50 protein-coding genes and 1 riboswitch (1 of these 51 running past the window's edge) are annotated in these 57,671 nt (G+C 40.5%); of the genes, 24 read left to right on the top strand and 26 right to left on the bottom strand.

All coding sequences use genetic code 11. The annotated features are described in order from the left end of the window. The 9 genes from FS608_RS15975 to FS608_RS30350 form a co-directional block, all read right to left on the bottom strand. Positions 1–294, bottom strand: the start of a protein-coding gene (locus tag FS608_RS15975; protein WP_144552727.1) for a PfkB family carbohydrate kinase. The gene continues 528 nt to the left of window position 1, outside the view; only the first 294 of its 822 coding nucleotides appear in the window; it begins with the start codon at positions 292–294; its stop codon lies off the left edge, out of view. A 15-nt stretch (positions 295–309) separates the two neighbouring features. Further along, a complete protein-coding gene (locus FS608_RS15970) occupies positions 310–1,176 on the bottom strand; it encodes a carbohydrate ABC transporter permease (protein ID WP_144553076.1) in 867 nt (288 codons plus the stop codon). 19 nt (positions 1,177–1,195) lie between these two features. After that, complete coding sequence (locus FS608_RS15965; RefSeq protein ID WP_144552725.1) at positions 1,196–2,077, bottom strand: carbohydrate ABC transporter permease; 882 nt, start codon at positions 2,075–2,077, stop codon at positions 1,196–1,198. Between the two features lie 75 nt (positions 2,078–2,152). Next, on the bottom strand, positions 2,153–3,442 hold the full coding sequence (locus FS608_RS15960; protein ID WP_144552723.1) for an ABC transporter substrate-binding protein: 1,290 nt from the start codon (positions 3,440–3,442) through the stop codon (positions 2,153–2,155). A 66-nt stretch (positions 3,443–3,508) separates the two neighbouring features. Then, positions 3,509–4,498, bottom strand: coding sequence for an SIS domain-containing protein (locus FS608_RS15955; RefSeq protein ID WP_144552721.1), 990 nt, complete (start codon positions 4,496–4,498; stop codon positions 3,509–3,511). Between the two features lie 465 nt (positions 4,499–4,963). Further along, positions 4,964–5,968, bottom strand: coding sequence for an ABC transporter permease (locus FS608_RS15950; RefSeq protein WP_144552719.1), 1,005 nt, complete (start codon positions 5,966–5,968; stop codon positions 4,964–4,966). A gap of 1 nt (position 5,969) precedes the next feature. Then, the gene (locus FS608_RS15945) at positions 5,970–7,472 is read right to left on the bottom strand and encodes a sugar ABC transporter ATP-binding protein (RefSeq protein WP_144552717.1); all 1,503 of its coding nucleotides are present in this window, start codon (positions 7,470–7,472) and stop codon (positions 5,970–5,972) included. Positions 7,473–7,540: 68 nt separating this feature from the next. After that, on the bottom strand, positions 7,541–8,650 hold the full coding sequence (locus tag FS608_RS15940) for a sugar ABC transporter substrate-binding protein (RefSeq protein WP_144552715.1): 1,110 nt from the start codon (positions 8,648–8,650) through the stop codon (positions 7,541–7,543). Positions 8,651–8,717: 67 nt separating this feature from the next. Continuing rightward, positions 8,718–8,873, bottom strand: a complete 156-nt coding sequence (locus tag FS608_RS30350; RefSeq protein ID WP_222127366.1) for a hypothetical protein — start codon at positions 8,871–8,873, stop codon at positions 8,718–8,720. A 96-nt stretch (positions 8,874–8,969) separates the two neighbouring features. Next, positions 8,970–9,077: riboswitch (SAM riboswitch) on the bottom strand. Positions 9,078–9,350: 273 nt separating this feature from the next. Between FS608_RS30350 and FS608_RS15935 the strand changes: the two genes are divergently transcribed. Next, a complete protein-coding gene (locus FS608_RS15935) occupies positions 9,351–10,526 on the top strand; it encodes an MFS transporter (protein ID WP_144553074.1) in 1,176 nt (391 codons plus the stop codon). Between the two features lie 47 nt (positions 10,527–10,573). On the opposite strand, the gene yfkAB is transcribed toward FS608_RS15935, so the two are convergent. Then, positions 10,574–11,695: a radical SAM/CxCxxxxC motif protein YfkAB gene (yfkAB, locus tag FS608_RS15930; protein ID WP_144552713.1), complete on the bottom strand. Its 1,122-nt coding sequence runs from the start codon at positions 11,693–11,695 to the stop codon at positions 10,574–10,576. Positions 11,696–11,909: 214 nt separating this feature from the next. Between yfkAB and FS608_RS15925 the strand changes: the two genes are divergently transcribed. Then, positions 11,910–12,710 carry a formate/nitrite transporter family protein gene (locus tag FS608_RS15925; protein ID WP_144552711.1) on the top strand — a complete coding sequence of 267 codons (801 nt, stop codon included), beginning with the start codon at positions 11,910–11,912 and terminating at the stop codon, positions 12,708–12,710. 184 nt (positions 12,711–12,894) lie between these two features. On the opposite strand, the gene recQ is transcribed toward FS608_RS15925, so the two are convergent. Continuing rightward, positions 12,895–15,027 (bottom strand): DNA helicase RecQ, encoded by a 2,133-nt coding sequence (recQ, locus tag FS608_RS15920; RefSeq protein WP_144553072.1) that lies wholly within the window; start codon positions 15,025–15,027, stop codon positions 12,895–12,897. A 179-nt stretch (positions 15,028–15,206) separates the two neighbouring features. On the opposite strand from recQ, the gene FS608_RS15915 reads away from it, so the two are divergent. Beyond that, a complete protein-coding gene (locus tag FS608_RS15915) occupies positions 15,207–15,851 on the top strand; it encodes an HAD family hydrolase (protein WP_144552709.1) in 645 nt (214 codons plus the stop codon). Between the two features lie 360 nt (positions 15,852–16,211). On the opposite strand, the gene FS608_RS15905 is transcribed toward FS608_RS15915, so the two are convergent. The 6 genes from FS608_RS15905 to FS608_RS15880 all read right to left on the bottom strand — a co-directional run bounded on the left by FS608_RS15905 (position 16,212) and on the right by FS608_RS15880 (position 24,995). Beyond that, the gene (locus FS608_RS15905) at positions 16,212–17,306 is read right to left on the bottom strand and encodes a CaiB/BaiF CoA transferase family protein (protein WP_144552705.1); all 1,095 of its coding nucleotides are present in this window, start codon (positions 17,304–17,306) and stop codon (positions 16,212–16,214) included. Positions 17,307–17,320: 14 nt separating this feature from the next. Then, positions 17,321–18,895: a fatty acid--CoA ligase gene (locus FS608_RS15900; RefSeq protein ID WP_144552703.1), complete on the bottom strand. Its 1,575-nt coding sequence runs from the start codon at positions 18,893–18,895 to the stop codon at positions 17,321–17,323. Positions 18,896–19,054: 159 nt separating this feature from the next. Then, positions 19,055–20,212 carry a thiolase family protein gene (locus FS608_RS15895; RefSeq protein ID WP_144552701.1) on the bottom strand — a complete coding sequence of 386 codons (1,158 nt, stop codon included), beginning with the start codon at positions 20,210–20,212 and terminating at the stop codon, positions 19,055–19,057. 14 nt (positions 20,213–20,226) lie between these two features. Next, positions 20,227–21,372 (bottom strand): acyl-CoA dehydrogenase family protein, encoded by a 1,146-nt coding sequence (locus FS608_RS15890; RefSeq protein WP_144552699.1) that lies wholly within the window; start codon positions 21,370–21,372, stop codon positions 20,227–20,229. A 172-nt stretch (positions 21,373–21,544) separates the two neighbouring features. Further along, entirely contained in the window at positions 21,545–23,080 is a 1,536-nt protein-coding gene (locus tag FS608_RS15885; protein WP_144552697.1) for an acyl-CoA synthetase, read from the bottom strand. Between the two features lie 169 nt (positions 23,081–23,249). Beyond that, the gene (locus FS608_RS15880; protein ID WP_144552695.1) at positions 23,250–24,995 is read right to left on the bottom strand and encodes a sigma-54-dependent Fis family transcriptional regulator; all 1,746 of its coding nucleotides are present in this window, start codon (positions 24,993–24,995) and stop codon (positions 23,250–23,252) included. A 142-nt stretch (positions 24,996–25,137) separates the two neighbouring features. Here FS608_RS15880 and FS608_RS15875 point away from each other — a divergent pair, with 142 nt between their 5' ends. Continuing rightward, the gene (locus tag FS608_RS15875) at positions 25,138–25,344 is read left to right on the top strand and encodes a zinc ribbon domain-containing protein (RefSeq protein WP_144552693.1); all 207 of its coding nucleotides are present in this window, start codon (positions 25,138–25,140) and stop codon (positions 25,342–25,344) included. A gap of 45 nt (positions 25,345–25,389) precedes the next feature. On the opposite strand, the gene FS608_RS15870 is transcribed toward FS608_RS15875, so the two are convergent. Then, the gene (locus tag FS608_RS15870) at positions 25,390–26,157 is read right to left on the bottom strand and encodes a 3-hydroxyacyl-CoA dehydrogenase (protein WP_144552691.1); all 768 of its coding nucleotides are present in this window, start codon (positions 26,155–26,157) and stop codon (positions 25,390–25,392) included. 293 nt (positions 26,158–26,450) lie between these two features. Here FS608_RS15870 and FS608_RS15865 point away from each other — a divergent pair, with 293 nt between their 5' ends. After that, positions 26,451–27,833, top strand: a complete 1,383-nt coding sequence (locus tag FS608_RS15865; protein ID WP_144552689.1) for a GDSL-type esterase/lipase family protein — start codon at positions 26,451–26,453, stop codon at positions 27,831–27,833. Between the two features lie 24 nt (positions 27,834–27,857). On the opposite strand, the gene FS608_RS15860 is transcribed toward FS608_RS15865, so the two are convergent. After that, positions 27,858–29,069 carry an MFS transporter gene (locus FS608_RS15860; RefSeq protein WP_260871707.1) on the bottom strand — a complete coding sequence of 404 codons (1,212 nt, stop codon included), beginning with the start codon at positions 29,067–29,069 and terminating at the stop codon, positions 27,858–27,860. 209 nt (positions 29,070–29,278) lie between these two features. On the opposite strand from FS608_RS15860, the gene FS608_RS15855 reads away from it, so the two are divergent. Further along, positions 29,279–30,235, top strand: a complete 957-nt coding sequence (locus tag FS608_RS15855; RefSeq protein ID WP_144553068.1) for a D-2-hydroxyacid dehydrogenase — start codon at positions 29,279–29,281, stop codon at positions 30,233–30,235. Between the two features lie 76 nt (positions 30,236–30,311). Here FS608_RS15855 and FS608_RS15850 read toward each other — a convergent pair whose 3' ends face one another. The 4 genes from FS608_RS15850 to FS608_RS15840 form a co-directional block, all read right to left on the bottom strand. Then, positions 30,312–31,538: an RtcB family protein gene (locus FS608_RS15850; protein ID WP_144552687.1), complete on the bottom strand. Its 1,227-nt coding sequence runs from the start codon at positions 31,536–31,538 to the stop codon at positions 30,312–30,314. A gap of 24 nt (positions 31,539–31,562) precedes the next feature. Beyond that, a complete protein-coding gene (locus FS608_RS30825; protein WP_222127365.1) occupies positions 31,563–31,781 on the bottom strand; it encodes a hypothetical protein in 219 nt (72 codons plus the stop codon). Positions 31,782–31,863: 82 nt separating this feature from the next. Then, positions 31,864–34,617 (bottom strand): dynamin family protein, encoded by a 2,754-nt coding sequence (locus tag FS608_RS15845; protein WP_144552685.1) that lies wholly within the window; start codon positions 34,615–34,617, stop codon positions 31,864–31,866. Positions 34,618–34,855: 238 nt separating this feature from the next. After that, entirely contained in the window at positions 34,856–36,526 is a 1,671-nt protein-coding gene (locus FS608_RS15840) for an acyl-CoA dehydrogenase family protein (protein ID WP_144552683.1), read from the bottom strand. A 154-nt stretch (positions 36,527–36,680) separates the two neighbouring features. Between FS608_RS15840 and FS608_RS15835 the strand changes: the two genes are divergently transcribed. Next, positions 36,681–37,187, top strand: a complete 507-nt coding sequence (locus FS608_RS15835; protein WP_144552681.1) for a hypothetical protein — start codon at positions 36,681–36,683, stop codon at positions 37,185–37,187. A 497-nt stretch (positions 37,188–37,684) separates the two neighbouring features. On the opposite strand, the gene FS608_RS15830 is transcribed toward FS608_RS15835, so the two are convergent. The 3 genes from FS608_RS15830 to FS608_RS15820 form a co-directional block, all read right to left on the bottom strand. Continuing rightward, positions 37,685–38,407, bottom strand: a complete 723-nt coding sequence (locus FS608_RS15830) for an amino acid ABC transporter ATP-binding protein (protein ID WP_144552679.1) — start codon at positions 38,405–38,407, stop codon at positions 37,685–37,687. After that, positions 38,404–39,060, bottom strand: coding sequence for an amino acid ABC transporter permease (locus FS608_RS15825; protein ID WP_144552677.1), 657 nt, complete (start codon positions 39,058–39,060; stop codon positions 38,404–38,406). Before FS608_RS15825 ends, FS608_RS15830 begins: the two co-directional genes overlap by 4 nt. A 102-nt stretch (positions 39,061–39,162) precedes the next feature. After that, complete coding sequence (locus FS608_RS15820) at positions 39,163–39,993, bottom strand: basic amino acid ABC transporter substrate-binding protein (protein ID WP_144552675.1); 831 nt, start codon at positions 39,991–39,993, stop codon at positions 39,163–39,165. A 248-nt stretch (positions 39,994–40,241) separates the two neighbouring features. Between FS608_RS15820 and FS608_RS15815 the strand changes: the two genes are divergently transcribed. From FS608_RS15815 to leuD, 17 genes are all read left to right on the top strand, one after another. Continuing rightward, positions 40,242–41,234, top strand: a complete 993-nt coding sequence (locus FS608_RS15815) for an NADPH:quinone oxidoreductase family protein (RefSeq protein ID WP_144552673.1) — start codon at positions 40,242–40,244, stop codon at positions 41,232–41,234. 154 nt (positions 41,235–41,388) lie between these two features. Further along, positions 41,389–41,760, top strand: coding sequence for a hypothetical protein (locus FS608_RS15810; RefSeq protein WP_186328763.1), 372 nt, complete (start codon positions 41,389–41,391; stop codon positions 41,758–41,760). Positions 41,761–41,947: 187 nt separating this feature from the next. Further along, complete coding sequence (locus FS608_RS30345) at positions 41,948–42,085, top strand: hypothetical protein (protein WP_166256179.1); 138 nt, start codon at positions 41,948–41,950, stop codon at positions 42,083–42,085. A 26-nt stretch (positions 42,086–42,111) separates the two neighbouring features. Next, on the top strand, positions 42,112–42,279 hold the full coding sequence (locus FS608_RS30340; RefSeq protein WP_186328762.1) for a hypothetical protein: 168 nt from the start codon (positions 42,112–42,114) through the stop codon (positions 42,277–42,279). Between the two features lie 141 nt (positions 42,280–42,420). Next, positions 42,421–42,747, top strand: a complete 327-nt coding sequence (locus FS608_RS15805) for a MerR family transcriptional regulator (RefSeq protein WP_144552670.1) — start codon at positions 42,421–42,423, stop codon at positions 42,745–42,747. 217 nt (positions 42,748–42,964) lie between these two features. Next, the gene (locus tag FS608_RS15800) at positions 42,965–44,224 is read left to right on the top strand and encodes an ammonium transporter (protein ID WP_144552668.1); all 1,260 of its coding nucleotides are present in this window, start codon (positions 42,965–42,967) and stop codon (positions 44,222–44,224) included. Positions 44,225–44,293: 69 nt separating this feature from the next. Continuing rightward, entirely contained in the window at positions 44,294–45,250 is a 957-nt protein-coding gene (locus FS608_RS15795; RefSeq protein ID WP_144552666.1) for a DUF294 nucleotidyltransferase-like domain-containing protein, read from the top strand. A gap of 1 nt (position 45,251) precedes the next feature. After that, positions 45,252–45,983, top strand: a complete 732-nt coding sequence (locus FS608_RS15790) for an exonuclease domain-containing protein (protein ID WP_144552664.1) — start codon at positions 45,252–45,254, stop codon at positions 45,981–45,983. A 409-nt stretch (positions 45,984–46,392) separates the two neighbouring features. Beyond that, complete coding sequence (gene ilvE, locus FS608_RS15785; protein ID WP_144552662.1) at positions 46,393–47,301, top strand: branched-chain-amino-acid transaminase; 909 nt, start codon at positions 46,393–46,395, stop codon at positions 47,299–47,301. 11 nt (positions 47,302–47,312) lie between these two features. After that, complete coding sequence (gene ilvD, locus FS608_RS15780; protein WP_144552660.1) at positions 47,313–48,983, top strand: dihydroxy-acid dehydratase; 1,671 nt, start codon at positions 47,313–47,315, stop codon at positions 48,981–48,983. A 505-nt stretch (positions 48,984–49,488) separates the two neighbouring features. Further along, positions 49,489–51,216, top strand: coding sequence for a biosynthetic-type acetolactate synthase large subunit (gene ilvB / locus FS608_RS15775; protein WP_144552658.1), 1,728 nt, complete (start codon positions 49,489–49,491; stop codon positions 51,214–51,216). Beyond that, complete coding sequence (gene ilvN / locus FS608_RS15770; RefSeq protein ID WP_144552656.1) at positions 51,213–51,734, top strand: acetolactate synthase small subunit; 522 nt, start codon at positions 51,213–51,215, stop codon at positions 51,732–51,734. Before ilvB ends, ilvN begins: the two co-directional genes overlap by 4 nt. A gap of 26 nt (positions 51,735–51,760) precedes the next feature. Continuing rightward, a complete protein-coding gene (ilvC, locus tag FS608_RS15765; protein WP_144552654.1) occupies positions 51,761–52,795 on the top strand; it encodes a ketol-acid reductoisomerase in 1,035 nt (344 codons plus the stop codon). After that, a complete protein-coding gene (locus FS608_RS15760; protein WP_144552652.1) occupies positions 52,782–54,323 on the top strand; it encodes a 2-isopropylmalate synthase in 1,542 nt (513 codons plus the stop codon). The genes ilvC and FS608_RS15760 overlap by 14 nt, the downstream gene beginning before the upstream one ends. A gap of 35 nt (positions 54,324–54,358) precedes the next feature. Then, a complete protein-coding gene (gene leuB / locus FS608_RS15755) occupies positions 54,359–55,465 on the top strand; it encodes a 3-isopropylmalate dehydrogenase (RefSeq protein ID WP_144552650.1) in 1,107 nt (368 codons plus the stop codon). A gap of 87 nt (positions 55,466–55,552) precedes the next feature. Beyond that, positions 55,553–56,974 (top strand): 3-isopropylmalate dehydratase large subunit, encoded by a 1,422-nt coding sequence (leuC, locus tag FS608_RS15750; RefSeq protein ID WP_144552648.1) that lies wholly within the window; start codon positions 55,553–55,555, stop codon positions 56,972–56,974. 3 nt (positions 56,975–56,977) lie between these two features. Continuing rightward, positions 56,978–57,562 carry a 3-isopropylmalate dehydratase small subunit gene (gene leuD, locus FS608_RS15745; RefSeq protein ID WP_144552646.1) on the top strand — a complete coding sequence of 195 codons (585 nt, stop codon included), beginning with the start codon at positions 56,978–56,980 and terminating at the stop codon, positions 57,560–57,562. Positions 57,563–57,671 lie beyond the last annotated feature (109 nt).

Genomic DNA, 57,671 nt, shown 5'->3' with positions numbered 1-57,671 from the left:
ACCTTTATTGGATTTGACAAAGATTCGGTCTCCATCCACATTTAGGTCAACATAGGCCTTCCCGCTTTCACCAACCGCTCTTCTAACATGACTGGTATCTACTATGTTCTTGGTTAAAGAATCTAAGATATGGTCACCTTCAACATCCGTTCCAACAATCCCAATAAAAGCAGCGGCCTCCGCTCCACTTTGTTTGGCTAAAACGGCAACATTTAAAGCATTTCCACCAGGAAACATTTCGTTCCGATCCTGGTAAATGTCAACAACACTATCACCTATTCCAATAATCTTCATTATTTCCTCTCCTCCTTATCCTTTCACACTACCTGATGATAACCCTCGAATAAAATACTTTTGCATGAACATAAATAAGAGAATAATCGGCAAAGCAGAAATCATTAAGCCTGCCATCAGAACTCCCCAATTGGTTTGGAGTGCATCCCGGAATTGCATTAATCCTGCAGGAATGGTTTTCAGCGCATCAGAATCCACAAAAATTAAGGCAAACATAAACTCGTTCCAGGTATAATACGCAGTTAGTACAACCGCCGTAAGTAGAATTGGCTTATTTAAAGGAACAAAGATTTTTGTAAAAATGGACCATGTATTACACCCATCCAGAAAGGCAGATTCTTCCAGCTCTTTAGGTACCTCAAGAAAAGCAGCACGAATCAAAAGGATCGTAATGGGAATGCGATAGGCTACATAGGGAAAGATCATCGCAAAATACGTATCATGAATTCCTAATAATTGAATGAGTTTGTATAGAGGTACTAAACTTACTTGCGGGGAGAGCATCATTCCGCCCATGCAGAACACTAATAGAATATTCTTCCCTTTAAATTCAAACCTCGATAAACTATAAGCGCCAAGTGCACTAATTAATACTGTTAGGAAGCAGGTAGTAACTGTAACAATTAGACTATTAACAAAATAGCCGGATATCCCTGTATTCCATGCCTCCGTATAATTAGAAAACATCCATTCCTTAGGTAGTGCCCAACTGCTGGAAAAGATCTCCGATGTTGACTTAAAAGAATTGATCACCATCCAAAAAAGTGGATAAGCAATGACCACAAAATATAAGATTAGGATAGTAAGTATTGGAAGACTTTTAACAACTGTCTTTTGCTTCTTAAACTTTGAAGTGATCGGGATTGAATGATGGTAGTCCATAACTTTGCTTGTCTCCACTCTAAACATCCTTTCCTGTTTTGAATACTTTCAACTGAACCAAGGATACAATTAAGGTAATAATCAAAATCACAGTAGCCACAGCAGATGCATAACCCATTTGGTCTTTACCGAAAGCTGAATGATAGAGTAATGTTCCTAAAACTTCACTAGAGTTACCAGGTCCGCCTCCAGTCAAAATATATGGCTCATTAAACACGGTAAAAGCACCAGTTAACGTAATAAGTGTAGTAACAAAGAACATCTCTTTTACTTGAGGAATGGTAATAGAGAAGAACTTCCTAATTTTACCTGCTCCATCGATCTCTGCAGCCTCATATAATTCTTGAGGGATATTTTGAATTGCGACAATAAATAACATCATAATATAACCAATACTTTGCCACTGAGAGACTGCGATTACAGCGAAAATCGCCGTTTCAGATTCTCCCAGCCAAGCTCTTGTTAAATTTTCAAGACCTAACATATTTAATAGCCCATTTAAGATTCCGATATCCGGATTATAAACAAACGTAAACAGTAAAGCGATAACCGTCATTGAGATAACAACTGGAAGAAAAAATACGGTCCGGAACAATCCACTTACGAGCCGGATAAGTTTATCTTCAAGGATCGCTGCTAGAATCAGGCCGCCAAATACTTGAAATATGATAGAAATCAATGCATACCAGAGGTTATTTTTTAAAGCTATATAAAAAACTTCATCTTTAAAAAGATTAAGGAAATTTTCGAATCCAACAAAAGTCTTTTCTACTGAAAAAGCTGAGAAATCATAGAAACTATAAAAAAAGTTTTCAACAATCGGATAATAAACAAAAAGGGCCAAAAAGATTAAGCAAGGTGTAATATAAAGGTATGGTAACCACTTGTTTGTATTTTGCATAATAACTCCCCTTTTTTAAAAGGCGTATCTTTGGAAAAAAGGTGGTCAACTTGCAACCACCTTTCTGGCTTCCTATTATTTTGCAGACGCCTTCACTTCTTTTGCTGCTGCTCTGACATCTTTCATTACATCTTCTGGACTTTTCTTTCCGTCTAACATTAGTTGAGTCCCATTTAAATATGCATCGACAATTTTAATATCTACTGCTGTATCAAACCATAAATACGTCTGCTCAGCATTAACAATTAAATTGATTGCATCTTGCTGAAGTTTAGATGCATTCGCTTCAGTTGTTGTTCCTTTAACTGCACTGTATTCACTAACTTCTTTTAATTGTTCTGTACCTTTTTCCTTTGAAGTTAAGAATTTAACAAATTCCATTGCTTCTTTCGGATGCTTTGTTTTAGAAGAAATCATAATTCCTTCTGGTGCTGCTGTGATGGAGTTGGCATTTCCTTCTCCGCCTTCTACGCCTGGTACATTAAATACACCTAAATCTTCTTTTAATGATGGTTCAATTAACCCAATTTCTGCAAGTTGGAAGAAACCAATTGCTGCTTTACCACTATTAAATAACTCACGAGAATATTCATGGTCGACAGAGTTTACGCCTTTATTGAAGTAAGACTTAAGCTCCATGAACTTTTCTAATGCCTTTACATAACCTGGGTGCGAATAATCACCCTCCGGATTTTTTGGATCATAGTCTTTCGTAAGAACGTCCTGCGGGACCATTAATTGATTCAATGTTCCAATATAATGGGAAATCGTCCAAGGTGCTTTACTACCAAAAGTGATTGGAGTCAGTCCAGCGGCCTTTACCTTTTTAGAGACATCAATTAGCTGGGACCATGTTGTCGGAACCTCAAGATTTAAATCTTTGAAAATTTTCTTATTATAAAAGAATGCTTTACCATCAGTGGACCATGGAATCCCATAAATTTTACTATCTAATGTGAACGCGTTAAACTGGGAGGCAATAATTTGATCCGACCAAGTTTTATCTTCATTAACATAATTAGTTAAATCTAGTGATTGTCCCTGACGTGCGAAGTTATAAGCAAATTCTCCGCTCCAAGAAAAGAATACATCTGGAGGGGTACTTGAGCCTAAAACCACGCGAATCTTTTCTTTATAAGAATCGTTTAATACGGCTTCTGTTTTAATTTTAATATTTGGATGTGCCTTTTCAAACTCTGCCACAGCCTTTTCAAAGTATTGCTTTTTAGGTTGATTGGGCCAGCGGTGGAAGAATTTAAGCTCAACGACATCTTTTCCATTCGTTGAACTAGAACTCTTAGAACAGCCAGCAAAAAAGGATAGAAAAAGGATAGAAATAATACTTAAAATCAATAACTTCTTCATTAATTTTCCCCTCCAGAAGATCCGTTTCTATGATAAAGTAGCGGATTTTAACAAGTTAACCTTGGTTTAGTATTCAACTGTCCACATATATCTTCTTTTTGATAGCGGGTGATTTCGTGCTTCAGCCAGCTGATCCGCATATTTCCTTAAAACGTAATTTAAGACTAATGGAGCAATGTATCCTTGTACTTCCTCTGCTACACCTGTGAAATCAAAGTCTTTTGCATCAAGGACAACTAATTTCTTGCCATAACGCTTAGAGAATTCTAATGCTCTTTCTTCTAAATATCTTGTTTCGTCTAAACCAAGCAGAATAATGAAAGGTGTTTCTTCATCAATAATTTCAAATGGTCCATGGAAGTATTCACCTGCGTGAATGGCATGTGAATGAACCCATTGCATTTCCATGAGGATACAAATTGCATAAGAGTAGGCAACACCATAATTTGCACCGCTCGCCATTGTATAGATAATTTTTTCATCTTTATATTGTTGTCCAAATGCTTCAGCTTTTGATTGATAGAGTGCTGCTGCTTTTTCGTAAACATTTTGTAGGTTCTCGAGGCTTTCTTCTACTAAATTAACTTTTTCATTATTTTCAACTACTTTTAGGACACCAAATACTAGTTGATATAGGACGGAATAATTAGTTGTGAAAGCGCTTGCTTTTTCGCCCCATTGATACTTCAATACGACATCTGAAGCTTGTGCCAATGGTGATCCTTCCTCATTTGTTAAAGAAACAGCCAATGCCCCTTTTGATCTAGCAAATTTTGCTGCTTCTACTGTTTCTGGTGTGGTACCTGAATGAGAGCACAGGATAACCAAGGAACCGCTTCCAAGTTTCGCATGATTGCGATGGATAAATTCATTTGCACTATACAGGTGGGAATCAAGAACTTTCGCTTCACGGTCAATGACATACTTACTTGGATACATGATTGCAGAAGAGCCTCCGCATGCTACAAAGAATACGTTAGTAATCTCTCTTTTTTCCACCTCTGCTAAAGCTTGTTGCACTTGATTTTTAACGTCAACTACTAATTCAGTCGTCATTTTTGTTGCCTCCCTGATAAAATATTTTAGTGAATGAACACCAATAAACCCTTTAAACAATATACAACTTTATATAACGTTATATATTGTTATATATAAATTACTATATCTTTAGACTCTAGTCAATGCAATTTTCAGAAAAATGAAACGACATTTCTCGACACAGAACCACCTTCCGTCATGGAAGGTGGCCAGCTTTTTCATTATGATGATTACTTTCGTTAGTTTTTCAAAGGAATTGGGTCTTCATTGCCTTTATGAGGACAACTTTTCTAGTCTTCAAAAGGGATTTGGTCCTCATCGCCTTTTTGATGACAATTTCTTCTAGTCTTCATGAAAGGATTGGGTCTTCATCGCTTTTTTGATAACAACTTTTTCTAGTTTTCAAAAGGGATGTGTCTTCATCTTCCTTCAAAAAAATAAGGCCTATCCACAATGGTGAATAGGCTTCAAATTCTCTATTAGTTATTTTTGCTTATAATAAGTAATCGCTAATGCAAAGGCCAAGACGGTGCCTTTAACAATATCCATCGCATAATACGGCACCGACATCATCACGAGTCCGTTTTGCAGGATCCCAATCAGTACGGCTCCTACAAATGTTCCAAATGCATTGGCCTTCCCCGCTCCCAGTACAGAAAAGCCAATATATGCAGCGGCAACTGAATCCATTAAGTAAGGAGCACCAGAGTTAATTTCTGATGTTAACACCCTTGAAGCCAGTACAATCCCTCCAATAGAAGCAAACAATGCCGAAAGTAGGTACGCAGCCACTTTATACTTATTGACAGGAATCCCTGAAAGTCTGGCCGCTTCTTTATTCCCACCAATCACATACATATAGCGGCCATGTTTTGTATAATTCAAAAAGATATGCACGAGAATCACCGTGATTGCCATAATAATGATGATCCATGGAACCTCGCCGATTTTTGTAAAAAATGGACTGATCAGACCTGTCGCCATTGAACCATCAGGCATAACCATATTTTGTGAAACGGTTGCTCCTTTTGTATAGGTCAGTGCCATCCCTTGGATGATGAACATGGTTGCCAGCGTCATCAGCATGTCTGGAATTCTTAACTTCACGATCATAAATGAGTTTAAGGCACCGACAACCAATGATGCTGCAATTGCAGAAATGATTGCTACCAGTGTGTTTTGTGAAAACCAAACAAACATCGAAATGACAATAGCGTTTGATAAGGAAGCAACCGACCCTACCGATAAATCAAAACCATCTACGGACAAAGATATGGTAATCCCAATAGCTATGATTGTTACAATTGAGATGGAACGTAAGATATTAATGATATTGCTGCCTTGAATAAAGGTAGGATTGGCAACTGAAAAGATAATAATAAGTGCAAGAATCGTAATAATCGTTCCATACTTATATAAAAAGTGGAATAACTCAAAGACTTTTTTGGCAGGGGCTTCCTGCTTTTTTGCTGCGATATTTGCTTCCATTCTATCTGCCCCCTGTTGAATAAAATAATAATTCTTCTTCGTTGGTTTGATTCGTTTCAACTTCCTTAACGGGCTTTCCATCATACAAAACATACACCCGATCGGTAATCCCAATAATCTCCGAAAGCTCGGAAGAAGCATAAATAATAGCTTTGCCTCTGTTGGCCAGTTCAGCGATTAACTCAAAGATATCTTTCTTTGCGCCAACATCGACACCTTTGGTGGGTTCATCAAAAATATATACATCAGCTTCAGCTACGAGCCATTTACCAATTGCCACTTTTTGCTGATTTCCCCCGGAAAGATTCTGAACTTTTGTTTCTTCTGATGGTGTTTTAATACCTAGTCGGCGGACCAATTGCTTAGCAGTCTCTTTTTCCTTTTTACGATTTAAAAAGCTAAACACCTTTGTGAAATCCCCTAAATTCGCCGCCGTTAAATTGGTTTCAACAGATTCTAGTACAAGAATTCCTTCTTTTCTCCGTTCTTCCGGAACTAGAGCAATTCCTTTCTTAACTGCATCATAAGGGCTTTTTAATTTTAATGTGTGCCCATTAAGAATGACCTCTCCTGCCGCTAGTTTTTCGGAACCAAATAACGCTTTGCACAATTCTGTTTTTCCAGCACCGACCAGCCCAGCAATTCCAATGATTTCCCCTGCTTTTACATGAATATGTAAATCCTTTATTTTTCCTTGATCAGATAAACCATTCACTTCCAGGACCGTATTTCCAATTTGATTGTTCTTCACGGGGAACTGTTCTTCCAATTTTTTCCCCAGCATATACTCAACCACTTTGTCAGAAGTGGTATCAACAATCTTCTTTCTTGCAACAAATTCACCGTTCCTCATGACGGTCACTTCATCACAGATTTCAAAAATCTCTGGCAAGCGATGGGAAATAAAGATTACACCTACATCTTTTTCTTTTAAATCACGAACAATCCTAAATAATTCGGTCGTTTCGGTATGACTCAAGGGTGCAGTCGGCTCATCTAAGATAAGAAATTTACATTGATTTGAAACCGCCCTTGCGATTAAAATCATTTGTTTTTCCGCTAATGTTAACTCACTGACAAGTTTCTTCGTTGAAAGGAAAATATTCATATTCGCTAATATTTCCGCTGCTTTTTGATGAAGGTTCTTCCATTTCATCCAATGCTTTCTTCCCATATTGTGGACGGTATCGAGCAGCAAAATATTTTCAGCAACTGTTAAATAAGGAATGAGTGCGGTATCTACCTCTTGATAAACAATTTGTATTCCAGCGTCCTGTGCATTTTTCGGTGAACGAATCTTCAGATTTTGCCCATCGAACCAGATTTCACCGGTATAGTGGTCATAAGCACCGGAGAGAACCTTCATTAATGTTGATTTCCCTGCGCCATTTGCCCCAATCAAGGCCTGAATTTCCCCAGTTTTCATTGAAAAATCAACTTGATTCAGTGCTTTCACTCCCGGAAATTCTATCGAGATGTTCTTCATCTCCAATGTTGCGCTCATTAAATTCCACCTCCGTAAGCAAACACTCTCTTAATCTATTGAAAAAGAGAGTGTCTTGTAATCGACTATTATTTATAATGGTTCTTTAATGTCTTGATCCAATCCTCTTCAAATGCAGTCGATTGCCCCCAGCCTGGGATAATTTTTGCAAGGTTTACCATGTTTACAGGGTCTTTAGACTTTTGAAGAATATCTTGTGAAACAAGTGATGCTTCTAAATCAAAGGTCTGAGGTGTTTCTTCACCTGCAAGTTTCTTCGCAAGGATCCTCATATCAACAGCACCGATTAGTTTAGGATCGACCGCCGCTGTATTTGTCCATGCACTGCCTTTTCTTTGTATTTCTTGCAGATCCGCGTTGGAAACATCAATACCATAGATTTTCACTTCTTCACGGCCCGCTTCTTTCAGCGCACGCGCTGCACCAATAGCAAAAGCATCCCATGTTGCAAAAATGGCATCCAGTTTGCCTTTTGGATATTTATTTAACATCGCTGCAACAGCATTCTGTGTTTGAACACTTGTATCTGCAGCTGCTACACCAAAGCGTTCTACTTCTTTAAGTCCAGGATTTTTTGAAAGCACATCTTGATAAACCTTATTACGTCTAACCATGGCAGGAAAACCGTCTACCCATAGGTAGGCAATATTCCCCTTACCATTTGTATTCTTTACTAGTTGGTCGAGGGCCAATGTTGCTAACGCTTCATCATCCTGGGAAGTTAGTGTTACTCCTTCGACATTCGCTATATTCGGATTGGAATCAAATGTAACAACACTTTTTCCTTTTTCAACAATCTTTTTTACATCATTAACAGTCGCCTCATCATCACCATGAGAAATGATAAATCCATCATAATCTTGGTCTAACGCTTGATTAATGGCATCATGGAACTTTGCCGTGTCACCATTTGCTGTAAATACGTCTACTTTAAAGCCTAGAGCTTCTCCCTCTTCTTTAGCACCAGCTAAGAATTGAGCAGTATGATCATCTCCGCCAATTTTACGAATAACCTTAATTTTCAGTTGGTCCCCATTCGTAAATTTTTCCGGTACCCCTTCAAGTGTAACCTTTTTACCGCTTGCTTGTTTTGTTTCTTCCCCTGATGCACAGCCTGTCAGTAAAAGTGTGGCTGCCAAAGCTGATACAAGCGTACTCTTTAAGATATTTCTTTTCATTTTAATAACTCCCCCTTTTTGATTCTTATCAATATCCCATTACTCCTATTGGATAAGTTGGTTTTTATTAAAATAAAGGCTGTGTTAAACTTGTCTGTTGATTTCCGTTCCAGGCACGAGCGGTTCGCGGGCGTGCCGGGCAGCCTCCTCGTCGCTTTGCTCCTGCGGGGTCTCTCCTGCCCCGTACTCCCGCAGGAGTCTTCGTGCCTTCCACTACAATCAACAGAGTGCTAAAAATCAACATTAACCTCTAACACAGCCAAAATAAAAAACCTCTCCAGAAAAGAGAGGTTTCATCACAAATTAAAGGACTACTCCTCTCTTATCTTTCAAAACAAAAAATTGTTTTGCAGGATTTAGCACCAATTCCAAATGGAACGGTTGCTGGGCGTCATCGGGCCAGTCCCTCTGCCACTCTTGATAAGAGAACGTATTATTCTGTTAAGTAATAAATTAGATTTTAGTCTCCTATTAACAAGTTGTCAATAGTGTTTTGAATATTTATAATAAAGTTATTTTTCTCTATCTGGCAAGGTCAGTGAATATTAGCAATGATTTTTCCCAACTTAATCGATAGGATAATCCTTTATCATTATCAGAAATTTCGGTATGATAAAATTTAGAAAACCGAAATATATTTCAGAAAGAAGTGTTATTTATATTGACTCAAGAGAAACGTGCAAAACGTAATTTAATCATCATGTGGTTTGCGAACTTCTTTGTTGCCGGTAGTATGACGATGGTTATGCCGTTTATCTCGCTGTACATTGAGACATTTGGGGACTTCTCGGAAAAATATGTCCAACATTGGTCTGGAATCACGTTTGGAATTACGTTTGTTTCTGCCTTTACCTTCTCGCCGATTTGGGGTCGAATAGGAGATCGCTATGGAAGAAAAAAGATTCTTATCATTTGCGGATTAGGGATGGGCTTCTCCATTTTTCTTATGGGCTATGTCCATTCTGTTTGGCAGCTGCTGCTCCTTCGTTTTTGTATGGGTTTCTTTTCAGGCTTTATTCCGATGTCACAGGCTTTTATTTCTACGCAAACACCACAGGAGATTGCTGGACGAGTGCTTGGAACTTTGCAAACAGGCAGTATTACAGGGTCTTTATTAGGACCGATGCTGGGTGGAATCCTTGCAGATTCGCTTGGTTACTCTATAACGTTTAAGTGGACATCCATTTCGATTTTCATATCCGCCCTGCTCGTCATCGGCACAAAGGAATTTATGATGGAAGTAAAAAAAGGAACAAAAGCCCATTATTCAAGTAGAGAAGTAGCTATACATATTTTACGAAATCCGGTCTTATTAACTGTTCTGCTCATCTCTGCCCTTGTACAGGTTGCCCATTTCAGCATCCAGCCAATTTTATCATTATTCGTTAGCGACCTGCATGGACCAGAAAATGTTTCCTTTTATTCAGGAATTGCCTTTTCTGCTGCCGGACTTGGCAATTTATTAATGTCCCGTAATTGGGGAAAGATTGCCGATAAGTACGGCTATATTAAGATTCTGATCATTCTTCTTTTCCTGGCAGGAATCGTCTACCTGCCGGGTGCAGCGGTCACTAATTTTTGGCAGCTTGTTATCATCCGAATTGCTCTTGGTGTCACGATTGGTGGCATTATTCCTGTCAGGGTTGCCTACATTCGCCAGGAAGCACCGCTTACCATGCAAGGCGAAGTTCTCGGCTACAATACGAGTTTAAGATTTCTAGGAAATATTATCGGACCAATGCTGGGTGGATTTATCTCTGGATACTTTGGATTCTCAGCAGTTTTTATCTGCACCAGTGCATTATTAATACTAAGCGGGATCATCCTGTTTGTTTCCATGCATCGCCATCCGAAGCTAGTTAAACACACTATTTAATACTATGACTAAATGTACAAAAGGCCCTTGTCCAGGGCCATTTCATTTTAGTTTCTTATAATTTTATTTTCTTGACTGATAAAATCTACCTCTTGATAATAACTATTCTTCACTAAAATATTGGGACCAAGACATTTGACCGCTGGGCAATGGCAACCTAAATCCTTGGCTATAGATGATGCCTGCCATGTTTCATATGCATTTAATAGATTGGTAGATTGAATATTCCCTAATGGTGGTGTATCCCCAAAATCAGTCACAATAATATCTCCGTTAAAAATATTCACATTCAAACGCGAACGGCCATCTGGATCATTTCTGACGGTAACATTTTTACTTTTATACAAACGTTGTAAAAGAGCTTGATCCTCATGAATATCGCTGCAAGCATAAAATGGAAGCGTCCCAAACAACATCCACACCTTTTCATCCCTGACATCCAGTAAGTGATGAATCGCTTCCCGAATTTCACTTAATGATAAAGTTTCAAGATTACTAGCAAAGTCACTTGAGTACATAGGATGAATTTCATGACGCTGACAAAGCATTTCATCGACAATCTGACGATGAATTTTCTCCAAATGCGGTTGAGTGCGCTTGTTTAGCATCGTTTCAGCAGAAACCATCACCCCTGCTTTAACTAATTCTCTGCTATTTTCTATCATTCTTTTAAAATATTTTTCCCGTTGTTCATAATCTGGCTTCCGTTCCATTCGGGCAAAACCGCCCTCAACAAAATCATCGACCGTCCCCCAGTTATGTGAAATATGTAAAACATCTAAATAAGGAACGATTAGTTCATAACGGTCCAGTTCCAGGGTCAAATTGGAATTAATCTGGGTCCGAATTCCGCGCTCATGAGCATATTTTAAAATCGGTACAACATAATTTTTAACAGAGGATAAGGACAGCATCGGTTCTCCTCCGGTAATACTAAGTGATCGTAAAGTTGGGATTTCCTCTAACCTTTGAATTAATAGTTCAAGTGGAAGCGCCTGCGGGTCCCTTGTCTGAAGTGTATAGCCTACCGCACAATGCTCACAGCGCATATTACAAAGCGTTGTAGTGGTAAATTCGATATTGGTGAGCTGAGGCTTACCATATTGCTCGATATCTAAATATGCTTCCCATGGATCATATAAAGGGGTAATTTTTTTCAATGTAGACATAATATCTCCTTAAAATCAGTCTTCAAAAAACCTCTCTATTATAGCTGATTTCCGGATGTTTTTGCTATTTTCAACTATTACAAAAGTTTATGTATGAAAAAATATAATTATTCTAAGCTTGTTTGATGAAAAATTTCCCTATTAATACATAACAACCCCCTTTTCGATAAAAAATAAACGGATATTATTTAATCGGATTGGTGGGAATATCAATATGGAAATGCAGCCTTTAGGTGAAGCTGAGAAACTCGCCCTAAAAAAGATGAAAATCTTTCGGCAAAGCATACTTCGTTATATTTTACGTGCGATGCTTGCAAGTATGTTTATTGGTTTTGGTGTCATCGTAGCCTTTAAAACAGGGAACTTCTTCTATATTGTGGATAACCCACTCGCCTATCCGATGGCGGCACTTACCTTCGGAGCAGCGATTATTTTAATTGCCTATGGCGGTGGGGATTTGTTTACAGGAAATACCTTTTATTACACCTATGCCGCACTTCGCAAGAAGATGAACTGGACAGATGTCTTTAAACTATGGGTTTGCAGTTACGGAGGAAATATTCTCGGAGCTGCAGTTTTTGCTTTTATTATTTTTACGACAGGACTTTATGAAAGTTCAGAGGTTAACGGCTTTTTACTCCATGTTGTCGAGATAAAAATGCAGGTCCCAACGACGGAGCTATTCTTCCGGGCGATTCTCTGTAATTGGCTTGTCTGTATGGCCTTCTTTCTTCCAATGGGCTTGAAAGGGGATGGACCGAAGATGTTTACCATGATGCTGTTTGTCTTTTGTTTCTTTATTTCCGGCTATGAACACAGCATTGCTAATATGTGTACGTTTGCGATTGCCTTAGTTTTAAATCATCCTGGAACCATTTCTTGGGGCGGTGTCATCCACAATTTAGTGCCTGTCACGCTTGGGAATATGATTGGCGGCGCTGTTTTTATGGCCATGATGTACTATTATGCAAACAAGCCATTTTTAGATGAATACGACAAAGAACAGGGCAGCTAAGCTTCAATAAGCCCTGTTCTTTTTTATATTAAGTGGGATATCGACAAATTCCCGGGGAAATATTAACAAGATCAGAGTGTAATCGACAACTATTAAGAATATTCTAAAAATAAAAACAATTGTAATCTTTTTTCTTAATAATTAAGGCACACATCAGGTGAAATTCATTGATGTGTGCCTTTTCTTATTTCTTTTTGCTAATAAAATAAACATAGGCTTTAATCATAAAATAGCTTACTTCCTCCGGAAGCAGGTCTTTGATCGGTTTTAACCTCTCTCGGCCGGCTTCCGCCAAGGCTTTTTCCAAAAGCGGCATATATTGATTCGGAATACACTTCGTAAAATCAACCTCTAAACCATGTTGTGCACTTTGAAGCAAATGATTTTCTACCGTGCTTATCGCCAAATCCCGCTGCTCAGCAATTTCCTCAATTGATAAATTTTCCTGATGCAATTTTAATGTCTCCAAATGCGAATCAGTTACCCCTGTTTTCTTGGCAGGCTTCTTTGGGGCTTTCTCAACAGGTGCCAATTCACTCTGATAGTCTGAATTGGTTTCACAGAAGGTCCGGATCGCTTGAATAAATTCTAGACCATATTTTTTTAACTTCAGTTCACCCACGCCGCTCACCTGTAAAAATTCTTCCGTTGTCTTAGGCAGCTTGGCACACATATCCTTTAGGGAAGCATCCGAAAAAATCACAAATGGCGGGACTTTTTCAGTGTCAGCAATTTGCTTTCGAACCTCTCTTAATACTTCAAATAATGGGTCATCTTTGGAAACTTGTTTCACCTGGACAGTTTCACGGCGATGGACCTGCTGCTTACCTAGAAGGATACCTTTTCCTTTTGGCGATACGAACAAGGTAGGAAATTGCCCTTGTTCGATTGCTATTAATTCCTGTGATATCAAAAATTCTATAAAGTCACTAACATCCTTTGAACTTCTGTCCTTCATGATTCCATAGGTCGGCAGTCTATCAAAACCCATTTCGGTTACTTTTTTATTTTTCGATCCTGTTAACACTTGGGCCGTGATTGTTTTTCCGAAGCGCTGCCCCATCCGGATGACGCAGGACATCACCATTTGTGCTTCCTTGGTTACATCGTTGCTTGTTCTAGTATCCAAGCAGTTCCCGCATCTACCGCAAGGCTCTGTTTCCGTCTCGCCAAAATATTTTAAAATATATTCCTGAAGGCAGTTTTCTGTATGGCAATAATCGACCATTTGCTGAAGCTTTTCTAACTCTTGGGTCATTCGGCTCCGATCACTTGACTGATCAATCAAAAAACGTTGTATTTGGACATCCTGTGAGGAATGGAGCAGAATACACTCACTCTTCAGACCATCCCTGCCGGCACGGCCTGCTTCCTGATAATAACTCTCCATATTTTTAGGCTGCTGGAAGTGAATCACATAGCGGATATTGGATTTATCTATCCCCATCCCAAACGCTGAGGTCGCAACCATCACCGTTGCATCATCTGCTAAAAATCGTTCCTGCTCCCGGTTCCGCTCCACATCACCCATCCCGGCATGATAACGTGCCGCCTTTATATTAGCTTTTATAAGTCTTTCATAGACTTGGTCAACATTCTTGCGGGTGGCTGCATAGATAATGCCTGCTTCTTTAACATTCCCTTTTAGATAGTCTTTAATAAATTTGTCGCGATCCTGACCCTTAATAACCGTAAAGGATAAATTTTCCCGCTCAAATCCAGTAATAATTGTATTTTCTTCATCAATTCCTAATAAATCGCAAATATCCTCCCGAACCTTTGGTGTTGCTGTAGCAGTAAGAGCTAATACCATGGGTCTTTGAGGAAGGCTATTAATTAACTCTTGAATATGGCGGTAGCTTGGTCGAAAATCATGACCCCATTGCGAGATACAGTGTGCCTCGTCCACGGCAACTAATGGTATGTTCATGCTGTATAAATCTTCAAGGAAATCTTGTGATTCCAAACGTTCAGGTGCAAGATATAAAAGCTTGTATTTTCCTGAAACGGCTTCTTGCATGCGCTTATTAGCTTCTCCGTAACTTAACGAACTATTGATAAATGTAGCGGGAATACCAACCTGAATGAGGGCGTCTACCTGATCCTTCATTAATGAAATTAGTGGGGAGATAACAATCGTGGTACCCGGTAAGACAAGTGCAGGAATCTGATAACAGATGGATTTCCCACCACCCGTTGGCATGACAGTGATTGTATTATTGCCAGATAAAACGGAACGAATAGCTTGCTCTTGGCCTGTCCTAAAGGAGCTATAACCGAAGTGTGACTCTAGTAATGGCAATGCTTTTTCATACAACATTTTTTTCTCCTTTCATTTTTTCATCTTACTCTATTATACTGCTAGTCATTCGATTTTTAAAAAGCATTTATGCTATAAAAATAAGTAAATCTTTGCTAAATTTGCGACAAAAATAGGAAATATATTTATAATCAAACTACTAAATAACTTAGTGAACCACTAGAATGGAGGAGACCATGCCCATTAAAGCTGTGATTTTTGATTTTGATGGAACAATAATTGATACGGAGACGATTTGGTTTCAGGTATTTGAGGAATTGTTAAAAGAGAAATTCAATATTGATTTGCCGTTAGAGGAGTTTGCGAAAAGTATCGGGACGACTGATGAAGCTTTTTTTCAATACATTGAAATTCAGACAGGGATGAAGATTGATGAGAAGGAAGTAAATCAATTAGCGAGGGAACGTTTTTTAGAAAAAAGGGGAATTTTAGAGGTGCGTGAAGGTGTTATCGAAAAATTAGAGGAGGCAAAGGAGCTTGGTTACCGAATTGGACTCGCCTCTAGTTCCTCGAGAGAATGGGTAGAAGGATTCCTAAGACAGTTTAATCTTTGGGAATATTTCTCTGTTGTTAAAACTAGAGAAGACGTAGTTAAAGTTAAACCCGATCCTGCACTATATATAAAGGCTTTAGAGGATATGCAAGTGGAGCCGCATGAGGCCCTGGCAATTGAAGATTCCCTTAATGGAGCCATGGCTGCAATCAAAGCTGGAATGAAATGTATCGTAATACCGAACCAGGTTACATCATTTTTAACCTTCCATGAAAAAACGATTCGCTCCGAATCTTTTGGTGATTTTAGTTTTAGGAAAATTATTTAAACGCGGAAACGCTTAGGACATCTAAGCGTTTCCTTTTTATTTATCAGTCCTATTATTATCTTTTATAGCATGGATCAATAAATCCAATTTCTCATTTCTCTGTTGGTCTAATTTGGTTTTTTCATTCATGAACCTTATTGTTCGTACAATGAAATAAATACTAAACCCGAGAATGACTAAATACAACAAGATGGGAATTATAGCGAAGAGACCAAATAAATTCGTACTTGCCACCATGAAAACCCTCCCCCTTTTTTATATTTTTATACCATTATTATACATTACTATTTCCAAATTGCAGTGACTATTCCAACTGTAACCAAGAATAGACTGCCAATGTATACTTGGCAGTCTATCTTTTTATATCAAAATATTATTCAAAATTTCTGCATTATGCTCGTTTTTTTGGGGCGGCGGGGCAATTGATTCCTGCTCTAGGTCACTGTGCATTTTTACCTGATAGTCTCCCCAGGTTGAAGCAAAGACGAGCTCTTTGTCTCGAAAGTAGGGATTAGTGACCAATTCCCCAATTTCAAGTACAGGAGCCATACAACAATCAACCTTATGGGCAAATTCAATCCACTCATAGAAGGTTTTACATTTAAAAAGAGCCATGAGTTCCAGATAAACAGGGTTAGCGTCAGTTGTTGTGGAATAATGGGCTTGAATCCATTCTTCACGACCATGAGCCTGGCAAAAATTTGCCCAAAACTTTGGTTCGAGCGCGCCAAAGCTCATAAACCTCCCGTCGCTTGTTTCATATAAAGCATAAGAAACAATGCTTCCGCTAAGTACATCAATGCCATTTCCTGCTCCGGTTTCTTGTTCAACCAGGACATGGTTCCCTAATATAGATACTAGCTGGTCGGTAATGGAAACAGAATGATAACTTCCGTTTCCTGTTAAGGTTCTCGATACAAGTCCAGCTAAGATCCGTTCATTTGCCGCAAATCCGCCTATATAATCTCCCAAAGTAATCGAAGGATGGACAGGTTTGCCCGCATTGTCTTTGAACTGGGCCAATACTCCACTTAACGCCATATAATTGAGGTCATGGTTACCAAGCTTACTTAACAGCCCTTTCTGTCCATAGCCAGATATCGAGCAATAGACAATTTCTTGATTTACCTTTTGAACCGCCTCATATCCTAAACCAAGCTTTTCCATTACCCCTGGTCTAAAGCTTTCGAGGACGACATCAGCATGAGCAATTAATTTAAGGGCGGTGTCGTATCCATCCTTCTCCTTTAAATTAAGGGTAATGCTTTTTTTCTGACGGTTGTTAGCAAGAAAAACCAAACCATTCCCTTGTTTGGAAAGTCCCATATGCCGGGCAGGGTCCCCTTCAGGCGGCTCCACTTTAATGATTTCCGCCCCCAGTTCAGCAAGACGTAATGTGGCGAAAGGACCTGGCAAGTAGTTCGTAAAATCAATAACTTTAATACCTTTTAACATGTTAAGACCCTCTTTTACGAATTTGTAGTGCCTGGAGTAAAAAGCTCCTCCAATTCTTTTCTTAAAACGAATTTCATTATCTTACCACTGGCATTTCGCGGCAAAGCCTCACAGAATACATACTGTCGCGGACGTTTATAATTAGCGAGCTGATCTGAGTTTTTGCAGTATTCATCCAGTTCCTGCTCCGTGAGCTTTGGATCTTTTTTGACAACAAACGCCGTAACCGTCTCTCCCCAGCGGTCATTCGGCTGGCCAACTATTGCCACATCCAGGACACCATTGTGGGCATGTAAGACATCCTCTACTTCCCTTGGATAAATATTTTCGCCGCCGCTAATGATCATGTCATCGACACGGTCATTGACATACAGGTACCCCTCGTTATCAAGATAACCGATATCTCCGGAACGGTACCAACCCTTGTACAATGCTTTTTCCGTCGCTTCTTTTTGGTTGAAATAACCTACCATCATACATGGCCCTTGCACAATAATCTCTCCGGTCTCACCGACTGGGACAATATCATCAGGATCTGATGGACCATCTTCTCTCGTACGAACCACCCGAATGTCATGGCTAAGGGCTGCTTGACCAGCAGAACCTGCTTTCCTCAATTGGTCCGTCTCTGATAAGAAGGTGATAGCGGGGCCCATTTCAGTCATTCCATAAGCCTGAACTAATGAGATTCCTAGATTGTCATGGAGAGCATGAACAAGAGCTGGTGCCATAGGGGCCGCACCGTATAATCCAAGCTTTAAACTAGACAAGTCATACTTGCTAAGATCCTCTTGAAGGAGCATATTCCACATAGTTGGCGCTGCAAAGAATTTTGTGATTTTTTCTCTTTCAATTAATGGGAGAATCGCTTTTGGATTGAATTGATGCAAAATGACATTACTTGCTCCTGCATGAATCCTTGGCAGAAAGGCGCAATGGAGTTCAGCACAATGGAACATAGGTGCTGTGACGAGACCTATATCTTCTGCTCTAAGTTTGCATGATGCAATACAGAATACGCTTTGGTCGACCATATTACGGTGGGTATGCATGACTCCTTTTGGCCTTCCCGTTGTCCCGCTGGTATAAATAAAGGCATAAAGATCGTTTTCTTTCACGTCGGCATGAATTTCTTCGGATGAAGAGGCGTCCAGCTTTTCCTGGTAACTTGCCGCATACGCAGGGGTTTCTACATCGATAAACCAAAAGGAGGTTTTCTCAAAACGACTCGCAATCGCTGAGATGACAGGCTCTAAGGCCTTTTCAAAAAGAACGACCTTTGGAGTTGCATCTGAAAGAATATAGGCAACTTCTTCTGACGGTAAGCGGAAATTAATTGGATTGAAGATGGCACCGATTTTTGCACAGGCAAAAAATGCTGTCCCTAATTCTTCGGTATTAAACATGAAGGTAGAGACACGGTCGCCTTTTTGCACCCCTTCTTTTAGGAGGGCATTTGCGAGTCGATTCACCTGCTCGCTCCATTCCTTATACGTATAGCGGACATTTTTTCTGACATCGTAAATGGCTTGTTTGTTTGGATATTTTTTCACCGTCAAATCAAAGATTTTACCAATCGTTGTCGTCATTGGAACGCCTCCGTTACCGAATTTATATTGGTCTATCGGCTATTTCGTCTCGTCTATCAGCGTATTTTGCTGGTCTATCAGCGTATTTCAGTCGCCAATCAGCGTATTTCAGTCGTCTATCAGCGAATTTTCATATTCTATCGGCGAATCTATATACTCTTACGCCAATCGCTCAATAATCGTAGCATTTGCCATCCCATGGCCTTCACACATAGTTTGCAATCCGAAACGACCGCCGGTCCGCTCCAATTCATGCATCATTGTCACCATTAGACGTGCACCACTGCCGCCTAGTGGATGTCCGAGGGCTATTGCTCCACCATTGGGATTTAGTTTTGCAGGGTCTGCACCCGTTTCTTTCAGCCAAGCAAGTGTGACAGGGGCGAAAGCTTCATTAACTTCAAACACATCTATCTCATCGATAGATAAGCCGGACTTTTCTAGAGCTTTTTGTGTAGCTGGAATCGGTCCTGTCAGCATCAATGTAGGATCTGAGCCGACCACTACGCGTGTGTGAACACGAAATCGCGGTTTCAAACCAAGCTCTTCTGCTTTCTCACGGGACATGAGCAGTACCGCTGCTGAGCCATCACTTATTTGGCTGGAGTTACCGGCATGGATCACTCCATCCTCTTTAAAGGAGGTACGAAGACCAGCCAATGCCTCTAAAGATGTTCCTTTTCTCGGACCAGAATCATCCTTGATGACAGCCGTTGTTCCATCCGAAAGCTTTACTTCGATCGGGAAAATCTCTCTCGAAAAATACCCCTCTTCTTGCGCCTTAAGTGCCTTTTGATGGCTTTCAAGTGAAAATTGATCAAGTACCTCACGAGTAAACCCATATTTTTCAGAAATCCGCTCAGCTGATAATCCCTGATGGATCATTTCATACTTCGACCTTAAATTAGGACTAAAAGGCTCCTCAGCCCCGTTGTAGTTTGAACCCATTGGGACACGCGACATGCTTTCCACACCGCCAGCAATCACTACGTCCATGTCACCAGACAAGATTGCTTGGGCAGCAAAATGCACCGCTTGTTGGCTTGAACCGCATTGACGGTCTATGGTTGTCCCCGGGACTTCGATTGGGAAGCCCGCAATGAGCGCAGCCACTCTAGCAATATCGCCTGCTTGCTCGCCCGCTTGGGTTACGCACCCCCAAATTACATCGTCCACAAGCGCCGGGTCGATCCCCGCTCGATTGACTAGTTCCTTTAATGTCAACGCTGATAAATCATCCGGACGGATATCTTTTAGCACGCCATTTCTTCTTCCGACTGGTGTTCGTACACCTTCCACAATTACTACTTCACGCATCTTAATCTCCCTCTCTATAATCCTAGATTTTTCGCAATGATTGTTTTCATTATTTCGTTGGTACCGGCGTAAATGGAGGAAACAGGAATATCACGGAATCTTCTCGCAATCTCGTATTCTTCCATATATCCATAGCCCCCATGGAGTTGCATACATTCTGCAGCAACCCTTTTAGCAATGTCGGTTAGCTTCCATTTAGCCATCGAAACCTTCGTTACTACGTTTTTCCCTTCAATATGCTCAGCAATTAACTGATCCAAAAAGGCTCTGCCCATTTCAATTTCTGTAGCCATTTCTACAATCTTAAACTGTGTATTTTGGAACTGGCTGACAGGCCTTCCGAACGCTTCTCTGCTTTTTACATAGTCGATTGTCATTTTCAACATCACTTCCGAAGCGGTTTGCGCCCCAATTGCGACAAGCAGACGTTCCTGTTGGAGTTTTTCCATTAAATAAAGAAAACCTTTGCCTTCCTCTCCGAGCAAGTTTTCCTTCGGGACACGGCAATCTTCAAAGATCAATTCCGCTGTATCTTGGGAATGGAGACCGACTTTGTTTAACTTTCTCCCCCGTGAAAATCCAGGTGCCCCTCTCTCAATGACAAGGAGGCTGACTCCTTTATGCTTTGGAACAGCATTTAAGTCCGTTTTAACAGCGACAACAATGAGGTCGGATTGAATTCCATTTGTGATGAACGTCTTTTGGCCATTAACAATATAGTGATCACCGTCAAGTTTAGCCGTTGTTTTAATGTTTGCCAGGTCAGAGCCTGTGCCTGGTTCCGTCATGGCAATCGCGGTAATGATTTCACCTGTCACACATTTCGGCAGCCAGCGCTGCTTTTGTTCTTCTGTCCCATAGGCAGTGATGTAAGGGACGACAATATCATTATGAAGGCCAATTCCAACTAACCCTGAGCCGACTCGTTCCAGCTCTTCATTAATGACCACCGCGAATCCCCAGTCGACCTCACTGCCGCCATACTTTTCATCGATATCAGGGCACAGAAACCCCTGTTCGCCCATCTTCTTCCAGAAGGAGCGCGGAATCATCCGATCCTCTTCCCACTTCTCATAAAAGGGATATGCTTCTTTGTCCAAAAACTTTCGCAAGGATTTGCGGAAAATTTCATGTTCTTCATTTAAGTAGGGGTGTTTCATTTAAAAAACCTCTCTTCCTGAGTGTTAGCGCTTACAATTTTAAGGTTTAGTGAAGGCCTTTTTACAAATTGAGCCGTTATTTTTACAAATCTATAGTTTTTTTTACATAAGCTTGGGCTTTTCTTACAAATCTCAGATGTTTTTATTCAATTATTGGGAATATAATCCATAACTAATGGTTTTTCATTATGTTTGCACCTCTCATCCTCTCACGCAGTTGATATTTTAGTACTTTCCCAGAAGCGTTCCGTGGCAGCTGCTTTTCTATAAAAATTCGCCGAGGAACCTTATAGCCTGCTAATTTTTGACGACAGAAACTCTTTAATTCCTGTTCATCAATTACTGTACCTTCCTTCGGTACAATGATTGCACAGACCGCTTCTCCCCAAACCTCATCAGGCAAACCTATAATGGCTGCGTCGAGGACATCTGGATGTTCAAAAAGAACCGATTCCACTTCAACAGAGTATACATTTTCACCGCCGGAGATAATCATGTCTTTTTTACGATCCACTAACGTGATATACCCTTCTTCATCAATTGTTGCTAAGTCACCTGTATAGAGCCAGCCATTTTTCAAGGTACTCTTCGTTTCTTCCGGTTTTTTATAATATTCCTTCATCACCATGTCGCTGCGAACAATAAATTCCCCAATCACTCCAGGTAATACATCCTTGCCTTCTTCATTAACAACCCTTGTTTCTGTTAAGAAAATTGGTTTCCCCCCTTTGCCAAAATGGAATTTGTGACCCTCTGGATCAAGGAGAATTCCGCCTGGACCAGCTTCTGTCAACCCACAAAGGTTATAAAATTGATCCGTTTTAAAGAGTTGAATGGTTTTTTTGACCAATTCTGGTGCCATGGGTGCGGCTCCGTAGCCGACTCTCTGTATAGAAGTTAAATCATAATCTGCTGCATTAGGTACTTGAAGAAGAAAATTATACATAGCTGGAACGGCAAAAAGGTGGGTGATTTTGTGTTCTTGAATCGCTTGGAGTGTTTTTACTGGATGAAAATCGCGATGGATAATATGTGTGGCACCAAGTGCAACACCTGAGATAAGAAACAGGTTTAATTGGGCCGAGTGAAACAGCGGTGCGAGATGGAGAATGCGTTCATGCTGCCGGATCCCCATGTTAATAACGACAGCAATTCCTACTTTGAAAATTTGACTATGATCAAACAGAGCACCCTTCGGACGTCCTGTTGTCCCTGAAGTATACAGTATTTCTAAATCATCCTGCTCAGACACCTGTACATCTGGTTCTGTTTTGTTTTCCGATAAAATTCCTTGATAAGAATAGTAACCCGAGGTTTCTGGTTCCCCGACGGTAATGACCAATCGGACATTCGTGCCTTGTTTCGCAGTGGCAATGATGGGTTCGAACTCCTGATCACACACAACCAAAGACGTATCGGATTGGTCTAAAATGTAGTGGACCTCTGAAGCAGTGAGGCGGAAGTTAACCGGGACAGCAACGGCACCAATTTTTGCAGCAGCAAAGAAGGTAAATACAAAGTGATCCGAATTCTTCATCATCAATGCGAGCTTATCACCTTTATTGACTCCCTGCTTCAACAAGCCGTTAGCAAGTTGATTTACTTCCTCATTGAATTGGCGATATGTATAGCTTCGCCCCTCATATTCAATCGCTAGTAATTCAGGGAACTTGCGGGCATTTTGCGCTAATAAGCTTCCGATATTCATAAATGAATCCCCCTTTTAAAAAAAGACTACTCTAGTATTTATGCAATATTTATGCCAATATACTAGAAATCATATTGTAGTTCAGCAGTCCTGAAAAAACGTCAACTTTCAATGTCGAGATGTGTATCATCCAAACATGGCGGACAATATAGTGTACATTTTCTGGACACTATGTAGGCAGTTTATATTTTTTGATTTTTTCATATAAACCAGATCGGCTGATTCCTAGTAATCTAGCGGCTTGAACCTTATTCCCTTGGACTTGGACGAGTGCCTTTTTAATCGCTTCTAGTTCAGCATTTTCAACTAATGATATATTTGGAGAGGGCTCGATCATAGAGACATGCTTTACTAAATAATCGGGAAGATCCTCAAGCATGATTTTCCCATTTTCTGCAAAGGTCATAGCCCGTTCCATCACATTCCGCAGTTCGCGAACATTTCCAGGCCAAGAATAACTTAGCATCGCCTCTCTTGCCCTGTAATCCATTCCCGTAATGCTGGTTCCTAATATTTGATTCAATTCAATCATAAACCGCTCAATTAAATACTCTGTATCATACAGTCGATCGCGAAGCGGTGGGACGTACAATGAAATGACATTGAGACGATAATATAAATCCTCTCGAAACAGGCCCTCTTTGACCATTTCTTCCAGATTCCGATTGGTGGCTGCAATGATTCGGACATCCACTTGAATTCTTACCGTTCCACCAACCCGGTAGAATTCTCGCTCTTGAAGCACACGGAGCAGTTTTGCCTGTAATGAGAGGGACATATCTCCAATTTCATCGAGGAAAAGGGTTCCGCCATTAGCCAAATCAAACTTTCCAAGTTTGCCTTTTTGCCTTGCACCCGTAAATGCACCTTCGTCATAACCAAAAAACTCAGATTCTAACAAATCCTCTGGAATCGCCGCACAATTTACGACAATAAACTTTCCCGTACTTCTTGCACTACTATTATGAATCGCTTGGGCAAACAACTCTTTACCGGTGCCGCTTTCTCCGCGAATAAGAATGGTGGACCGGCCCTTTGCTGCTTTGGCTGCACTTTTCTTCAGTTTTTCCATATAGGAATCCACTGTTAAAAGGTGCTCCCAAGTAAATCTAGCAGACTCCGACTTTTGAAATTGCTGATGATAAAAGCTGGCCTTATTCTCTGCTTTCTGCAGCTTTTTAAATAATTCACTGACCTCGTTTAATTGTCTGAACACTATTTTTCCAATCGCTCCGATGACTTTCCCATCCTCTAAGATTGGAATTCGGTGGACCATATATTTAATGCCATTAATCTCTAGAAAACCACTGACCTCCGCTGTTTCTGTCTGATAGACATTGTCGAGATGAAGTGCCGGCAATACTTTGGCAACTGATTTGTAGAGAACGGATTCAAGTTTAAGATTAAATAATTCGAGTAGAGGAGGACTGACCATCTGGATGTTTTTCTTTTCATCCGTCATGACAATTCCGTCGTAAGCATGGTCTAAAGCAGTTTCTAAGGTCCTTTTTAAAGTTTTTACTGTATTTAATTCTTGTGAGGTTTGCAGCAGGGACATGACCATATCTGTTTTCGTGAGGATTCCTGCCACATGGTTTTGATGATCGATAACTACACCGGTACCCACCTGGCTGTTTTTCACAATTTTTTCGATACTTTCATATGGGGTGTCAATCGGCAATGTTTCAACTTGTTCTTTAATATAAGTTTTGATAGGGGTGGATAGGGGCTCCTCTTCCAGGACCATTTGAAATAACCCACTTCGCGTAAAAACGCCCGCTAGTTTTCCATTCGTGTCTATAACTGGAAGCAAGTTCCACTTCTTGTTATTCATTAAACGGACAGCTTCAGATAGTGTTGTATCCTCAGTAACCATGCAGTCGACTGGCGTAATCAACTCGTTAAATTGGACCATGTCGTCCCCCCTTTCTTCATATCTTTATTGTAACAAAAGCGAGGGATATTTTTGAATATTTTAACAATATCTATTTTTCATGGGAACTTTTAGCCCCATTAGACGTAATTAAAAAAGAGGAATTTATTCGAGGAGTGGGATTATGAGCCAAAAAGGCTGTATTAAATGTGGCAGCAGAGATACAGGAACAAAAGATGTAGCCATGACAGGGACGGGTCTATCAAAGATGTTTGATCTTCAACACAACACATTTACGGTTGTCTTTTGCAAGAACTGTGGATACTCAGAGTTTTACAACAAAAAAACCTCCACTGCTTCAAATATCATCGACCTTTTCTTTGGAGGTTAATGAATGAAGGGGGGTTCCTATTGGATTTTCCCCCTCGTTTCCAAATTATTTCGGCTGCATTCTAATGGCCCCATCCAGCCGGATTGTTTCTCCATTTAACATCGGATTTTCGACGATGCTTTGAACGAGTTGCGCGTATTCACTTGGATATCCAAGCCTTGATGGAAATGGAACCATTTTTCCAAGCGAATCTTTAGCCTCTTGCGGGAGTGTATCAAACATCGGTGTGTGGAATAACCCAGGTGCAATCGTCATGACGCGAATCCCGAAGCGCGCCAGCTCTCTTGCAATCGGCAGGGTCATTCCGACAATTCCACCTTTAGAAGCACTGTAAGCTGCCTGGCCAATTTGCCCGTCAAAGGCGGCAACTGAAGCAGTATTAATAATCACACCTCTTTCACCTTGTTCATTCATTTCATTGCCTGTCATTACTTCCGCAGCAATCCGAATCACATTGAACGAACCTATTAAATTTACATGAATGACTTTTGAAAAAAGTGAAAGATTATGTGCACCATTTCTGCCAATCACCTTCTCGGCAATACCAATTCCTGCACAGTTCACAACAGTATTTATACTGCCCATATAATCCGCTGCTTGATGAACAGCCTCTTGAATGTCCTCTTCTTTCGTGACATCAACCTTTATAAACAATACGGCTTCCCCTAATTCGTTTTGGAGCCGCACACCATTTTCCTCAGATTGATCAAAAATAACTGCCTTTCCACCATTTTGAATAATCTTTCGAACTGTCGCTTCTCCTAGCCCTGAAGCGCCGCCTGTTACGATTGCCCGACATGTATTGATTTGCATATAGTAACCCCCTAAAAATAATTATATTTTATTTTTTGCAAGTATTATGCCAATGGGATTTTCTAGTTACATGTACAGAAGTTAACAGCATAAATGTTTATTGTTTGGACAGACAAGCAAGCAAAGTGTTCAAATCCTGTACATGTTCCTACTATTCTTATAGAGAGATTTCTCTAAATCTTTCTTCGTAGGTCTAATTACATATTTTGTAGTATGATATATATTGAATATTCGAAAAAATGGGGATTATAATAGATTTTGTTAGATAAAATTTACTAGAAGGAGGAATATTATTGAAGGTCAAACGCTTATCCGTACTGTTCATACTAATGCTCGCACTCCATTCATTCTTCTCATCGTTTGTTTTTGCAGAAAGTAATGTCAAGCCAAACATAGTTTCATTGGGAGATTCTATTACATATGGTTGGAATTTAGAGGGAGACAACTCTCATCAATCGTTAAAGGCATTTCCCTATTTGATTGAAAGTGGGAAATACGATGTTGCGAAAAACATTAGTGGTGGAGGCTGGACTTCTGCACAATTGTTAACGGAAATTAACAAACCCGAAAACCTCGAAGCTATTAAAAATGCGGATATCATTACCCTGGATATTGGCAGTAATGATTTTTTACAAGATCCAAATATCCAGGCGCTAAGGGCTAATCCAACAACACCGATTGATCCTGTCCTATTTAACGGAGTCATTCAGCAAATTTCTGCTAAACTATTTACTAACTTAAGTACGATTATCGGGACAGTTAAGATGATAAATCCTGACGCTCAGCTTATTATTTACAACATTTACAATCCATTTACCGATACATTAGCCAACCTATATCCAATTGGCGAGCTATTCCTTCCAACTGTTAACCAAGGATTCCTGGGGACAGCTACTCAATTCAAATCACTATTAGCTGATGCGTATTCAGCCTTTAAAAACCATCAGGCTGAATATATTTTTCCAGGCGGTGACGTTCATCCAAATGAAACTGGGCAACAAGTGTTAGCTAGCTTGTCAACCACACTATTAGCCTCACAAGTTCCTGTAGATATTACGGTTGACTTAACCCCGTCAACTACTGAACAAACAAAAGACCCTGTGACCATTACTGTGTCGACTACTGCAAAAAAAGCATATGCGATTCAATGGCTTGCAGGTGAAAAAAGAATTGAAGACTTCGCATCAGTCGATGTAGGGACAAACATTACTGACAACAAGTTTGAAGTAACTGAGAATGGAACCTACACGGTTTATGTCAGAGATAGCAAAGGTGCCAAAGTTACTAAATCTATTAAGATTGAAAACATAAAAGCTGATGATCCTACACCTAATCCAGGTGATCCTGGCAACACCCCTGATCCGACTCCTGGCGATCCTGGTAATAATCCGGATCCGGATCCTGCGCCTGGGGATACAGGGAACACTCCAGACCCTTCCCCTGGAGATACTGGTAACACTCCTGATCCTTCGCCTGTGGATACAGATAACGATCCGGATCCTGCTCCAGTGGATACCGACAGCCCTGCAACTGACAACTCAGCTACAGAGTCTGGAAATGAGCTGCCGGATACGGCATCTCCAATGTACAACTATATGGTTACTGGTCTTGGCTTAATTTTAGCCGGATTGATTGTCATGAAAATGCAAAACCGTAAAAGAAAAGAGTATATATAAAAGATAAAAAAGGTCAGGCCTCAGTTAAACTGAGGTTCTGACCTTTTTCTTTGCCACAACGTCTTCTCGTAATCCAGATCGCTTCTTTCTTTCCATGATTAAAACCAAGATGATGGCCGCTAGGAGAAAAAGACTCGCAATACGGAAAATGGATGCCGTGCTAACAAATTGGGCGGCGACACCAAAAATTATCCCGCTTAACCCCAAGCCCAAATCAATGGACGAGAAAATCATCCCGTTCGCCACACCACGCCGATGAGATGGAGTCATGAGTAATGCCCAAGATTGCAGCGTAGGTATCAAGCAGCCAAATCCTAAACCAAATAAGGCACCCGAAATGGCGATAAACAAGTTAGAATGAGCAAAGGAAAGGACCCACATTCCAACAAACGTAGAGAATGTACAGAACAAAACAAGACCGATCGGACCTTTTTCATCAAACCATCTTCCGGCAAAAGGTCTTCCCAATGTTGCCAGTATCGCGTTGAAAATATAGAATAAAAAGATTTGTTCAATGCCGCGCTCTTCACCAAAAATAACAATAAAGGTTACAACAGATCCATACCCTAAATTGATAATAATGGTAATAAAGGCTGGAAACAAACTTGATTTTTCAACTGAAGAGCCAATATAAGAAAACTTCAAATCTTCTTTACGTGTATTTATCACTGCTTGAGGAGTTTGATAGCGTACAGCTGTAAGCAGGATAATTGAAATAGCCCCTAATATCGCCGATATAAAAATAAGATTTGCAAAAGTAGTCAAATTGTAAATGAAGATTCCTAGACTAGGAGCAACAATGTATGCAATGGTCATGGAGAGCCCGAAGTACCCCATCCCTTCCCCCAGCCGCGAATTGGGGATTGCATCTACCGCTGCGGTGCCATTCACTGTTGTTGACCACCCCCATGCAAGACCATGGGCGAAGCGGAATAACAGAAAAACCACAACAATCTGTGAAATAGGATAAAGAATCGTAACTAGGAAGAGCATCAAGGCTCCTATTATAACAAGCGACTTTCTTGGCTTATACTCAAGCAAAAAGCCGATAAACGGCCGGCTGATCACCGCGCCAATCGAAAATAATCCTGTCACTAAGCCAATCTCTAGCCCTGAAGCTCCAATTGATTTTATATATGGAGGCAGAGTAGGTATGAGCATTTGAAATGACAAAAATACAAAAAGATTTCCCACCATGAGCATGATAAACGACTTCGTCCACAAACGCTCTTTCAAACTGTCCCCTCCCTTCACTCCGTTAAAAAATTTTCTACAAGCCCCATTCACTTACCTATATTTACTTCGTATCACTAAATAATAGCACAGATACTGGAAAAAGAATATTAGCTTTCTGGAAAAACATTGAAACAAAAATCTTATCATTTATTTTGATTTCCGTTATCATTAATTAGAGTAAACAATGCTAAATGGAGGAATCCTCATTGATGAAAAAAATGGTTATCACTCGCAATATTGATCAGACTCATATCTCACAAATCAAGGAAATCATTCCCGATTGGGAATTGATTGTTAGCAAGGATAAGCAAATTTGGCAGGAGCATGTAAAGGATGCGGAAATTATCGCAGGCTGGAGTAAAGGGTTAGATGAATACTGTCTCGACCCACAATCCAAACTTAAGTGGCTGCAATCATGGAGTGCTGGTGTTGATTATTTACCTCTTGAAGAATTTAATTCTAGAGATTTCTTCTTAACTAGTGCCAATGGCGTTCATGCCTATCCCATCTCCGAGACAATTTTTGCATTGATGCTGGGTTTAACACGCAAAATCCATACATACGTCAAGAATCAACAGAAAAAAACTTGGCATCATGCCCATATGGGTCAAGAAATCCACGGAAAAACAATCGGGATCATTGGAGCAGGAACGATTGGGGGAGAAACTGCAAAAATAGCGAAAGCCTTTGGCATGAAAGTTCTTGGTGTCAGGCACTCGGGCATGCCTGCCCACAATGTCGATGAAATGTATACTCCAAATCAATTAGGTGAATTGCTTCCTATGTGTGATTACGTCGTGGTTACATTGCCGCTTACAAAGGATACTTATCAAATGTTTGGTGCTGAACAATTTAAGCAAATGAAGTCTTCTGCATTTTTTATTAATATCGGCCGGGGTGAAATTGTGGTGGAAGCTGACCTTATCCAGGCTCTAACAGAAGGAACGTTTGCTGGAGCTGGACTTGATGTGTTTGAGAAGGAACCATTAAGTAATGAAAGCCCATTATGGGAGATGGAAAATGTGATCGTCACTCCTCACACATCTGGCTCAACGGAACATTATAATCAGCGGGTAGTTGAGAATATATTAATTCCTAATCTAAAAGCCTATCTTTCTGGTAAGGTTCCACCAATTAATCTTGTAGATTTTTCGAAAGGTTATTAAAATGTAATGGTTTTTTCCTGCATTATCGCTTTAAACATGAAGGGTGCCTCAACCTTGAGGCACCCTTCATGTTTAATCATTTTTTATATTTTCCAGGTGTGTACTTTTCACTGGCTTTAAAGTTATATACAGGCTTAATGAAGCCTGCAATATCAACCGTTTCCTCAACCTTTTCTAAAATTTCATTCATCGGCTTATAGGCCATTGGCGCCTCATCTAAGGTTTCTTCTGAAACAGACGTCGTCCAGACGCCTTCCATGGTTTTATGAAAATCATCCATATTAAGAGTTTTTATCGCTTTCGTCCTGCTTAGAACACGGCCTGCTCCATGCGGGGCCGAGTGATTCCAGTCATCGTTCCCTTTACCGACTGCCAAAATCGACCCGTCTCTCATATTAATTGGAATGATAAGACGCTCCCCTTTTTGTGCGGAAACTGCCCCTTTTCGTAAAATTAAGTTCTCGGTGTCAATATAATTGTGCACCGTATCGAAGCGGTCCTGCTCTTCGAATCCCATGTTTGCCGTTATCGCTCTAGCAATCTCTTCCCGGTTTGCCTTTGCAAATGCCTGTGCAAGTTTCATATCATGCATATAATTATGAAAATCCTCACCCTCCAAATACGCTAGGTCATTTGGAATATCTGGATTCTTTTCTTTATAATTCTGAATCATGGCTTGGATCTCTTTATGGCGTCCTTCCGCCTTTAATTGATCAATCACTGCCGATAAATCCTGCTTGTGAAGTTTTGAGATAGCTACCTTTTGATAGTAGGTGGCAATTCTAGCTCCTACATAACGGCTTCCAGTATGAATCGTTAAATAGTGGTAACCATCGGCATCAACAGAAACTTCAATAAAATGATTGCCGCCCCCTAGTGTCCCTAAGCTATAACGGCTTCTATTTTCACTTAAGATGTGCTCTGCTTGGAATTCTTGAATGGCGGGAAAACTCGTGTTAATAAATCCGACTGTCTCATCACTATGCACTTCCTGCCCACTCGGGACATACGTACGGATTACTTGATCCAATCGATTAAAATCAACCTTTTTATCCTGAAGCTTGACGGTTAGCACGCCGCAGCCGACATCCACACCAACTAGATTCGGGACAACCTTATCCTTTAACTGAATGGTCGTACCAATTACACAGCCTTTGCCCGCATGATAATCTGGCATGATACTAATCTTTGTATCCTTTAAAAATGCTTGATTACAAAGTTCTTGGATTTGCTCAAGGGCTGTTTCTTGAGGATAGTTTGAAAATACCTTTGCTTCTGTTTGTGTACCCGTTACCTTAATCACTTGTTTTCCCTCCTTTAAAGCAGATTACCAATAGGCTACCATCTTATGTGCTTTCGGGCAACCGATTTTCGTACGACATTTTTTTCTTAATGATAAGACTGTGTTAAACTTGTCAGTTGATTTCCGCTCCAGGCACTTCGCTTTCCGCGGGCGGTTCGGGGAGCCTCCTCGTCGCTGTGCTCCTGCGGGGTCTCCCCTGCCCCGTACTCCCGCAGGAGTCTTCGTGCCTTCCACTCCAATCAACAGTGTGCCAAAATCAACATAACCTTTAACACAGCCTATGATAAAGGAAGATGCCCTTGGACATCTTCCTTCTTCAACCTTATTAATAAATGGTCTGCATTCCTTTACCAGCCACGGTCATCCACTCAAACTGACGCAATCTAACCTCAAACAGTGTTAATGGATCACGGAACATCTCTGGATTGGTATTCATATTCGTAAGCATTTCTTGGTTCGCATGTATTCCAGCTTGCGCCTCTTCCGCGGAATGATTTAATAGCTGCAATGGACTTTTGAAAAACAGGGTTACATCGCGCTCAAGCGACTTTTCAAACAGTTCAAATTGCTGGAAAAACTGTTGATTCACTGCAGAGATTGCTTCTGAATAATCCTCATTTTCCACAAATGCTTTGTACTTATTAAAAAGCATCGCTTTATTTTGAGATATTGCCCCAAACAACTTCCCAGCACTTTTTAGTAAAAATTGTGAAGGGGTTCTCCGCAACAGGATATTAATAGTTTCCAACTGGAAGCGACTTGTCATCCGGTCGGTATCACGGTGCCAATCGTCAATTACCTTAAAATCACAATCAAGCACGAGGCGTTCTTCTCCATACATACGATTAAAGCTTTCACCAATTTCATTTAGAAATTCTTGACTTTGGACAAACTCCTCTTTGCACCCATCAATCCATTCTTGCAATAAGCGGTAATATTTAGGAAGCACCGTCTGGTCTAAGTACTCTTCTAGTTTTTTGTTCATTACTTCATTAAGTTCTATATGAACCTTGCTAAAATTACTGTCTTCTTTTATGAAGGTGGAACACTCTTGGAGCATTTTTGGAACCGTCTCTGAAATATCTTTTGCAACCGTATTTTTGATGGCACGGTAAGACTGCACAATATCTTTTGTTTTTTGATTTTCTGTATCCTTCAGTTGATTGATTGCGCCCGTTAATTTCTGAAGCATTTCTTCATTCCAGCGGACTGATTCGATCAATTGATTTTCAACATCCACCCGCTTTTGCATCAGGCTGGCAATCGTTGTGCGAATATAGAACAATAGCTTTGCCAAACGTTTATCTTCCATATTTCTTGTATTTTTAATGGAGCGGATAAACTCTTGTAAGTCTTTTAACTGCTGGCGATTCTCATATTGCGATGAAAAGGCAAACACGGATGCATCCGGTATATACGATTGAATTCTTGCCCTTGTTTCATCAAATACACTGATTGCCTCCTGCTCATTGGCAATCGTGTCCATCTTACTGAGCAGAAAATGCACAGGAATGTCAGGTGCTAACTCTTGAATTTTTGCAAGCACAGACCGTTCTTTATCTGTAAACGGTGCATTTGCATCAAGGACGAATAGGACCGTATCAGCCAATTGCAGATTCTTTAACACTTCATATGAATCATTATAGTTTCCTTTTAATCCTGGAGTATCTAAAAGTGCGACCTTATTTTCCTGCAAAAAGGCATTTGGACGCTTAAATTCAATGATAGATTCCAACGCGTTACGGCGGCGGTCCATTCGTTCTTGGAAATCAGAAAAGCCGGATAAACTAGAAATCTCTCGATCCGTAATTTCCGTGATTTCTTCATTATCTGAGTCTCTAAACATCACCAATGAAGAAGTCGGGCTATCCTGCAGGTCTTCACCTAGAATGGTATTAACAAACGTCGATTTTCCACTGCCGCTTAACCCGGTAATAAGCAAATGTTGTGTGTCAAAATTCACTAATTGCTGAACAATCCATTTTACACGATTATTCTCACCCATTTCATTGGCTTGGGCCCAATTCGTAATGGCATCAAAAAGTGTCAGGCACTCTTCAAGTTCATCCATATCCGTTTCCGTTATACTAATTAATTTCTCAGCTTCATTAACGATGGACATACTTAAACTTGCTGGAAACAGTTCATTCCAAGAAAGAACGGCTGCAGCTGAAAGGACGACATTCTTAGTGTCAGCGAGACGCAGCCAATTCGTAAGAAAGTTTGGAATAAAATCCTGGAGATTTTTTATGAAATACTTGCCATCGATAAACCTAAAAAATGCTTCTTTATGGAGTCCTGAAAGCTCAGCTAAGTTGTCATCTCGATGAATGTCAAGGCTTAATAACAAATGATTCAATTCTCTGATCCAAGTAAAATAGATTTCTTCATTGTTATAGCTATCCCAAAGAGTGGAAATAAGCTGCTCGAATTTTCGTTGATCTAGGCTATACAAAAAATGGACAGCCTGGGAAAAATAACTCGGCGCATGATTTCGAGTTACACCCTTTTCCACATACGAAATGATCATATCAAACCATTCTAACGAACCGGTTCGGATGGCTTCGTTTACAGCAAGCTCTATCGCATTATTCCAATCTTGCTGCTCTTCAAAAAACGTGCGAGCAATTTCCGTCACGTTTGGATAATCTGGGTTTGCATCAATAGTTTTTTTGATTACTGATAATGCCAGGTCAAGCTTTCCTCGCTCGATATACAACGAAAATAACTGTAAGGCAACTTCGGTAGTTAAGGTGAGATTATCACTTGTGATTGCACAATAAAGATCTTCTGCTGTTGATAACAGTCCTAACTGATAATAGGCATCAGCTGTGTTTTTCTTCGCCCATGGTTCTAGCTCATTAATAATATTTTCCCATTTAAAAATGGCTGCTTCATAATCTTTATGATGGAAATACACTTCTCCTTGAGCAAAGCGAATTGATGATAGGTTCGGCAGATCCTTACATGCTTCCTCTTGAAACAGTTCACCAAGGACTTCAATTGGATGAATATTCTCATGTTCATTAATGAACATTTTATAATACGTTTTCAGTTTTAAATGCGTCTCTAATGTCATTTCTGTCCCTCCAATTACAACACTCTCTGTCATTCATATGGAAAAGAGCCATAATTATTCTCTATACTATTCGACGGATTATCCGATTTTAAGTCTCAATTATTACGATTCTACCAGAGCAATTTTTTAAAAGGATGTCAGTTATATTTCATTTTGGAGACAAAGTAGAACTTATTACATATTTTTCAGAACTTATAATAAGCCTGCCCAGAAAGGGCAAGCTTACTAAAGACCTTTCTTATCTTACAGCCACAGTTTTTGCATTCAGGACAATCTCCGAAAAATAATTCACTGTCCTCATTTCTTCATTGAACAAATAAGATGATTTCCATGTTTCCTCTAAAAAGATCTCCATTACCTTGGTTGCACGCGTGTCCCCGCTGGCAGCCTGCTCAAGTGCCACAATGCTTTCAAAAATTTCCACCATAAGTTCGGCGGCCTTTTTCGAATGAAAGGTCTTTTGATCCGCCGAAGCCGTCCGTAAGGATTTTGATAAGTTTTGTAACTGAATCAACTTATTTTCCACTAAATACGTCCATTCAGAAGGCAAATGAGCGACACTTCGCAGGCGCTGGCTCATCTCATCTAAGAACAGTTCATCCGCTTTATACTTTTCCATTAAGCGCAGGACTTCTAACCCGAGAATATTGGCCGTTCCTTCCCAAACAGTCAATACTTGGGCATCTCGCAGCAATCTTGGAGTCACAAAATCTTCGATATACCCATTGCCGCCATGCATTTCGATGGCTTCATGCGAAAAGTGAATCGCTTGTTCTGCCGTTTCTTTTTTCAAAAGAGCAATATAGAGACGGTTAAGAATAGTCTCTTTCTGACTAGCTTGATTGTTCATGACTCGCTCGAATAATGGAAGATACGTGAAAACGGTGCGGGTTTCAATTTCCAACTTTACAGCGAGCCTTGTCAGTGTATCCTTAACCATTGGATAGTTAGCGAGTTTACTGCCGAACGCATCCCTTTTAGTGGCATATTCCTTTGCTTCATGATAAGCCCTTCTCATCAATCCTAGGGAGGCGACGGCATTGCAGACTCTCGAAAGATTAAGAGCTTCCATCATATAGTAGAAACCTTTCGCAGGATCCCCCACCACAAAAGCATCGGCACCATCGAATTCGACCTCAGCTGAAGGGACGGCCCTGACTCCAAGTTTATCTTTTAAGCGGCGAATCCGGATGCCATTAAGCGTGCCATCCTTATTCCGCCATGGTACGGCAAATAACGTCAGCCCCTTCGTTCCGGCTGGAGCGCCTTCTTTTCGTGCTAATACCATAGCCACCCCGCACATACCGGCATTGGAGGCAAAGTATTTTTCCCCGTAAAGTTTGAAATGATTGCCACTTTCCACCGCTTTCGTCTCATTCGCACCAACATCCGAGCCCCCTTGGCGCTCTGTTAGGAATGTCGCCCCCTCATAAAGCGGAACTTCTCCTGTAGAAAGGACATGCGGCAAAAACCGCCCCTTAATTTCTTCAGAAGCATACTGGTTAAGTAAATAAGCTGTGGCCATTGACAATGTGACCGGACAGTAAAATCCTGGTTCTGTTTGTGAGAGCAAATACCCTTGGGCGTAAGAATAAATGTAATTTCCCTTCTCCCCAAGCGAGGGAATCTCTTTATGAACATAGCCGACAATCCCAGTATTATAGGTATCTTCTACGGTTCGCAGGTAACCCTCGTTTACCCATACTTCAGATACATCTTCACCGTACGCATCATATTTTATTAAGTGCGGCTGTCCTTCCCTGTCCGTAAATTTTGCCCGTGAGTCAATAACGGTGGCGCATTTCTCACCAAAAGCAGTCAGTTCTTTGTCGGCAAATTCGAAAAAGGATGGATCGAGTAACTCTTTAAGCAATGATTGAAACGATAAATCTTCTTTATAAAAATTCATTTTGAAAGACCTCCTTATTTTCAGAATAGTCGATAAATTAAGTATAACACGTTCCTTTCTTGTTAAAAATTAATTCAGGTTAATTTGGGACATCTTTCTTTTTTACCCATTTTCAACGTATAATTGGTTCAAATACATAAAGGGGAAATCATCTTTGGACAAGGAACAAGCTTTCTTTCTAGCTGACTTTATCGAGAACACATCTTCAGCGGTCTTTGAGACAAAAAAACTTGAAACTTCGGGCGGACGTTTACAGAAGTTTCATCAATGGACAAATGGCAAACCTACCCTTGCAGCATTTGAGATTACTAGGTCAGATACTGATACTGGCTATTACTTTGTATTCATTGATTGGCACCGAAATGACAACTATTACTTAGTCATTTATGCACATGACCGTTCCACGACTTGCGCAGAGATCCGACAAATTCAAGAAATAGACGATGTTCCTCATCTTGTCTGGACATATAAGCCCTTTAAACGAGATGGAAAAAACGATCAAAGAAAAGCCTATTTTAAGCAAATGTTTGGTTCAACTACCATCCATATCAAACTGCCCACCTCGGCACTTGAAGTAGATGTATTTTTGGAAAAATTATTTAAACTGTGTCAAAACCGGAAAAAAGCAGACCGAATTGTCGAAGTGTTTGATCTGGAATAAGGATTTCGAAGCATTTAGAAATGGAATCAAGAAATATAACGTAGAATAAGGGGAGATTTTTCGGTTAAACTGCAGAATAGAGCTCAATAGAGGGTAAATAAGCGGAGGTTTTCCGATTAAGCAAAGCAAAATTTCCTATTTTCACGTTTTTCGAGTCATTAGTCGGAATCTTTCCGTCTATTTAAACTATTTTCAGTGCTATTTCCTATTTAAGAGAATTTTCTCCGCTTATTTTTCAAACCCGATGCTTAACCTGCCTCCACAACCGATAAGAGCGGCCACTCCCGGACCCAGATGAGGAATCAACATCTTTTTATCGAGTAGCATTCTAGCAAACAAAAATGGATATTAAAAATAGCTCAGTATAGTGAACTGAGCCATTTTATTGTTAAATGCAAAAACAGATACAAAAGGCAGTACAAATTGGGCTACATTTTCGGGTTTTGCGACAGGGAACGGAACGCTTAGAAAAAGGAGGCTATCCGCCCCCCTTTGAGTTATAAAACCTTACTTAAAAATGCTTTGGTTCGTTCTTCTTGCGGATGGTCAAATAATTCGCTTGGAATATTTTCTTCAACCACCAAACCACCGTCCATAAAAATAACACGGTCACCCACTTCTTTAGCAAAACCCATTTCATGAGTCACAACCACCATCGTCATTCCTTCTTTAGCTAGGTCCTTCATTACCTCTAGGACTTCGCCGACCATTTCAGGGTCTAGTGCTGACGTTGGTTCATCAAAGAGCATGATTTTCGGCTCCATTGCAAGTGCCCTTGCAATCGCAACGCGCTGCTTTTGTCCGCCGGATAAGGAATCAGGATAGGCTTCCGCCTTATCCTCTAAACCAACTTTTCGTAAAAGCTCTAACCCCTTAGATCTAGCCTTTTCCTTAGGAGTATTTCTAACTTTCATTGGTGCGAGCATAATATTTTCAATTACGGTTTTATGCGGAAATAGATTGAATTGTTGAAAAACCATCCCCACTTCAGTCCGTACTTTATTAATATCAGTATTCTTGTCAGTCAGGTCGACACCTTCAATATAGACATGCCCCCCAGTAATCGTTTCAAGCATATTAATGCAGCGAAGAAACGTCGATTTCCCGGAGCCTGAAGGACCAATGACCACAACTACTTCTTTATTTTTCACAGTAACGTTAATATCCTTGAGGACCTCATTTTGTCCAAAGGACTTTTTCAAATTCTTTACCTGGATCATTCAGTAGCCAACCTCCTTTCAAGACGAGTAAGCAGGAAGCTTAAAGAAAGTGTTAACACGAGATAAATAACTGCTGCTGCAAGATATGGTTCCCATACACGGAAGTATTGTCCTTGCATGGCTCTTCCCCAATACATTAGTTCAGGAGCAGCAATGAGAGCCGCTAACGATGACTCTTTTATTAGGACAATGAACTCATTGCCTAGTGGTGGAATCATTCGTTTAAAAGCTTGCGGCAGAATAACAAAGCGCATGGCTTGTACATGATTCATCCCTAATGAACGGGCAGCCTCCATTTGCCCGCGATCAATCGATTGGATCCCCGCACGAAAGATTTCAGCAATATAGGCGGCAGCATTTAATGATAGAGTAAGTATTGCGGCTAAGATCGGACTTGTTTCATCAAGAAAAAGAGGAACAACAGCAAAATGGATTAATAATATCTGAACAAGTAATGGTGTACCTCGAAAAAAGGTAATATAGATAGTAAATGGCCAAGCGAGGAGCTTATTTTTCATTATTTTTCCTAATCCGATAAATAAGCCAAGAATAGTACCAATTAGAATACTAGCGATGGAAAGCCCAATGGTTAGCAACGTTCCTTTAAGGAAAAATGGCGCGTATTCAACTAAAATATCCCAACGAAAATCCATACAATAAATCCCCCTATTAAACAACAAGCTAATTATTCAAATCTAACAAGCAAAAATTGCGTAACTGCTTGGTTAAGAGTTACGCAATTCATTCAGCGATGTTTACTGCTGTTGATCTTTTAAGATTTGTGTATCTGGTTCTACTTTAAACCACTTCTTGTATACTTCTGCATAGGTTCCGTTATCAATTACTGCTTTTACAGCCTTATCAAAGTCTGCTTTAATTTTGCTGCCCTTTGGAAACATAAGTCCGTAAAATTCTTTAGCAAAAGCAGCTGAATCTTCAATAACAACAAAATTATCTTTAGGATTGTTTTTTGCATATTCCTCGATAACCGTGTTATCTGCGACTACAGCATCAGCTCCTCCGCTTTTCAATTCCAAGATTGCTAGATTATTATTTTCAAATTTTTTGATTTTATCACTATTTTTGCCTAATAGACCTTCAACAGCTTCTTGTCCTGTCGTCGCATTCTGAACAGCAATCGTCTTATTATTTTTTAGATCAGCTGCGCTCTTAATGTCACTATCTTTTGGAACGAGGATTTTGTTGGTTGATAAAAAGTATGGCACTGAAAAATCATAGGATTGTTTTCTTTCATCGTTAATCGTGATGGCAGAAATACCAATGTCAGCAATTTTTTTATCTAATTCAACAAAAATTGGATCCCAGCCAACATGCTCAACCTTCACTTTATAGCCTGCTTGTTTGGCCACTGCATTGATGAAATCAATATCGAAACCGACAACTTCGCCCTTATCCTGATATTCAAATGGTGCATAGGCAGCATCTGTTACCACTCGCAGTGTTTTCTTTTCAGTGTCTCCTCCTTCTTTTGTACCTGTGCTTGTACTTTTACTAGTACCACAAGCTGACAGAACTAAAAGCAGGGCGACCATTAAAAAAGTTGAAACTAATTTAAATTTCTTCATTTTTCAGACCTCCAATGTTTTTTCTAAAAAGTATTTTTTTAAAATTTTAATAATATTTTGAATATAAATGATTATAACCCGATTTTATTATATATTCAATATTTTAAATATTTTACTATATTAATTCATTAATAAACTGAAGTGTTTTTAACTAGTAAAATAATTCCATCCTGTCACTTTCCTGTCATTGAATAGTTGAAAGTGTTTTTATATATTTAATTAATTGAGATGCATTGGGGGCCTAAATAATGAACGAATCATTTAAAGCATTGGTAGTAGACAAGTCTGAAAGCGACTTTACTGTAAACGTAAAGGAGATACCTTTACAAGACCTTCCACCAGGTGACGTCCTTATCAAGGTCAGCTATTCGAGTGTGAACTACAAGGACGGATTAGCGAGTACGCCTGATGGAAAAATTGTTAGATCCTACCCATTTATTCCTGGTATTGATCTTTCCGGAGTTGTCGCCCGTTCGAACGATTCTCGCTTTAAAGCAGGCGATGAAGTAATTGCTACAAGTTATGAGATTGGTGTCTCTCATTATGGCGGCTATAGTGAATACGCCCAGATCCCTGCTGATTGGGTGGTGCCATTGCCAAAGGGACTTTCATTAAAGGAAGCAATGGTTTACGGTACAGCGGGATTCACAGCCGCATTATCCATTCAACGCTTAGAAGAAAACGGATTAACTCCTAATAACGGCAAGGTCCTTGTAACAGGGGCAACCGGCGGGGTTGGCAGTATCGCAGTAGCGATTCTTGCCCACAGAGGCTATCATGTAGTCGCAAGTACAGGTAAACATTCCGAACATGACTACCTTATTGAACTTGGAGCAAGCGAAATCCTTTCCCGTGAGGACGTAACAGGGCAAAAAATCAGAGCTTTAGATAAGCAGCATTGGGCAGCAGCAGTGGATCCTGTTGGCGGCAAAACACTCGCCTCGATTCTTAGTAAAATTACTTACAATGGTTCAGTGGCAGTCAGCGGACTTACCGGAGGCGGCGATGTTCCTGCCACGGTATTCCCATTTATTCTTAGAGGGGTTAATTTACTTGGTATTGATTCCGTGTATTGCCCTATGGAAACAAGAATCGCCTTATGGAAGCGCATGGCCGCTGACTTTAAACCAGAGCATTTATTAAAAGTGATAAATAAGGAAGTATCACTAGGCGAATTACCCACTTATTTATCATCCATTCTCAAAGGTGAAGCACGGGGCAGAATCATCGTAAAAATATAAAAATTCGTACCCGAGATGACTTTGGTCATCTCGTTTTTATTTCTTTAATTACTATCTAACATAAAGCCAGAGGCTGTCTATGGGCATTCGCCGTTACTCCTTATATTCACCTACATAATCTATATGGTATTACAACATAAGGAGAGATGCCTAAATGAATCCGTACGGCCTTTATCAAATGCCTCAAATTCCACAAACGTCTCAAATGCCGATGGAATATAATGGATATGTTCAACCTGAATCAATGAATTACTATGGTCAGCAAGAACAAGTGAATTACTATGAACAACCAGAACCATTTAATCCCTATCTACCAGAACAATATGACCCGGCTAGACAGCCACAGCAAATTGAGCGCAGATTAAATCAATTGGAGCGGCAAAATGACCGGCAAGAAAGAGAGATCAATCAACTACAACGCCAAGTAGCCCAACTCGACCGCAGACTTCAACGAGTGAATCAACGTCTGCGTGCTGTTGAAAGAAGATTCAACTTCCCATTCACTCCATTTGATGGAGAATATTAATATAAACTTCCTAAGAACCGGGCAGATGTCCGGTTCTTTTACATAATGTATTAAAAATTGGTAAGATTTCTTACCAATTTGAAGGATGATATTAAAATTCTGTTAGGATATCTTACAAATCCACTGACAAGGAGAGAAAATTCAGTTAACTTTTCTATATAAACCACAAGAGAAAGGAAGATTTCAAATGTATCGAAGAAATGATATTAAACTCGCTGAAAGAATCCTTCAATTAGATAAATTAAGGGATGAGTTGTATGAAGAACTCATGAAAACAATGGGCTCCCAAGCGAACGAACTTTTAAGGAGATTACAAAATTACTAATTTCCATTTGAAAAGGGGGAAGAAGGTTGACAACACGCTTAAGGAAAGGACTCGAACTCCTTAGACGGTTTTATCTAAGAAAGTTGTTAGAATCAGAAACCACTGATTTTACACATCAAGAACTACACTCCCTTACCTTCTCAGAACTGGAAAGATTGTACAACAAAACATTCTCCTCAGCCGACTCAAAATAAATTACTCCATAAATACTAATTTGACAAACAAGTAAAATAGTATGATAACCTAGTCCTATGTAAGGAAATCTAACATATTATAATATTATGAAAAAGAAATAATAACTATCTGTAAACAATAGGGTGTGGTGAGCGACAATAATGGGAAAAGAAATCTCTTATAAAGATAAAAAGGTAATAACCATAGGCATCGTCAGGGATCTTACAGGTCTTTCCGAACGGCAAATTCGTTACTATGAGGAACGAAAGTTAATTTTTCCGGAAAGGTCTGCGGGTGGAAGCCGCAAATTTTCCTTTTCAGACGTAGAATTGCTGATGGAGATTGCTAATAAAATTGAAGACGGCATTCAAACACATGATATTAGGAAGGAAATGCTTCGTGAACAAAAGAAACACAACGAAGAACAGATTCGCAGACAGATGATCCAAGGTCAATTAAATGCCCAATTCGGTTTACGTAAAAAGTAAGGAACTAACCAATATGATCCCATTCCTTCAATAAAGGAATGGGATTTTTCATCCTTTCTCGGTACATTATTCTGTCTATATCTTAAGACAAATGACCATTTTTTAAAATCCATGTTAGATAATCTCCCAAACTTATAGAAACCAGTCAAAAATCATGTAAGAATACTAACATACCAAATGTTAAGAATATTAACATCATTTTAAAGGGGGAGAAAAAATGGATACTACATTCTTAATGAATAGCCTATGGGTAATGGTGGGAGCTGTACTTGTTATTTTAATGATTGGTGGTTTTATCCTCTTAGAAACAGGTTCAACCCGAATGAAAAATGCAGGTCATATTGCAGGGAAAACAATCCTAACCTTTGGAATCGGCTCAATCGTATTTTGGGCAGTTGGATATGGGTTAATTTTTGGAAAAGGAAATCCGCTGATTGGTTTCTCCGACTTCTTTTATTCAGGCTACGACATCGATGGATTGCCACTCTCTGGTGCCGTATTCTTTTTATTTCAATTAGCTTTTGCCGGCATTTCATTAACGATTGCCTTTGGAGGCTTTGCAGAACGAGCTAAATTAAGTGCCTACCTTGTATTTGCTTTACTTTTCTCAGTCATTGTTTATCCACCAATCGCCCATTGGATTTGGGGCGGCGGATGGTTAGCAGAGCACGGAAAACAAGATTTCGCTGGATCTACTGTTGTTCACTTAACAGGTGCCATGGCAGCTCTGGCTGCTACGATTCTATTAAAACCGCGTATTGGGAAATTCAACAAAGATGGCTCTGCCAATAATCTTGCCGGTCATAACCAAGTATTTACTGCTCTAAGCGTATTGCTATTATGGGTTGGCTGGTTTGGTTTTAACGCAGGCAGTACATTATCTGTTGATAAAGCATTCTTTGGATTTGTTGCTGTTAATACGAACTTAGCCGCGGCGGCCGGAACGGTAGCAGCGATGATTGTCTCCTGGATGGTTCTTGGTAAAGCTGATGTTCCAATGATGTTAAACGGAGCATTGGCAGGGTTAGTTGCTATTACTGCTTCTTGTGCATTTGTAGATACATGGGCCGCAGTCTTAATCGGTTTTATCGCAGGAATCCTTGTTTTTTACAGTATTCGCTTCTTTGAAAACAGAGGCATTGATGATCCCATTGCAGCCCTTTCAGTACATGGTACAGCTGGTGTTTGGGGAACTTTATCAACAGGATTCTTCGCCACTAAAGAATTAGCCACAGTCGGAAAGCCAGGATTGTTTTACGGGGGCGGTTTACATCAGCTCGGCGTTCAAGCACTCGGAGTATTCACATGCGCCGCATTTGCCTTTATTGTCTCCTTCATCCTCCTTGCCCTAATGAAAAAGTTTATGAAAGGCTTGCGTGTTACAGAGGAAGAAGAGATTATTGGATTAGATATGAGTGAGCACGGAAGCTATGGTTATCCAGAATTAGTGAAGGCAGAACAAACAAAAGCTCTATAATTATTATGAATTGTGCAAGTCCTCTTGGGCTTGCACCTTTCTAGACTTTTTTAAGAGGAGGTGAACATTATGGAATACGATACCTACTCAGCAATTGCTGAATACAAAAAAATTCATATCAAGGAAGCTGCCAAAGATCACTTTCAAATCAACCAACTCCATGACAACATATTCAAACAAGTATTAGAAATCTCTTTAAAGGAAATTCATGCACGGTATGGGGCACCGCCCTCTCCCTTCACCTTCTTTGTCATGGGGAGTGCCGGCCGCTTCGAACAATCGGTTTGGAGTGATCAGGATCATGGTATTATTTATCTCGATCCAACAGCCGAAGCTAAAGCTTACTTTTTATCATTAGGAAAGGAAATTTCAAAAGGTCTTTATCATGCTGGGTATCCTTATTGTGATGGCGGTGTAATGGCGGGCAATCCATTCTGGTGTAAAGCACAATCCGAATGGGAGAAACAAATATTGAACTGGGCTGCCGAATCTTCATGGGAATCGTTGCGCTACCTATTAATCTTAATCGATGGCCGCTCTTTTTATGGCCAGCATCAGTTAATGGATCAGCTGAAAACATTTGCATATTTGACGGTTCAAAAGGAACAAATTCTTGCAAGAGTTTATAAAAATACGCTTTATTTTAAAAAAGGAGTTGGGGTATTGGGTCAGCTTTTAGTGGAGACGCACGGTAGACATGCAGGTTCCCTTAATATAAAGGAGACTGCTCTATTTCCTTACATCAATTCGGTCCGACTATTGGCAATGAGAAATCATGTCTTGGAAACCTCTACCCTCTCAAGAATGGATCAACTACAAATCCATGACAAGCATCTCTATAAAACCATGTTTATAAAACTTTTAACCTATCGTCTTCAATTTGCCAGCCAATTAGACTATGAATCGGGGCACTATCTACCAGTTGAAAAACTAACAAAGGAGCAAAAGAATGAGCTGAAAGACATTATTAAAAACGGCGTGGCACTATACCAATACGCAGGAAAACTTATCGAAAAGGAGGGATAAAATGAAAATAAATGATTTAGCTCAATACTTAAGGCAAATTTCCGGCAGGGTTGGGTCCAATATTTATGCAGGTATTCAAGGTCAAGTTAATCCACAACAACTTTCCTTCATCCGGCAGCTGCAAAAAGAAATGAAAGATAAAAACAACTTAGACACCCCGCTTAGCGAATTAGAAGTAGTCGTATTTGATTTAGAAACGACAGGGTTCTATCCAGAGAAGGGGGATTATGTCCTTTCAATCGGAGCAGTGAAAATGGTCGGGCCTCATATAAGGAATCATGATACTTTTTATTCGTTACTAAAATCAGACATTCCTTTATCCGATGAAATTTCAACATTAACCAACATTCAGGAGGGGCAATTACGTGATGCTCCCACTGCCAGAGATGTCTTACTTCAATTTTTCAACTATTCACAAAGCCATATTCTTGTCGCGCACCACTCCAGCCATGAAAAGTCCTTTATGCAGAAAATGACGTGGGACCTCTTAAAGACAAGATTTGAACATCGAATCATCGATACATCCTTCTTAATTCGCCTTTCCGACAACTCCATGAAATCATTACCTCTTGAAGATGTATGTCATCGATGTGGAATTGCCATAAAAGATCGTCACCATGCACTTGGCGACGCCCTGATGACCGCGCAAATTTGGGGGAGCTATTTACAACAAGCCCAAATAAGGGGATATAGTAATTTACAGGAAGTGTATGAACATCTCGCAAAGCTTTAAGCCCAAAAACACTATTTCAAACTAGTGTTTTTTGGTAAACCTCTAAAAATTTGCAGCGCGAGATCCTCTCGACTTTTCAACACATCTAACTTACTTACCTCTGATTATCTCCCCATTTACAATCCCTAGCACAGACAAAATAACCTAAAAATAAAAAAATTTTAAAAAACTTTTTTTCGCTGTATTCCTTATTAGAACAATAATGTAAACGCTAACAATATTTTTGATTTATTTGAATTGTCAGATTTTTGTGTTGACCATGTTTTCGATTGGTTGTATGATTATCGAAAATAATCATTCAATTCATTAAGTGCCATCGCTCCCCATCATTTGGAGAAGGGTATGGTAATTCTTTTTTAAATTTTTTTAGTCATTTAAAGCGGTCTATCACAAAAGAGGAGTGGTTAAGTTGGGGAGTCAATGGATTTTCCTTGACGGTGAATTCGTCAAGAAAGAGGATGCTGTAGTTTCAGTTTTCGATCATGGTTTTTTATATGGTGATGGAGTATTTGAAGGCATACGTGTATATAGCGGAAACGTCTTCCGACTCGATGCACACCTAAAGAGACTATTTGAATCAGCACAATCCATTATGCTGAATATTCCTTTCACACAGGAGGAAATGACGCAATTAATCGTCGATACAATCAGAAAAAATCAGCTAGAAAGCGCCTATATTCGTGTCGTTGTTTCTCGTGGAAAAGGGAATCTCGGCCTAGACCCTAAATCCTGCTCAAAGCCAAGTGTCATCATAATTGCTGAAGAATTGAGTATGTACCCTAAAGAGTATTACGAGCGCGGGATTAAAATTGCATCTGTTGCGAGTCGAAGAAATCGCCCAGATGTGCTAAGCCCCCAAATTAAATCTTTAAACTACTTAAATAATATTCTTGTTAAATTAGAGGCGAATCAAGCCGGGGTTGAGGAAGCATTAATGCTGAATGATCAAGGTTATGTGACCGAAGGCTCCGCTGACAATATCTTTATTGTGAAAAACGGCGTTATCTTTACCCCTCCTGTTTATTTAGGAGCTCTAGAGGGAATTACCCGGAACGCCATCCTTGATGTAGCAAAATCCAAAGGTTATGAGGTTAAAGAATCTCCGTTCACAAGACACGATGTATATGTAGCAGATGAAGTATTCTTAACTGGAACAGCCGTAGAAGTTATCGCTGTTATCGATGTTGATGGCCGTCAGATAAATGATGGTAAACCAGGTGAGGTTACGAAGGATCTCTTAGAAGAATTTAGGAAAATTGTAACAACAGACGGTGTGGCTTGTTATCCAGAAGGTGCAAACCATGCAATCGTTAGTTAGGAGCTAAAAACATGCGTAGCGATATGATTAAAAAGGGAATTGATCGGGCACCCCACCGTAGCCTATTATATGCAACCGGGGTCAAAACGAGTGATCTTGAAAAACCGTTTATCGGCGTTTGTAACTCGTTCATTGAAATTATCCCAGGACACAAACACCTTAATCATTTCGGTGAGATTGTAAAAGAGGCTATTCGTGAAGCAGGCGGTATTCCTTTCGAATTTAATACAATCGGTGTTGATGATGGGATCGCGATGGGACATATTGGGATGCGCTATTCCCTCCCTAGCCGCGAATTAATCGCCGACAGTGCCGAAACCGTAATTAACGCACATTGGTTCGATGGTGTTTTCTACATTCCCAACTGTGACAAAATTACACCAGGAATGTTAATGGCGGCAGCAAGAACCAACGTCCCTTCTGTTTTTGTCTCAGGCGGGCCAATGGAAGCAGGTATTTCACCATCAACTGGAAAGAACCTTTCCCTCACTTCTGTATTTGAAGGTGTTGGAGCTTATCATAACGGAACCATCAGTCAGCAGCAGTTGCTAGACATTGAAACAAATGCCTGCCCTACTTGCGGCTCATGTTCTGGAATGTTTACTGCCAATTCAATGAACTGTCTAATGGAAGTATTAGGAATGACTGTTCCTGGTAACGGTACAATTGTAGCAACTTCAGAAGAAAGACATGAATTAATTCGTAAAGCCGCTAGGTATTTAGTAGAACTAGTGAAAAAAGATATCCGCCCGCGTGACATTATTACTAGAGAGGCTATTGATAATGCCTTTGCCCTAGATATGGCCATGGGTGGTTCAACAAATACCGTGCTTCATACATTGGCAATCGCTCATGAAGCCGGAATTGAATACGATTTACGTGAAATTAACAAAATTGCTGAAAGAGTTCCTTATCTAGCAAAAATTATGCCAGCATCCGATTATTCAATGGATGACATTCATCGTGCAGGCGGAGTTAGTGCCATTATTAATGAACTATATAAAGTGGAAGGCGCTTTGCATGATAATTGCTTAACCATTACAGGAAAGACACTTTCCGAAAATGTGAAGGAAGCAACAATCACCAATGAAACGGTCATCCGGACTAAAGACAATCCATATAGCCCTGTTGGCGGATTATCCATCCTTTATGGAAACATTGCGCCAAATGGCAGTGTAATCAAGGTTGGTGCTGTAGATCCTTCTATTAAAACATTCTTGGGTGAAGCAATCGTTTTTGATTCCCAGGATGAGGCACAAGAAAATATCAATAATGGTACGGTTCAAGCAGGACACGTGGTCGTTATCCGTTATGAAGGTCCAAAAGGCGGACCAGGAATGCCTGAAATGCTTGCTCCTACTTCCGCAATTATGGGACGTGGATTAGGTAAGGAAGTTGCCTTGATTACGGATGGACGCTTTTCCGGAGCAAGCCGGGGAATTTCCATTGGACATATTTCACCGGAAGCAGCAGAAGGCGGACCAATAGCTCTTGTTGAAAATGGTGACAAAATTTTAATTGATCTAGAAGCACGCTCCATTGAACTACTTGTTGATGATGAAGTTTTAGCAGAACGACAGAAGGCATGGGTGAAACCAGAGCCAAAAATTAAAACAGGTTATCTTGCAAGATATGCAGCACTCGTAACTTCTGCCAATACTGGTGGGATTATGAAAATCTAGAAATACCACTGGGAATTGTTTAGTACCCCTCCCCTTCTTCAAGAAGTTAAGGTACTAAAAGGGTTAAATGAAAATCATTTGACAAATAAATATCCATAAATCGATGACGGGAATAAAGGAATAAGAATTCGTATTTTCAGAGAGCTGGGGTTGCTGGAAGCCCAGTAATACAACTTATTCTGACATCATCCCTGAGTGTTAAGCCGAACAATCATAACATAAGTAGGCTTAATCGGGTGTCCATATCTTTGAACACCTGTTACCAAAAGAAGCATTCTTCATATTTTTTAGAGGACGCTTCATAAGGCAGTATTCGTAAGAATGCTGTAAAAACGGGTGGTACCGAGAAAATGAAAGGTCTTTTCTCCCCGATTATTCTGCTATTGATGTTCTTGACTGCAGTCTATTCTGGGAGAATAGGGCCTTTTTTACTATGTTTCTAATAATACAAAGCTTCAAAAGAATTTAAAAAAAATTCAATTATCCGTTAAGGAGGGATCACGACGTGAAAGTAGAAGCAAAAAAGCTTGAGGTCCAAACAACTACAGAACCGAGAACCGGTGCAGACCTTCTCATCGACTTACTAAAAAAAGAAGGTGTAGAAACACTGTTTGGATATCCTGGTGGGGCCGTTCTTCCAATTTACGATGCTATATACCGTGCCCAGGGAACAATCGAGCATATTCTCTTCCGACATGAACAAGGAATGATCCATGCAGCTGAAGGATATGCCCGAGTTACCGGAAAACCTGGAGTCGTTATTGCTACCTCAGGACCTGGTGCAACCAACCTTGTGACTGGGATAACAGATGCGATGATGGATTCCCTGCCTCTTGTTATCTTCACCGGGCAGGTTGCAAGAAGTGTCATCGGAACAGACGCCTTTCAAGAAGCGGATGTTATGGCAATCACAACACCAATCACTAAACATAACTATCAAGTACAATCTATCGAGGACTTACCACGTATCGTGAAGGAAGCATTTCATATCGCTTCTACCGGACGGCCAGGACCAGTCTTAGTAGATGTTCCTAAAGATATTTCCGCAGGATTTTTAACGGAAGAACCCGAAGAAGCGAGCATTAATTTACCTGGATATCAGCCAACAACAAAGCCAAATCCATTTCAAATAAAGAAACTTGCTGATTCGATTTCAAAGGCTTCCAAGCCGGTAATTCTTTCAGGCGCAGGTGTTCTCCATGGAAAAGCATCAGCTGAGCTCACTGCTTTTGCAGAAAAACATCAGATCCCGGTGGTCACTACTTTACTTGGGCTTGGTACTTTTCCGGCAGGTCATCCCCTTTCGTTGGGAATGGGTGGTATGCACGGAACATATGCAGCAAACATGGCCATTTACGAATGCGATTTGCTTATCAATTTTGGAGCACGCTTTGATGACAGATTAACAGGCAATCTTAAACACTTTGCTCCATTTGCGAAGGTTGCCCATATTGACATCGATCCAGCTGAAATTGGAAAAAATGTTCCAACACAACTTCCAATCGTTTCTGATACGAAAGAGGCACTTAGAGAACTGCTCAATCACGAAATTGAGTCACCACAAGTTGGTGAATGGCTGCAAAAACTGAACCAAGACAAACAGGAATATCCGCTATGGTATAAACATGATCCAAACGGAATGTGTCCTCAATGGGTTATTGAAGCAGTCCATAAAGTTACAAACGGTGACGCTATCGTGGCAACAGATGTTGGGCAGCACCAAATGTGGGCAGCACAGTATTACACATTTAAACAGCCGCATCGCTGGATTACATCAGGTGGACTTGGAACAATGGGCTTTGGGTTCCCTGCTGCGATAGGCGCACAAATTGCCGAGCCAGATAGTACAGTTGTAGCGATTGTTGGGGATGGCGGTTTTCAGATGACACTTCAGGAATTATCGATCATTTATGAACGAAATCTTCCTGTAAAAATCATTATTGTCAACAACGGCGCATTAGGAATGGTTCGCCAATGGCAGGAACTTTTACACGGAAACCGTATTTCGGAATCGATTCTTCATACACAACCTGATTTTGTCAAACTTGCTGACAGTTATTCAATTAAGGGTTATCGGGTTAACAACCAGGAAGAACTGATTACCGTGCTGCCAGAGGTATTTGCTCATAATGGCCCAGTATTAGTTGATTGCCGTGTACTTCAGCAAGAAAAAGTATTCCCAATGATTGCCCCTGGTAAAGGAATTCATGAAATGATTGGGGTGAAACCATGAAACGGATCATCACAGCAACCGTCCAAGACCGTAGCGGAGTCCTAAACCGTGTCACCGGCCTTTTGCAACGACGCCAGTTCAATATTGAAAGTATTTCAGTTGGTCCATCTGAAACCGAAGGGATTTCAAAAATGACCCTAGTGGTCGAGGTTGAAGACGAACAGCGCCTTGAACAGGTGACGAAACAGTTAAATAAGCAAATCGATGTTTTAAAAGTTTCCGATATTACGGATAAAGCAATTGTCGCCCGCGAACTGGCTCTAATTAAAGTAGCCTCAAGCAGTCAATTGCGCAGTGAAATTCACGGGATCATCGATCCGTTCCGTGCCCTAATTATTGATGTAAGCAAAGACAGTCTCGCCGTCCAAATTACAGGACGTCCTGATAAAATCGATGCCTTGATTGAAATGCTTCGACCTTATGGCATTAAGGAAATTGCAAGAACCGGTTTGACTGCCCTCCAGCGTGGGCACCAGCCGCAAGGAAACGACCTAGCAACATACTCACTATTAAAATAACAATATATCTGAGAGGATGATTCATAATGGTAAAGGTACTTTATAACGGAGATATTCAAGAAGAGGTTTTACAAGGAAAGAAAATCGCAGTAATCGGATATGGCTCTCAAGGTCATGCTCATGCCCTTAACTTAAAAGAAAGCGGCTTTGATGTAGTAGTTGGTTTACGTGAAGGAAAATCATGGGATAAAGCAGTTGAAGATGGTTTAGAAGTTACCTCTGTTGCTGAAGCAACTGCTTCTGCTGAAGTAGTTATGGTTCTTCTTCCAGATGAAATGCAGCCAAAAGTATATGAAGAAAGCATCAAAGCTAACCTTCAAGCAGGTAATGCTTTAGTATTTGCACATGGTTTTAATGTTCACTTCAGCCAAATCGTCCCTCCTGCCGATGTTGACGTATTCTTAGTAGCACCAAAAGGTCCAGGACATTTAGTTCGTCGTACTTATACAGAAGGTGCTGGAGTTCCTGCTCTATATGCGGTTTACCAAGACTACACTGGTCAAGCTCGCGATGTTGCTCTTGCATATGCAAAAGGAATTGGCTCTGCTCGTGCAGGAGTATTGGAAACTACTTTCCAAGAAGAAACAGAAACAGATTTATTCGGAGAACAAGCGGTTCTTTGCGGCGGTACTACTGCCCTAATCAAAGCTGGCTTCGAAACTTTAGTAGAAGCAGGTTATCAGCCTGAAGTTGCCTATTTCGAGTGTTTACATGAATTGAAATTAATCGTTGACCTTTTATATGAAGGTGGCTTAGAAAACATGCGTTATTCAATCTCTGACACTGCACAATGGGGAGATTTCGTTTCTGGACCACGTGTAGTTAACGAAGATACAAAAGCACGCATGAAAGAAGTATTAAAAGATATCCAAACTGGTAAATTTGCTCAGGGCTGGATCTTAGAGAATCAAACAAACCGCCCACAATTCAACGCGATTAATCGTGCTGAAAACAATCATCAAATTGAACAAGTAGGCCGTGAGCTTCGTGCATTAATGCCGTTTATTAAAAACAAACCAGTAAACGCAAAGAAGGAAGTGGTGGTAAATGGTTCACGTTAACATCTTCGATACGACATTACGTGATGGCGAACAGTCCCCTGGTGTGAATTTAAACCAGCTGGAAAAATTGGAAATCGCACGACAACTTGAACGGTTTGGGGTTGATATTATGGAGGCCGGCTTTCCGGCTTCCTCCCAAGGCGATTTTGAAGCAGTAAGAGCAATCGCCCGAAATATAAAAAATGTATCAGTCACAGGCCTGGCAAGAGCGACGAAATCGGACATTGACATTGCGTGGGATGCGTTAAAAGATGCAGCAGAACCAAGGTTGCATGTATTCCTTGCCACCTCCCCTATCCATATGCAGTATAAATTGATGAAAACACCTGAGGAAGTTACACAAATTGCGGTAGACATGGTGTCTTATGCGAAAAAGAACTTCCCGCATATTGAATGGTCCGCGGAAGATGCATCCCGCTCTGACCTAGATTTCCTTGTTCAAATTATTACGAAGGTCATTGATGCCGGTGCGACAGTTATTAATCTTCCTGATACAGTCGGTTACACCACTCCGGAAGAATATGGACGCATGTTCCGTTATATCCGAGAGAACGTTCCAAATATTCATAAAGCAGCATTATCTTGCCATTGTCATGATGATTTAGGAATGGCGGTTGCAAATTCGTTAGCAGCGATCGAAAACGGTGTAACCCAAGTTGAAGGTACGATCAATGGAATTGGAGAACGTGCTGGGAATGCTTCTTTAGAGGAAGTTGCTGTTGCCTTAAACATTCGAAAAGATAAGTATCCTTATACTACCAATTTAGTACTAAAAGAAATTAAACGAACGAGTGATCTTGTCAGCCGCTTTACAGGTATGATGGTTCCACCTAATAAAGCCGTGGTTGGGAAGAATGCTTTCGCACATGAATCAGGAATCCATCAGGATGGCGTCTTAAAAAATACATTAACTTATGAGATTATTACCCCTGAATTAGTTGGAGTCAAATCTAATGATTTAGTTCTAGGCAAACATTCCGGCCGCCATGCATTCAAAGATAAAATTGAGCAGATGGGCTTTGAATTACCGGATGAAAAATTGATTGAAGCCTTTACGGCTTTTAAACAGTTAACCGATCGTAAAAAAGAAGTAACGGATGAGGATCTTTTTGCCATTTTAACTGATATTCAAACAACAGCTGTTGATATCAAAAAATATGAACTTGTTGCCTTCCAAGTCCATTACGGCTCAGCCAACTTGCCGACAGCGACGGTGGCATTAACCACTCCAGAAGGTATTCGAGTCGAAACGGCCCGTACAGGTTCTGGTAGTGTTGAAGCTTTAATGAACACTTTGGAAGCACTAATTAAAGAAGAAATCCATCTTACTGATTTTAGATTAAGTTCAATTGGCCAGGGTCGGGATGCACTTGCTGAAGTCCATGTCAAAATGACCGTGAACGGTACTCCTGTAACTGGACGCGGTTCCGCACAAGACGTACTGGAAGCTTCTGCAAAGTCATTCTTAAACGCTGTTAATCGTGTATTTTTCAACCAAAATGCAGCTGTAAAAGAAACGGTAGTCTAATTGACCACAAACAATAAATGAGGAGGTTGCTTCTAATGAAAAAACGTATTGTCTTACTTCCCGGTGATGGCATTGGCAAGGAAGTTATTAACTCAGCAAAAGATGTGTTAAATGCAATTGCTGAAGAATACAATCATACTTTTAGCTTTGAAACCCATGAAATCGGAGGAGCAGCCATAGACCTTTACGGCACTCCCCTTCCGGAAACAACCGTTGATGCTTGTAAACAAGCCGATGCGGTATTGCTTGGTGCTGTTGGCGGACCAAAATGGGATAACAATCCCTCCCATTTACGCCCTGAACGAGGTTTGCTAGGAATCCGTAAGGCACTTGATTTATATGCAAACTTAAGGCCGATTAAAGGATTTAAAAACCTTCTTCATGCCTCACCTTTAAAGGAAGAAGTGGTATCTGGAAGCGACCTCCTTATCGTACGTGAATTAACTGGCGGCCTTTATTTCGGAACACCAAGTGAACGTCGTGATAACGGAAACTCCGTTGTAGACACGCTTGTCTATTCCCGTCAAGAGATTGAAAGAATTGTCGATAAAGGTTTTCAAGCAGCCCAGCAAAGGCGCGGTCATCTTACTTCGGTGGATAAAGCAAATGTTCTGGAGTCTAGCAAACTATGGCGCGAAATAGTTGAAGAGAAAAAAGCTCAGTACCCAGATGTAGCTGTGGAACATGTATTAGTTGATGCTGCTGCTATGAAACTAATCACGAACCCAAGCCAGTTTGATGTCATCGTTACCGAGAATCTATTCGGCGACATCTTAAGTGATGAGGCTTCAGTTATTACGGGATCACTTGGGATGCTCCCTTCCGCCAGCTTAAATGAAAATGGTGTGGGCTTATATGAACCTGTTCATGGCTCCGCTCCTGACATCGCTGGTAAAGGCGTAGCCAATCCCGTTGCGATGATATTATCAGCAGCAATGATGCTAAGATACTCTTTTCAATTAAATGACGAGGCAAAAGTAATTGAAGAAGCAGTTCAATCGGTTTTAGATGCCGGCTTCCACACTGGCGACCTTCAAGTTCCAGATGGACGTCTTGTAGGAACTGCAGAAATGACGAAACGGATTGCAGATTATATCAAATCACAAAATGCTTCGAAGTGCATCGCCAGCTGTTATTTTTAAAAATTTCGTTGGGTAAACCGTCTTGGTGGCGGTTTACCCCTAAATTTATCTAAGGAAATAAAATTCATTTACGTGAGGAAGGACGCTATGCAAACACCAAAAAATATTATCCAAAAGATTTGGGATAAGCATGTAGTACATCAAGAAGACGGAAAGCCCGATTTATTATATATCGATCTACACCTTGTTCACGAAGTAACCTCTCCTCAGGCATTTGAGGGCTTACGAATGAATGGTCGTAAAGTACGCCGCCCAGACCTTACCTTTGCGACGATGGACCATAATGTTCCAACCCGCCAACGTCTTGTAATCAATGACCCTGTTTCAAAAAATCAAATTGATACCTTACAACAAAATTGTCAGGATTTCGGTGTTCCACTTGCTGATATTCATCACCCAGATAACGGTATTGTCCATGTAATCGGACCAGAACTTGGACTTACTCAGCCTGGTAAAACCATTGTGTGCGGTGATAGTCATACCTCTACACACGGAGCATTTGGTGCGCTCGCATTTGGGATTGGTACAAGCGAGGTTGAGCATGTTCTTGCAACTCAAACCCTTTGGCAGGCACCACCGAAAACCTTAAATGTCAAGGTCAACGGAAAACTAGGTACTGGTGTTACAGCTAAAGACTTAATTCTTGCCATTATCGGTAAATTCGGTGTCCAATTTGGAACAGGTTATGTGATGGAGTACACAGGTGAAGCCATCCGTTCGCTCTCAATGGAAGAACGAATGACAGTTTGTAACATGTCGATTGAAGCAGGAGCAAGAGCCGGTCTCATCACTCCAGATGAAACAACTTTTGAATACTTACGGGGAAGACGCCATGTACCTCAAGGAGAAGCATTTGAACAAGCCGTTGCTGAGTGGAAGACTCTAGCTTCTGATGAAGGGGCAGCCTATGACTTGGTTGTTGAGATTGAAGCAGCCGAAGTTGAACCACAAGTAACCTGGGGAACAAATCCAGGAATGTGTATTCCGATTACGGCAAATGTTCCAAATCCAGACGAAACTGAGAAAACTAGTGAAAAGGACGAAATCCAGCGTGCGCTTGAATACATGGGCCTTGAAGCTGGTCAGCCGATCTCAAATGTGAAAATTGACCATGTTTTCATCGGTTCTTGTACGAATTCGCGCTTAAGCGACCTACGAAGTGCAGCTGAGGTTATCCGAGGCAAGAAGGTTAGCCCTTCTGTAACTGCCATTGTTGTTCCTGGTTCGTTTAGTGTTAAACTTGCCGCCGAAAAAGAAGGTTTAGATAAGGTCTTTACCGAGGCTGGATTTGAGTGGCGTGAAGCCGGCTGCAGTATGTGCCTAGCCATGAACGATGACATTGTTCCTCCAGGGGAACGCTGTGCCTCTACCTCTAACCGAAATTTTGAAGGCCGCCAAGGAAACGGGGCCAGAACCCATCTTGTCAGCCCTGAAATGGCAGCCGCTGCCGCTATTGCAGGTCACTTCGTAGATGTCCGACAATTTGCTGCTGCACAGGAGGTAAGATAGAATATGGAACCATTAAAAATTCACCAAGGCCTTGTTTATCCTTTAAACCGGTCGAACATTGATACAGACCAAATTATCCCGAAGCAGTTTTTAAAGCGGATTGAACGCAGTGGTTTTGGCCAATTCCTTTTTTATCATTGGCGTTTTGATGATGAAGGAAATCTTCGACCAGATTTCTCATTAAATGATCCAAAATATAAAGACGCTTCAATTATCGTTGCCGGTGAAAACTTTGGCTGCGGATCTTCACGTGAGCATGCTCCGTGGGCGGTTCAAGATTTTGGCTTTAAAATCGTCATCGCCCCAAGTTTTGCAGACATTTTTAAAAACAACTGTGTAAAAAATGGGATTCTCCCCATTCAGGCTAGTAATGAACAAGTTCAGTACATGATTAGAAAGGCTGAATCTGAAAATTATCAATTAACCGTCGACCTTGAAAATCAGGTGGTCTATGATAATGAAGGTTTCAAAGCTTCTTTTGATATTGCTCCATACCCTAAAGTCATGCTGCTAAATGGCTGGGATGAAATTGGTGTTACTTTAACGTACGCGGATAAAATTGAGCAATATGAACTTGCTCGTAAATAACCATAAAAAATGAGCCTGTAATCCCAGGCTCATTCAGACTGTAGACAAACTCGAAAAAAACGAGCTTGCCTACAGTTTTTTTGTTGTAAAATAGTAGTAATAAAATCTT

This window comes from Bacillus sp. X1(2014), from assembly GCF_007678255.1.
The sequence above is the reverse complement of the archived record's forward strand: the minus strand, read 5'-3'. Positions and strand labels throughout refer to the sequence as shown.

Excerpts from the sequence above, each read along its gene's own strand:
- FS608_RS15970 (WP_144553076.1), bottom strand. The coding sequence starts at position 1,176 with ATGGACTACCATCATTCAATCCCGATCACTTCAAAGTTTAAGAAGCAA.
- FS608_RS15965 (WP_144552725.1), bottom strand. The coding sequence starts at position 2,077 with ATGCAAAATACAAACAAGTGGTTACCATACCTTTATATTACACCTTGC.
- FS608_RS15960 (WP_144552723.1), bottom strand. The coding sequence starts at position 3,442 with ATGAAGAAGTTATTGATTTTAAGTATTATTTCTATCCTTTTTCTATCC.
- FS608_RS15955 (WP_144552721.1), bottom strand. The coding sequence starts at position 4,498 with ATGACGACTGAATTAGTAGTTGACGTTAAAAATCAAGTGCAACAAGCT.
- FS608_RS15950 (WP_144552719.1), bottom strand. The coding sequence starts at position 5,968 with ATGGAAGCAAATATCGCAGCAAAAAAGCAGGAAGCCCCTGCCAAAAAA.
- FS608_RS15945 (WP_144552717.1), bottom strand. The coding sequence starts at position 7,472 with ATGAGCGCAACATTGGAGATGAAGAACATCTCGATAGAATTTCCGGGA.
- FS608_RS15940 (WP_144552715.1), bottom strand. The coding sequence starts at position 8,650 with ATGAAAAGAAATATCTTAAAGAGTACGCTTGTATCAGCTTTGGCAGCC.
- FS608_RS15935 (WP_144553074.1), top strand. The coding sequence starts at position 9,351 with ATGTGGTTTGCGAACTTCTTTGTTGCCGGTAGTATGACGATGGTTATG.
- yfkAB (WP_144552713.1), bottom strand. The coding sequence starts at position 11,695 with ATGTCTACATTGAAAAAAATTACCCCTTTATATGATCCATGGGAAGCA.
- FS608_RS15925 (WP_144552711.1), top strand. The coding sequence starts at position 11,910 with ATGGAAATGCAGCCTTTAGGTGAAGCTGAGAAACTCGCCCTAAAAAAG.
- FS608_RS15915 (WP_144552709.1), top strand. The coding sequence starts at position 15,207 with ATGCCCATTAAAGCTGTGATTTTTGATTTTGATGGAACAATAATTGAT.
- FS608_RS15905 (WP_144552705.1), bottom strand. The coding sequence starts at position 17,306 with ATGTTAAAAGGTATTAAAGTTATTGATTTTACGAACTACTTGCCAGGT.
- FS608_RS15900 (WP_144552703.1), bottom strand. The coding sequence starts at position 18,895 with ATGACGACAACGATTGGTAAAATCTTTGATTTGACGGTGAAAAAATAT.
- FS608_RS15895 (WP_144552701.1), bottom strand. The coding sequence starts at position 20,212 with ATGCGTGAAGTAGTAATTGTGGAAGGTGTACGAACACCAGTCGGAAGA.
- FS608_RS15890 (WP_144552699.1), bottom strand. The coding sequence starts at position 21,372 with ATGAAACACCCCTACTTAAATGAAGAACATGAAATTTTCCGCAAATCC.
- FS608_RS15885 (WP_144552697.1), bottom strand. The coding sequence starts at position 23,080 with ATGAATATCGGAAGCTTATTAGCGCAAAATGCCCGCAAGTTCCCTGAA.
- FS608_RS15880 (WP_144552695.1), bottom strand. The coding sequence starts at position 24,995 with ATGGTCCAATTTAACGAGTTGATTACGCCAGTCGACTGCATGGTTACT.
- FS608_RS15875 (WP_144552693.1), top strand. The coding sequence starts at position 25,138 with ATGAGCCAAAAAGGCTGTATTAAATGTGGCAGCAGAGATACAGGAACA.
- FS608_RS15870 (WP_144552691.1), bottom strand. The coding sequence starts at position 26,157 with ATGCAAATCAATACATGTCGGGCAATCGTAACAGGCGGCGCTTCAGGG.
- FS608_RS15855 (WP_144553068.1), top strand. The coding sequence starts at position 29,279 with ATGAAAAAAATGGTTATCACTCGCAATATTGATCAGACTCATATCTCA.
- FS608_RS15845 (WP_144552685.1), bottom strand. The coding sequence starts at position 34,617 with ATGACATTAGAGACGCATTTAAAACTGAAAACGTATTATAAAATGTTC.
- FS608_RS15840 (WP_144552683.1), bottom strand. The coding sequence starts at position 36,526 with ATGAATTTTTATAAAGAAGATTTATCGTTTCAATCATTGCTTAAAGAG.
- FS608_RS15830 (WP_144552679.1), bottom strand. The coding sequence starts at position 38,407 with ATGATCCAGGTAAAGAATTTGAAAAAGTCCTTTGGACAAAATGAGGTC.
- FS608_RS15825 (WP_144552677.1), bottom strand. The coding sequence starts at position 39,060 with ATGGATTTTCGTTGGGATATTTTAGTTGAATACGCGCCATTTTTCCTT.
- FS608_RS15820 (WP_144552675.1), bottom strand. The coding sequence starts at position 39,993 with ATGAAGAAATTTAAATTAGTTTCAACTTTTTTAATGGTCGCCCTGCTT.
- FS608_RS15815 (WP_144552673.1), top strand. The coding sequence starts at position 40,242 with ATGAACGAATCATTTAAAGCATTGGTAGTAGACAAGTCTGAAAGCGAC.
- FS608_RS15810 (WP_186328763.1), top strand. The coding sequence starts at position 41,389 with ATGAATCCGTACGGCCTTTATCAAATGCCTCAAATTCCACAAACGTCT.
- FS608_RS30345 (WP_166256179.1), top strand. The coding sequence starts at position 41,948 with ATGTATCGAAGAAATGATATTAAACTCGCTGAAAGAATCCTTCAATTA.
- FS608_RS15805 (WP_144552670.1), top strand. The coding sequence starts at position 42,421 with ATGGGAAAAGAAATCTCTTATAAAGATAAAAAGGTAATAACCATAGGC.
- FS608_RS15800 (WP_144552668.1), top strand. The coding sequence starts at position 42,965 with ATGGATACTACATTCTTAATGAATAGCCTATGGGTAATGGTGGGAGCT.
- FS608_RS15795 (WP_144552666.1), top strand. The coding sequence starts at position 44,294 with ATGGAATACGATACCTACTCAGCAATTGCTGAATACAAAAAAATTCAT.
- FS608_RS15790 (WP_144552664.1), top strand. The coding sequence starts at position 45,252 with ATGAAAATAAATGATTTAGCTCAATACTTAAGGCAAATTTCCGGCAGG.
- ilvD (WP_144552660.1), top strand. The coding sequence starts at position 47,313 with ATGCGTAGCGATATGATTAAAAAGGGAATTGATCGGGCACCCCACCGT.
- ilvN (WP_144552656.1), top strand. The coding sequence starts at position 51,213 with ATGAAACGGATCATCACAGCAACCGTCCAAGACCGTAGCGGAGTCCTA.
- ilvC (WP_144552654.1), top strand. The coding sequence starts at position 51,761 with ATGGTAAAGGTACTTTATAACGGAGATATTCAAGAAGAGGTTTTACAA.
- FS608_RS15760 (WP_144552652.1), top strand. The coding sequence starts at position 52,782 with ATGGTTCACGTTAACATCTTCGATACGACATTACGTGATGGCGAACAG.
- leuB (WP_144552650.1), top strand. The coding sequence starts at position 54,359 with ATGAAAAAACGTATTGTCTTACTTCCCGGTGATGGCATTGGCAAGGAA.
- leuC (WP_144552648.1), top strand. The coding sequence starts at position 55,553 with ATGCAAACACCAAAAAATATTATCCAAAAGATTTGGGATAAGCATGTA.
- leuD (WP_144552646.1), top strand. The coding sequence starts at position 56,978 with ATGGAACCATTAAAAATTCACCAAGGCCTTGTTTATCCTTTAAACCGG.